Source organism: Eikenella corrodens, assembly GCF_003990355.1.
Classification (GTDB): domain Bacteria; phylum Pseudomonadota; class Gammaproteobacteria; order Burkholderiales; family Neisseriaceae; genus Eikenella; species Eikenella corrodens_B.
In genome coordinates this window covers 1819991-1874879 of the sequence record NZ_CP034670.1, presented here as the reverse complement: position 1 = coordinate 1874879, position 54889 = coordinate 1819991, and the positions used below count along the sequence as shown (strand labels likewise).

The 54889-nt window shown below is 57.5% G+C and carries 55 protein-coding genes, 1 tRNA gene and 2 pseudogenes (2 of these 58 cut by a window edge); 30 read left to right on the top strand and 28 right to left on the bottom strand.

Going from position 1 to position 54889, the window contains the following annotated elements; genetic code table 11:
* Positions 1-842, bottom strand: a protein-coding gene (locus tag ELB75_RS09465; RefSeq protein WP_126983702.1) for an IS630 family transposase whose coding sequence is annotated in 2 segments (ribosomal slippage) — positions 1-527 and positions 527-842 — 849 coding nt in all (it extends 6 nt beyond the left edge of the window). Because the reading frame shifts where the segments join, the coding sequence is not laid out codon by codon here.
* Positions 843-892: 50 nt separating this feature from the next.
* On the opposite strand from ELB75_RS09465, the pseudogene ELB75_RS09460 reads away from it, so the two are divergent.
* The 3 genes and pseudogenes from ELB75_RS09460 to ELB75_RS09445 form a co-directional block, all read left to right on the top strand.
* A pseudogene (locus ELB75_RS09460) lies at positions 893-1009 on the top strand (IS1595 family transposase); the annotation flags it as partial.
* A gap of 335 nt (positions 1010-1344) precedes the next feature.
* Entirely contained in the window at positions 1345-2025 is a 681-nt protein-coding gene (locus tag ELB75_RS09450) for an MOSC domain-containing protein (RefSeq protein WP_241236065.1), read from the top strand.
* A gap of 145 nt (positions 2026-2170) precedes the next feature.
* On the top strand, positions 2171-2833 hold the full coding sequence (locus ELB75_RS09445; RefSeq protein ID WP_126983700.1) for a phosphoesterase: 663 nt from the start codon (positions 2171-2173) through the stop codon (positions 2831-2833).
* Positions 2834-2967: 134 nt separating this feature from the next.
* Here ELB75_RS09445 and ELB75_RS09440 read toward each other — a convergent pair whose 3' ends face one another.
* Entirely contained in the window at positions 2968-3621 is a 654-nt protein-coding gene (locus ELB75_RS09440) for an IS1595 family transposase (RefSeq protein ID WP_126983699.1), read from the bottom strand.
* Between the two features lie 660 nt (positions 3622-4281).
* The gene (locus ELB75_RS09435) at positions 4282-4632 is read right to left on the bottom strand and encodes a cupin domain-containing protein (protein ID WP_126983698.1); all 351 of its coding nucleotides are present in this window, start codon (positions 4630-4632) and stop codon (positions 4282-4284) included.
* Here ELB75_RS09435 and ELB75_RS09430 point away from each other — a divergent pair.
* Positions 4612-4842 carry a hypothetical protein gene (locus tag ELB75_RS09430; RefSeq protein WP_126983697.1) on the top strand — a complete coding sequence of 77 codons (231 nt, stop codon included), beginning with the start codon at positions 4612-4614 and terminating at the stop codon, positions 4840-4842. The genes ELB75_RS09435 and ELB75_RS09430 overlap by 21 nt on opposite strands.
* Positions 4843-4893: 51 nt before the next feature.
* Here ELB75_RS09430 and tdfF read toward each other — a convergent pair whose 3' ends face one another.
* The 3 genes from tdfF to ELB75_RS09410 form a co-directional block, all read right to left on the bottom strand.
* Positions 4894-7074: a TonB-dependent iron piracy receptor TdfF gene (gene tdfF / locus ELB75_RS09425; RefSeq protein ID WP_126983696.1), complete on the bottom strand. Its 2181-nt coding sequence runs from the start codon at positions 7072-7074 to the stop codon at positions 4894-4896.
* A gap of 109 nt (positions 7075-7183) precedes the next feature.
* Positions 7184-7507, bottom strand: a complete 324-nt coding sequence (locus ELB75_RS09420) for a cupin domain-containing protein (RefSeq protein WP_003768951.1) — start codon at positions 7505-7507, stop codon at positions 7184-7186.
* A gap of 497 nt (positions 7508-8004) precedes the next feature.
* On the bottom strand, positions 8005-8982 hold the full coding sequence (locus ELB75_RS09410) for a siderophore ABC transporter substrate-binding protein (protein WP_126983695.1): 978 nt from the start codon (positions 8980-8982) through the stop codon (positions 8005-8007).
* A 214-nt stretch (positions 8983-9196) separates the two neighbouring features.
* On the opposite strand from ELB75_RS09410, the gene ELB75_RS09405 reads away from it, so the two are divergent.
* Complete coding sequence (locus tag ELB75_RS09405) at positions 9197-10165, top strand: helix-turn-helix transcriptional regulator (RefSeq protein WP_126983694.1); 969 nt, start codon at positions 9197-9199, stop codon at positions 10163-10165.
* A gap of 364 nt (positions 10166-10529) precedes the next feature.
* Here ELB75_RS09405 and ELB75_RS09400 read toward each other — a convergent pair whose 3' ends face one another.
* From ELB75_RS09400 to ribH, 3 genes are all read right to left on the bottom strand, one after another.
* Positions 10530-11990 carry a TrkH family potassium uptake protein gene (locus tag ELB75_RS09400; RefSeq protein WP_126983693.1) on the bottom strand — a complete coding sequence of 487 codons (1461 nt, stop codon included), beginning with the start codon at positions 11988-11990 and terminating at the stop codon, positions 10530-10532.
* A gap of 216 nt (positions 11991-12206) precedes the next feature.
* Positions 12207-12644, bottom strand: a complete 438-nt coding sequence (gene nusB, locus ELB75_RS09395) for a transcription antitermination factor NusB (RefSeq protein WP_126983692.1) — start codon at positions 12642-12644, stop codon at positions 12207-12209.
* Between the two features lie 24 nt (positions 12645-12668).
* Entirely contained in the window at positions 12669-13154 is a 486-nt protein-coding gene (gene ribH, locus ELB75_RS09390; RefSeq protein WP_126983691.1) for a 6,7-dimethyl-8-ribityllumazine synthase, read from the bottom strand.
* A 150-nt stretch (positions 13155-13304) separates the two neighbouring features.
* Here ribH and ELB75_RS09385 point away from each other — a divergent pair, with 150 nt between their 5' ends.
* The 7 genes from ELB75_RS09385 (at position 13305) to tehA (ending at position 19786) form a co-directional block, all read left to right on the top strand.
* Complete coding sequence (locus tag ELB75_RS09385) at positions 13305-13805, top strand: dihydrofolate reductase (RefSeq protein ID WP_126983690.1); 501 nt, start codon at positions 13305-13307, stop codon at positions 13803-13805.
* 21 nt (positions 13806-13826) lie between these two features.
* Positions 13827-14858: a tetraacyldisaccharide 4'-kinase gene (gene lpxK, locus ELB75_RS09380; protein ID WP_126983689.1), complete on the top strand. Its 1032-nt coding sequence runs from the start codon at positions 13827-13829 to the stop codon at positions 14856-14858.
* Positions 14859-15001: 143 nt separating this feature from the next.
* Complete coding sequence (locus tag ELB75_RS09375; protein ID WP_049258544.1) at positions 15002-15184, top strand: Trm112 family protein; 183 nt, start codon at positions 15002-15004, stop codon at positions 15182-15184.
* Positions 15181-15960, top strand: a complete 780-nt coding sequence (gene kdsB / locus ELB75_RS09370; RefSeq protein ID WP_126983688.1) for a 3-deoxy-manno-octulosonate cytidylyltransferase — start codon at positions 15181-15183, stop codon at positions 15958-15960. The genes ELB75_RS09375 and kdsB overlap by 4 nt, the downstream gene beginning before the upstream one ends.
* Positions 15961-16051: 91 nt before the next feature.
* On the top strand, positions 16052-16792 hold the full coding sequence (locus ELB75_RS09365; protein WP_064090188.1) for a pseudouridine synthase: 741 nt from the start codon (positions 16052-16054) through the stop codon (positions 16790-16792).
* Positions 16793-16944: 152 nt separating this feature from the next.
* The gene (gene glnA, locus ELB75_RS09360) at positions 16945-18363 is read left to right on the top strand and encodes a type I glutamate--ammonia ligase (RefSeq protein ID WP_126983687.1); all 1419 of its coding nucleotides are present in this window, start codon (positions 16945-16947) and stop codon (positions 18361-18363) included.
* 478 nt (positions 18364-18841) lie between these two features.
* The gene (gene tehA, locus ELB75_RS09355; RefSeq protein WP_126983686.1) at positions 18842-19786 is read left to right on the top strand and encodes a dicarboxylate transporter/tellurite-resistance protein TehA; all 945 of its coding nucleotides are present in this window, start codon (positions 18842-18844) and stop codon (positions 19784-19786) included.
* Positions 19787-19867: 81 nt separating this feature from the next.
* Here tehA and ELB75_RS09350 read toward each other — a convergent pair whose 3' ends face one another.
* The 4 genes from ELB75_RS09350 to pheA all read right to left on the bottom strand — a co-directional run bounded on the left by ELB75_RS09350 (position 19868) and on the right by pheA (position 22773).
* Entirely contained in the window at positions 19868-20815 is a 948-nt protein-coding gene (locus tag ELB75_RS09350) for an asparaginase (RefSeq protein WP_126983685.1), read from the bottom strand.
* 90 nt (positions 20816-20905) lie between these two features.
* The gene (locus tag ELB75_RS13130) at positions 20906-21013 is read right to left on the bottom strand and encodes a DUF6636 domain-containing protein (RefSeq protein ID WP_346962721.1); all 108 of its coding nucleotides are present in this window, start codon (positions 21011-21013) and stop codon (positions 20906-20908) included.
* A gap of 151 nt (positions 21014-21164) precedes the next feature.
* Positions 21165-21560, bottom strand: a complete 396-nt coding sequence (locus tag ELB75_RS09345; RefSeq protein WP_126983684.1) for a DUF6636 domain-containing protein — start codon at positions 21558-21560, stop codon at positions 21165-21167.
* A 133-nt stretch (positions 21561-21693) separates the two neighbouring features.
* Positions 21694-22773: a prephenate dehydratase gene (gene pheA, locus ELB75_RS09340; protein ID WP_126983683.1), complete on the bottom strand. Its 1080-nt coding sequence runs from the start codon at positions 22771-22773 to the stop codon at positions 21694-21696.
* A gap of 316 nt (positions 22774-23089) precedes the next feature.
* On the opposite strand from pheA, the gene murA reads away from it, so the two are divergent.
* Entirely contained in the window at positions 23090-24343 is a 1254-nt protein-coding gene (gene murA, locus ELB75_RS09335) for a UDP-N-acetylglucosamine 1-carboxyvinyltransferase (protein WP_126983682.1), read from the top strand.
* Positions 24344-24464: 121 nt separating this feature from the next.
* Here the strand turns inward: murA and ELB75_RS09330 are convergent, their stop codons facing one another.
* A complete protein-coding gene (locus tag ELB75_RS09330) occupies positions 24465-24749 on the bottom strand; it encodes a hypothetical protein (RefSeq protein ID WP_067530476.1) in 285 nt (94 codons plus the stop codon).
* Between the two features lie 267 nt (positions 24750-25016).
* Here ELB75_RS09330 and ELB75_RS09325 point away from each other — a divergent pair, with 267 nt between their 5' ends.
* Together ELB75_RS09325 and pyrH are read left to right on the top strand one after the other, a co-directional pair.
* Positions 25017-25991, top strand: coding sequence for a YheT family hydrolase (locus ELB75_RS09325; RefSeq protein WP_126983681.1), 975 nt, complete (start codon positions 25017-25019; stop codon positions 25989-25991).
* Between the two features lie 123 nt (positions 25992-26114).
* Entirely contained in the window at positions 26115-26828 is a 714-nt protein-coding gene (gene pyrH, locus ELB75_RS09320; RefSeq protein ID WP_003823146.1) for a UMP kinase, read from the top strand.
* Between the two features lie 343 nt (positions 26829-27171).
* Here the strand turns inward: pyrH and ELB75_RS09315 are convergent, their stop codons facing one another.
* A complete protein-coding gene (locus ELB75_RS09315; RefSeq protein WP_126983680.1) occupies positions 27172-27642 on the bottom strand; it encodes a Dps family protein in 471 nt (156 codons plus the stop codon).
* Positions 27643-28070: 428 nt separating this feature from the next.
* Here ELB75_RS09315 and ELB75_RS09305 point away from each other — a divergent pair, with 428 nt between their 5' ends.
* The 6 genes from ELB75_RS09305 to ELB75_RS09280 all read left to right on the top strand — a co-directional run bounded on the left by ELB75_RS09305 (position 28071) and on the right by ELB75_RS09280 (position 31559).
* Entirely contained in the window at positions 28071-28640 is a 570-nt protein-coding gene (locus ELB75_RS09305; RefSeq protein ID WP_126983678.1) for a hypothetical protein, read from the top strand.
* Between the two features lie 73 nt (positions 28641-28713).
* On the top strand, positions 28714-29271 hold the full coding sequence (gene frr / locus ELB75_RS09300) for a ribosome recycling factor (RefSeq protein ID WP_003823140.1): 558 nt from the start codon (positions 28714-28716) through the stop codon (positions 29269-29271).
* A gap of 89 nt (positions 29272-29360) precedes the next feature.
* Positions 29361-30107 carry an undecaprenyl pyrophosphate synthase gene (uppS, locus tag ELB75_RS09295; protein WP_126983677.1) on the top strand — a complete coding sequence of 249 codons (747 nt, stop codon included), beginning with the start codon at positions 29361-29363 and terminating at the stop codon, positions 30105-30107.
* Between the two features lie 186 nt (positions 30108-30293).
* The gene (locus ELB75_RS09290) at positions 30294-30791 is read left to right on the top strand and encodes a hypothetical protein (RefSeq protein ID WP_126983676.1); all 498 of its coding nucleotides are present in this window, start codon (positions 30294-30296) and stop codon (positions 30789-30791) included.
* A 119-nt stretch (positions 30792-30910) separates the two neighbouring features.
* Complete coding sequence (gene efp, locus ELB75_RS09285) at positions 30911-31471, top strand: elongation factor P (protein ID WP_003823135.1); 561 nt, start codon at positions 30911-30913, stop codon at positions 31469-31471.
* A gap of 12 nt (positions 31472-31483) precedes the next feature.
* A tRNA-Thr gene (locus ELB75_RS09280) sits at positions 31484-31559 on the top strand.
* Positions 31560-31632: 73 nt separating this feature from the next.
* Here ELB75_RS09280 and ELB75_RS09275 read toward each other — a convergent pair.
* The 5 genes from ELB75_RS09275 to ELB75_RS09245 form a co-directional block, all read right to left on the bottom strand.
* The gene (locus ELB75_RS09275) at positions 31633-31998 is read right to left on the bottom strand and encodes a PepSY domain-containing protein (RefSeq protein WP_164726866.1); all 366 of its coding nucleotides are present in this window, start codon (positions 31996-31998) and stop codon (positions 31633-31635) included.
* A gap of 285 nt (positions 31999-32283) precedes the next feature.
* Positions 32284-32634 carry a YgiW/YdeI family stress tolerance OB fold protein gene (locus ELB75_RS09270; protein ID WP_126983674.1) on the bottom strand — a complete coding sequence of 117 codons (351 nt, stop codon included), beginning with the start codon at positions 32632-32634 and terminating at the stop codon, positions 32284-32286.
* A 414-nt stretch (positions 32635-33048) separates the two neighbouring features.
* On the bottom strand, positions 33049-33906 hold the full coding sequence (htpX, locus tag ELB75_RS09265; protein WP_126983673.1) for a protease HtpX: 858 nt from the start codon (positions 33904-33906) through the stop codon (positions 33049-33051).
* A 293-nt stretch (positions 33907-34199) separates the two neighbouring features.
* Complete coding sequence (locus ELB75_RS09260; RefSeq protein WP_126983672.1) at positions 34200-35510, bottom strand: M23 family metallopeptidase; 1311 nt, start codon at positions 35508-35510, stop codon at positions 34200-34202.
* 437 nt (positions 35511-35947) lie between these two features.
* On the bottom strand, positions 35948-37183 hold the full coding sequence (locus tag ELB75_RS09245; RefSeq protein ID WP_126983671.1) for a YihY family inner membrane protein: 1236 nt from the start codon (positions 37181-37183) through the stop codon (positions 35948-35950).
* Between the two features lie 185 nt (positions 37184-37368).
* Between ELB75_RS09245 and rlmH the strand changes: the two genes are divergently transcribed.
* The 4 genes from rlmH to ELB75_RS09225 all read left to right on the top strand — a co-directional run bounded on the left by rlmH (position 37369) and on the right by ELB75_RS09225 (position 40221).
* Positions 37369-37839 carry a 23S rRNA (pseudouridine(1915)-N(3))-methyltransferase RlmH gene (rlmH, locus tag ELB75_RS09240; RefSeq protein ID WP_126983670.1) on the top strand — a complete coding sequence of 157 codons (471 nt, stop codon included), beginning with the start codon at positions 37369-37371 and terminating at the stop codon, positions 37837-37839.
* Between the two features lie 437 nt (positions 37840-38276).
* Positions 38277-38999, top strand: coding sequence for a DNA polymerase III subunit epsilon (gene dnaQ / locus ELB75_RS09235; RefSeq protein WP_126983669.1), 723 nt, complete (start codon positions 38277-38279; stop codon positions 38997-38999).
* Positions 38996-39703, top strand: a complete 708-nt coding sequence (gene ispD / locus ELB75_RS09230; RefSeq protein ID WP_126983668.1) for a 2-C-methyl-D-erythritol 4-phosphate cytidylyltransferase — start codon at positions 38996-38998, stop codon at positions 39701-39703. The genes dnaQ and ispD overlap by 4 nt, the downstream gene beginning before the upstream one ends.
* 83 nt (positions 39704-39786) lie before the next feature.
* Entirely contained in the window at positions 39787-40221 is a 435-nt protein-coding gene (locus ELB75_RS09225; protein WP_126983667.1) for a hypothetical protein, read from the top strand.
* A gap of 163 nt (positions 40222-40384) precedes the next feature.
* Here the strand turns inward: ELB75_RS09225 and ELB75_RS09220 are convergent, their stop codons facing one another.
* The 6 genes from ELB75_RS09220 to ELB75_RS09195 all read right to left on the bottom strand — a co-directional run bounded on the left by ELB75_RS09220 (position 40385) and on the right by ELB75_RS09195 (position 49100).
* Positions 40385-41023, bottom strand: a complete 639-nt coding sequence (locus tag ELB75_RS09220) for an NAD(P)-dependent oxidoreductase (protein ID WP_126983666.1) — start codon at positions 41021-41023, stop codon at positions 40385-40387.
* Between the two features lie 243 nt (positions 41024-41266).
* On the bottom strand, positions 41267-43099 hold the full coding sequence (gene hutW, locus ELB75_RS09215) for a heme anaerobic degradation radical SAM methyltransferase ChuW/HutW (protein WP_126983665.1): 1833 nt from the start codon (positions 43097-43099) through the stop codon (positions 41267-41269).
* A gap of 282 nt (positions 43100-43381) precedes the next feature.
* Positions 43382-45046: an AMP-binding protein gene (locus tag ELB75_RS09210; protein ID WP_126983664.1), complete on the bottom strand. Its 1665-nt coding sequence runs from the start codon at positions 45044-45046 to the stop codon at positions 43382-43384.
* Between the two features lie 116 nt (positions 45047-45162).
* Positions 45163-46269, bottom strand: a complete 1107-nt coding sequence (gene mnmA / locus ELB75_RS09205) for a tRNA 2-thiouridine(34) synthase MnmA (RefSeq protein WP_126983663.1) — start codon at positions 46267-46269, stop codon at positions 45163-45165.
* A gap of 53 nt (positions 46270-46322) precedes the next feature.
* Entirely contained in the window at positions 46323-47780 is a 1458-nt protein-coding gene (der, locus tag ELB75_RS09200; RefSeq protein WP_126983662.1) for a ribosome biogenesis GTPase Der, read from the bottom strand.
* Between the two features lie 315 nt (positions 47781-48095).
* A complete protein-coding gene (locus ELB75_RS09195) occupies positions 48096-49100 on the bottom strand; it encodes a L,D-transpeptidase (RefSeq protein WP_126983661.1) in 1005 nt (334 codons plus the stop codon).
* Positions 49101-49382: 282 nt separating this feature from the next.
* Between ELB75_RS09195 and pncB the strand changes: the two genes are divergently transcribed.
* From pncB to ELB75_RS09180, 3 genes are all read left to right on the top strand, one after another.
* Positions 49383-50594, top strand: coding sequence for a nicotinate phosphoribosyltransferase (pncB, locus tag ELB75_RS09190; RefSeq protein WP_126983660.1), 1212 nt, complete (start codon positions 49383-49385; stop codon positions 50592-50594).
* Between the two features lie 199 nt (positions 50595-50793).
* Positions 50794-51234, top strand: coding sequence for a MarR family winged helix-turn-helix transcriptional regulator (locus ELB75_RS09185; RefSeq protein ID WP_126983659.1), 441 nt, complete (start codon positions 50794-50796; stop codon positions 51232-51234).
* 108 nt (positions 51235-51342) lie between these two features.
* Complete coding sequence (locus tag ELB75_RS09180) at positions 51343-51840, top strand: DUF2269 family protein (protein ID WP_126983658.1); 498 nt, start codon at positions 51343-51345, stop codon at positions 51838-51840.
* A gap of 125 nt (positions 51841-51965) precedes the next feature.
* Here ELB75_RS09180 and ELB75_RS09175 read toward each other — a convergent pair.
* A pseudogene (locus tag ELB75_RS09175) lies at positions 51966-52253 on the bottom strand (DUF3579 domain-containing protein); the annotation flags it as partial.
* Between the two features lie 177 nt (positions 52254-52430).
* On the opposite strand from ELB75_RS09175, the gene ELB75_RS09170 reads away from it, so the two are divergent.
* On the top strand, positions 52431-52994 hold the full coding sequence (locus tag ELB75_RS09170; protein ID WP_126983656.1) for a flavin reductase family protein: 564 nt from the start codon (positions 52431-52433) through the stop codon (positions 52992-52994).
* A gap of 184 nt (positions 52995-53178) precedes the next feature.
* Positions 53179-54681, top strand: coding sequence for a ubiquinone biosynthesis regulatory protein kinase UbiB (gene ubiB, locus ELB75_RS09165; protein ID WP_126983655.1), 1503 nt, complete (start codon positions 53179-53181; stop codon positions 54679-54681).
* 167 nt (positions 54682-54848) lie between these two features.
* On the opposite strand, the gene lipA is transcribed toward ubiB, so the two are convergent.
* A protein-coding gene (gene lipA, locus ELB75_RS09160) for a lipoyl synthase (protein WP_126983654.1) crosses the window boundary here: on the bottom strand, positions 54849-54889 show its 3' portion. 949 nt of this gene lie beyond the right edge of the window; only the last 41 of its 990 coding nucleotides appear in the window; the start codon falls outside the window, past its right edge; its stop codon occupies positions 54849-54851.

Here is a 54889-nt window from a genome sequence, read left to right as displayed (position 1 = left end):
AAAATTAAAATAGGACAGTAGCGCATCGTCAAATCGGGCGTAATCAGACAATACGGTTCGCAGATACCGCTTAATATTCGCCCACACCTTCTCAATCGGGTTGGGCTCAGGTGAATGAGGTGCAAGAGGCAATACCTTATGTCCCAATTTTTCCGCCATTTCCCGTAAGACACCCATACGGTGAAATCGTGCATTATCTAAAATAATCACCGATTTTTGAGTCAATGCGGGCAGCAGGCATTGCTGAAACCACGCTTCAAAAAAGACTCCGGTCATCGTATTTTGATAAACCATCGGAGCAATCAGCCGGTTGCCGACTTGTGCGGACACCAGAGATAAGCGTTGGTATCTTTTTCCACTTATCTGCGCTTTCACTATTTGCCCTTTCAGGCTGCGGGCATAGGGACGGAACAGGTAGCGGTCAAATCCTGTTTCATCCAAATAAACACGTTGGTAGTCGGAAAATTCGGCCAGCTGTGTCAAATAATGCGTTACTGTGGCCGGGTCTTGTTCTTTGTAAGCGGTGGTCTTTTTTTGCGCGTCATCCCCATCTGTTTGAGCGCATAGCAAACGGCGGCTGCCGTACAATCAAAATGTTTGGCGATTTCATGCAGATAGGCATCCTGGTGTTGCCCAACATATTGAGCCGGTTTTTGCCTATCCAATTTGACGGCGTTTAGACCGGTAACTTGATGTTTTAGGCTGCCTGTTTGTTTTTTAAGGCGAATCCACAGGTAAAGCGTGTTTCTTGACAAGTGAAACGTTGCTGCGGTTTGGCTGATGTTTTTGCATTGTTCATAATAGTTTAAAGCTTTGTTTCTTAAGTCCGCAGAGTATGCCATGGTCAGACCTTCAAAGTTGAGTATTGTACTATTTTGTTTTTAATTGACTATACAACGGAATCGATCGCAAATCTTTCCCGCTGTTCTTGGAAGAATGCGAATTTCGGTTTAACTTCGGCACACCGTCCCGACAGCTTAAAATCTTGCGGGATTGGTGTGGAATTTAGGGCTAATCTAGTACAGCCCCTTCTTTATGCCTTGGTTCAAACAGCCGGAACTGGGCTACCTGAAACTTTCAGGTAGCCCTTGTGACACCAGATTCCATCCACGATAACCAACCTGACTCTCACCACAGTCTTGCCGCACTTTCGCGCCACCTGCGGCTCTCCACCTTATATCGAAAGTTAATTTGGCTTGCTATATATAGTGGATTAAAATTGCAATGATACGGCGTTGCCAACGCCCTTATGTGCTACCCGTACACGGCGGGCGTTGCCGCCTTGTCTCATTTTTATTTTAATCCACTATAATCAGCCCCGACGTATTCATGCAGGAAACCATCATGCCTCAAACCATCGCCACCGTCCGCGAAATCCGCATTGCCCAGCCCAAACCCTTTGCCCGCGGCCAAATCAGCGGCATCGACAAACAACCCGTCACCGGCCCCATCGAAGCCACCCCCACCGGCCTGGCAGGCGACGGCGTGGGCGACCCGCGCTACCACGGCGGCGCCGACAAAGCCCTGCATTGCTACGCCCAGCACCACTACAAACAATGGCAAGCCAGATTCCCCGGCAATCCGCACTTCCACGCCGGCGGCTTTGGCGAAAACCTCTGCATCGAAGGCACAGACGAATGGCAAGTCTGCCTTGGCGACCAATGGCAAATCGGTAGCGCCCGCTTCGAAGTCAGCCAAGGCCGCCAGCCCTGCTGGAAACTCAACGAACGCTTCGGCGTGCCCGATATCGCCGCCCAAGTGCAGCACAATCTGCGCTGCGGCTGGTATTTGCGTGTATTGCAAAGCGGCCGCATCCAAGCGGGCGACAGCGTGCAACTCCTCGCCCGCCCCTATGCCGATTGGCCGCTCAGCCGCATCCTCGAGCTTATCGACAGCCAAAACTGCCAGCCTCAAGCCATGCGCGAAGTGCTGCAACTGCCCCTGCCCCCTTCCTGGCAGCATATGTTCCAACGCCGCCTCGACACCGGCGAATGCGAAGATTGGCAGCGCCGCCTCTTCGGCTGAACCACCATTTCAACCTTACTGACACTTCGCTTCAACCAAGTTGAAATCTTCCTGTCAGGTATAGCCGAAATAATGATTTCTTTATGCAGCTAGCCACAAACCGTATGGCAACGCAGTAAGCAACCGCCTTTAACTTCATACCAATATGAGCAAAATCTTCTTTACCTCCGACCTCCACTTCTCCCACAAAAACATTGCCAAATTCTGCCCCCAGTTCCGCCGCTTCGCCAGCGTTGAAGAAATGGACGAACACCTCGTGGCCATGTGGAACCACACCGTCTCCCCTGAAGATGAAGTGTACAACTTGGGCGACCTCAGCTTCTCCCACGACCTCAAACACATCACCCACCTACTCTCCCGCCTCAACGGCCGCCACCATCTGATTTTCGGCAACCACGACGACCACATCCAACGCCACATCGGCCGGTTCTTCCAAACCACCAAAGCCGACGGCCACCCCCTGCTCGCCTCCGCCCAACCCTACCTCAAGCTCAAGCTGCCAGAAATCAACAACACCCTGATTTTATTCCACTACCCCATCAACGAATGGGACGGCTGCCACAAAGGCTGGTATCACCTCTACGGCCACCTGCACGACCGCCTCGCCCCCCTCCCCGGCCGCGCCCTCAACGTCGGCTTCGACCTGCACGGCCGCTTTCTAAGCCCGCAAGACATCGACACCCTCCTGCGCCCCCTGCCCGCCGTGTCCCACTTCGGCGAAGCCGAACCCATGCCCGACACTCCCGATGCCGCCCGCGTTTGGGTGGAGCAAAAACTGGCCGAATTCAATCCCCGGGCAGCCGAATAGGGTTTTCAGGTAGCCTTTATATAGTGGATTAACAAAAATCAGGACAAGGCGGCGAGCCGCAGACAGTACACACGTTACGGCAAGGCGAGCCAACGCCGTACCGGTTTTTTGTTAGGGGCTGACGTAGATTAGCCCTAAATTCCACACCAATCCCGCAGGGTTTGAAGCTGCCGGGACGGTGTGCCGAAGTTAAACCGAAATTCGCATTCTTTCAAGAACAGCGGGAAAGATTTGCGGTTGATTCCGTTGTATTTGCGCAAGACGCGTTTTGCCTGATTCCAAAAATTCTCAATGCCGTTGATGTGGTTCTGGCGGTCTGCAAATTCCTTGGAATGGTTGATGCGGTAATGGATAAAACCGCTTACGTCCAGCTTGTTGTAGCTGCTCAGACTATCGGTATAAACAATACTGTCCGGCATGATTTTCTGTTTGATAACAGGCATCAAAGTATCGGACTTGGCATTATCTACGACAACGGTATAGACCCGTCCGTTTCGTTTCAGAATGCCGAAAACAACCATTTTCCCTGCCGCACCGCGACCATGTCTGCCCTTGCGCCGTCCGCCGAAATAGCTTTCGTCCAACTCGACAGAGCCCTCGAAAACCTCATCGGCAGCCAAGGCCAAATGATGGCTGATGACCATACGGATTTTATTGTAGAACAGTGCCGCCGAATTGGGATGGATACCCAAAATATCGGCAGCGGAACGGGCGGTAACTTGGAGCACAAAAAATTCAAGCAGTTTCTTTTGAATCCTCTTGCTTAATTTACAACTAGTTATCTTCATTTTCGTAGCCTAGCATAACAGCTAATCTACGTCAGTCCCAAAATAAAAATGATACAAGGCGGTGAGTCGTAAGGCGCACAGACAGTACGCCAAGGCGAGCCAACGCGGTAGCATTACGATTGATTTGGTACTGGATTTGCCCACAGGCCAAAACGAATGGGGCTGCGTTTTCCGCACCTGCCGCCCGGCATGCCGATATGTAAGGCCACGCGATTTTGCATGGGCTATGACAAAAATCACGCGGTCTTACAAATAGCCTGAGACCTTTGCAAAATCCTCATCTTTGGCTCATTTCTTCGCAATGCGCTTCTCTATGTGTGGAAATCAACAGCGTTGTTTACACTTTTGGCTTTTGCTTGAAGACCCGATTGAGCAGCTATCCGGCATTGTCAAGAATGTCGATAGACACGGGAAAACCGCTCTGTTCTTGATAATGACGGATAGCTGCTTAAAAATCATTTAAGCAAAAACACAAAGCTGTCCGCCGTAAAAAAGTGTAAACAACGCGACAATTTCCTACATCTAACGCTTGAAAATATTTCAATATTCTCTGCGCGTTCTGCGATGCTATTGCTTTGAATTGTGCTCAAATCTGAGGATTTTGCAAAGGTCTCAGCCTTTACAGTATTACAAAAATAAGGGCAGTAAACATTTATATCGTTACCTTGCCCCGTCCTTCACCAGCACAATCACCAATTCGCTGTCATCGGTTATTTTGATGGCGACGTATTCGCTGCCGTCCGCCTTCAGGACGCTGCCCGGCCTCAATTCCTGCCTTTTTCCGCCGTCAAACAAAAATACCGAGCTGCCTTTGGTTTGGGTAACCAGCAGGGTGTGGCCGGGGTGGTTGTGGCGGGGGATTTCCTTGCCTTTGGGCAGGGTTTCGCGGATGACGGTGTAGTTTTCACCTTCAAAGACTTTGCCCGTGCCTTGGGCGGTTTCTGCTGCGGGTGCGGCCGCGGCGGAGAGGCCGATGAGGGCGGCGAAAAGTTGGGTTTTGATATTTTTCATGATGGCTTTCCTTTGGTTGCAGTTAAAAATTCTGTTTCGGGCTGCCTGAAAGTGGCAAATGGGCGGCAATTCCGCAGTGGTTGTATTTTCAGCAACCAATTCTCTCTCCCTGTGGGAGAGGGCTGGGGAGGGGGCGGCAAACCGCGGGTTTGCTTTGGCGGCATTCCCAATGTGCAGGCTGCTTTTAACTTCGTTGATACTGCGCTTTAGCTTCGCAGAAACTCCGTTTTAGCTTCGCAGAAACTTCGTTTTCAGACGACCTTATTTAAAGCGGTAGGTAAATGCCGCGTTCACTGTCCGCAGTGCGCCGTAGCTGTGGCGGTCGGGCTGGGTGCGGTAGTGTTTGTTGAACAGGTTGTCCACGTTCAGCGACAGTTCGGCACGCGGATTGAAGCGGTAACGCGCCATGATGTCGGCGACGGCGTAGGCTTTTTGGCGGCTGTTGGCGGCGGCGCGGGCTTTGGCGGCGGGATTGGGGATGCGGAGCGTGGCAGGGTCGGTGTGGGTTTCGCCCTGCCAGCGCACGCCTGCGCCGATGGTCCAACCGCTGGGCGCTTCGGGTGTGAAGTGGTAGGCGGTGAAGAGTTTGAAGCTGCGTTCGGGCACGCTGTCGGGGTTCAGGCGGCTGCCGTCTTGGTCGCGGGTTTTGCTTTGGCTGTAGCCTGCCTGTATCTGCCATTCGGGTGTGATGCGGCCGCCGACTTCGATTTCCCAGCCGTGGGTTTTGGCTTGGTTGGCGGCGCGGTAGTAGGTGTTGCCGCTCGGGTCGCGTCCTGCTGCGGTGGCGAGGTTGTTTTTACGGGCGCGGTACACGGCGGCGGATGCGTTCAGACGGCCTTCAAGCCATTCGCCTTTGATGCCGGCTTCCAGATTGTTGCCGGTTACGGGTTTCAGGTAGCTGCCGTATTCGTCTTTTTGCGATTGCGGGACGAACAGGCTGCTGTACGAGCCGTAAAGCGACAGGTTGTCGGTCAGGTCGAACACGATGCCTGTGTAGGGGGTGAAACGGTTGGCGCGGATGGTGGGCGTGCCGCCGGTGTGGCTGTCGTAGCTGCCGCCGGTGCGGTAACGGGTGTATCGTCCGCCCAAAATCAGCGAAAGCTTGTCGGCGGCGCGGAAACGGGTGGCGAGATAGCCGCCGATTTGCCGCCTGGTGCCGTATTGCGGGATGGTTTGGGCAAACGATGATGGCTGCGGGTAGGCGCCCGTGCGGGAAAATTCGTAGGCGTTGGGGATGGCGTTGGGGATGATGCTGCGTTCGCCGTATTTGTTGCTGGCGTATTTGTAGCCGTTGATACCCGCGATTAAATCGTGTTCGCGGCCGAACAGGCGGTATTTGCCGGTCAATGACACGCTGGCACTGTGGGTGCGCGGGTCGGCGTGCCAATAGCCGGGAATCAGGTCGGTGGCGGCAGTGCTGTGGTCGATGGAAAGTACGCCTGCCACGCCGTAGGGCTGGCGGAAGCGGCTGCGGGTGTAGTCGTATTCGGCTTTGAGTTTCCAGTCTTGGTTGAAGCGGTGTTCGATGCCGGCGAACAGGTTGAGCGCACGGTGGCGGCTGTTCGACCAATTTGTGGCAGGGTTGTCTTTCGGGCCGAAGGCGGTGGCATAACCTTGGCTGTCGTACACGGCGTAGCTGAGCGGCGCGTCGGCGGTTTCTTTCGCCTGCTGGTAGTCCATGCCTGCGTGGACGCGGGTTTGCGGTGCGATGTCGTATTCCAAAATGCCGTAGAGTTCGGCATCGCGGCTGCGTTCGCGCTGCCGCCACGAGTCGCCGCGTCCGAAGGTGGAAACCAGGCGGCCGCGCAGCGTGCCTTCGGCGTTCAGGCTGCCCGATACGTCCGCGCCCAGCCCGAAATGTTTGCGGTTGCCCGCTTCGGCGCGGACTTCAAACAAGGGATTGCGGGTCGGGCGTTTGCGTACCAGATTGACGGTGGCGGAAGGCTCGCCCGTGCCGTCCAGCAGCCCTGCCACGCCGCGCACGACTTCCACGCGCTCATAGGCGGCGGTGTTGGCATTGCCCGTATCGGCCAGCGCGTCGGCAACGGGGATGCCGTTGATTTGGTAGTTGGCGATGCGGCTGCCGCGCGCGAACAGGTAGTTGTAGCCCGCGCGGTCGGAGCCGTAAATCTGGCGGCTGGTGCCGGTCGCCTGCAACAGGGCGCGGTCGAGCGTTTTGATGTTTTGGTCGCGCATTTGTTGCGATGTGATGACGCTGACGCTTTGCGGGATTTCGCGCAGGGTCATGGGCAGCCCGAGCGGGGTGTGCGTGCCGGAAACGGTGTAGCCGTCGTTGGAACTCGCGGTGCGGTCGGCGGTAACAGTGATGGTCGGCAATTCGGTACTTACCTGCGGCTTGGGGTCGTCTGAAACAGAAACATCGGCCTGCGCGTACACGGGCAGCAGGGCGGCAAACAGCAGGGAGTATTTGAAGCGTGTCATGGGATTTCCTTTGTGTGTTGGTGTGCAGTGGGGTTGCGTTTTCGGCATATTGAAGGTGCAGGCTGCTTTTAGCTTCGCAGAAACTCAGCTTCCTTCGGAAACTTCGTTTTCAGGCGGCCTCGGACGGGTCGGGCAACTCAATTAGCACCACCGAGCAGCCATTTTCCGAACGCGGGCGGTGCGACACCGACTTCGGCACGACCGCCATCTCGCCTTCGCGTATCGTCATGCTGCCGCCGTCGGCGAAGTCCACCGCCATGTCGCCTTCCACGGCAAACAGCACTTTGTCGCTGTATCCGTGCGTGTGCCAGCCGTAATCGCCCAAAAGTTTGACCAGGCGGAATTGGAACCCGTGGCGGTTGATGATTTCGGGCTGCCAGTATTCTTTGATGGCGGCAAGGTGCTGTTTCGGGTTGATGGTTTCGTTTTGCATGGGGTTCTCCTATGGGTTGGGTGGTTTTTGATGCGGTTTGTCGTTTTGGTTTCGTTGCAGGCTTCTTTCAGTGGGCGGAGTTGTAACGGAAGTGTCATCGGCTTTGATGCAAGCCTGCGGCTTACTGCCCTCTCCCTAACCCTCTCCCACAGGGAGAGGGGACGGGCTACCGTAGCCTCGCTGTTTGCCGCATAAACTCGGGTGCGGACTGCCATCGGTCTGAATCTTTGATTCAGCCGTTCGATGCGTGTGCCTGTGGTACTCCACGAGGTCGTCTGAAAACGGAGCTTCAACGAAGTGGAAATTTGCCTGAACCTTAAAGGCAGCCTGCCGCCCAACCCCCTCTCCCCGCGGGAGAGGGCTAGGGAGAGGGCGGCAAACCAAAGGTTTGCTGAGCGGTATTTTCAACGTGCAGGCTGCTTTTCACTTCGTCAAACCCGCGTTTTAGCTTCGCAGAAACTCCGCTTCCTTCGGAAGCTCCGTTTTCAGACGACCCTCTATTCTTTCCCCGCCGCAACGGGTTCGGCCTTTTCAAACGCCGCCTTCAACTGTTCCGCCGCCTGTATCAACTGCCGCGCACCGCCCGCGACAATGTAGTTCGCGGCAGGCATGACGATGATTTGCTTGCGCTTCCAAGCGTTCGTTCCGCGTACCAGCGCGTTATCCAACACTTCCACGGCCGCCGGCCCTTCCTGCCCGATGGCGGCGGTACGGTCGATGATGAAAATCCAGTCGGGGTTTTTCTCTTTGATGTATTCGAAGGAAACAGGCTGCCCGTGCCCCTCGTTGCGTAAAGATTCGTCCACGGGCGGCAGGCCGATGTCGCCGTGTATCCAGCTTGCCAACCGCGACTGCGTGCCGAAGGCGGACACCTTGTTGCCCGTAACCGACAGCACCAGCCCGCGCCCTTTGCCTTTGGCGGCTTCGCGCGTTTGGGCGAACAGCGCGTCAATCTGCGCCTTCAATTCCGCCGCGCGCGCTTCCTTGCCGAAAATCCGCGCCAGGGTTTCCATCTGCTTTTCGCCGCTGGTGCGGATATTGCCGTTGTCCACCGTCAGGTCTATGGTGGTCGCGTTTTTCGCCAACTGTTCATACGCTTCCGCGCCCGGCCCGCCGGTAATGACAAGCTGCGGATTGTAGCGGTGCAGGGCTTCGTAATCGGGTTCGAACAGCGTCCCCACCGTTACCGCCTTGTCAAATGCAGGCTGCAAATAGTCCACGCGCACCGGCGCGGTGGTTGCGCCCACGTTCACGCCCAATTCGGTCAGCGTATCCAATGCCGCCCAGTCGTACACGGCGACGCGTTCGGGATTCTTCGGCACAACGGCATCGCCCCGCGCGGTCGGCACGGTCAGTGTGGCGGCAGATGCGGATACGGCTTGGGATGCGGCGGATACAGTTTTTTCGGCGGCAGGTTCGGGCGAACAGGCGGCCAGCAGGACGGCGCAGGCTGCCCAATAAAAACGTGGCTTCACGGTGTGCGGTTCCTTTGCATACGAATAAGAATATTTATTATTAAGCAAACAACCTGCAGAAACCACGCCGCAAAACGCAAAATTCCCGAAACGGCAAAGGTCGTCTGAAACACCCTTTCAGACGACCTTTCCCGTTTCAACCAATCCCTACGCTTGATTATTGGCAATAATTCCTATTTAATCCACTTATCAGACAACCCGTTCCTATCCAAGCATGAACACCGCTGCCATCTACCGCCAGTACCAAACCTATGTCCGCTCCGATAAATCCGGCTGGGCGTTGGACGGCTGTTCCGACAGCGCGCTCATGGCGCAGGCAAAACAGCCCGGTTTGCATCTGGAAATGTGCATCAACCGCTTCGACTCGGGCATCACCCTATCGCGGATGCGCGGCGGCGGAACGGGTGCGTTTCCCACCGAAATCCACAATTTCAGCCACAACTGCGCCTTGTTCGTCATGGTGTCGGGGCAGAACCGGTTACAAATGGGCGGCAGGGAATACCGCCCGTCTGCCGGCGAAATCTGGCTGGTGCGCGGCGAACTGGCGGACGTATCCGAAACCCTGCTGCCCGACAACAGCGGCATGTGCGCGCTGCATTTGGATTTTTCGCTGGAAAAACTGCACCGCTGGCACGACGAAGGCTTGCTGGACGAACGCCTGTTTTCGCCGCAAACGATAGGCCGATTCGCCCTGCAACGGCTGGCGCAAAACGCGGCGGCACTGACGGCGGCGGCCTGCCCCCTGCTGCAACGCCCGTTCGAATCGGACGGCTTCGGCCTGCTCGCCGACGAAGCCGCCGCGCTGGAACTCTCCGCCCGATTATTGCGCTTCACCTTCCGCCGCCACGACAACGGCTACCGCCGCCGACGCATAGACGAAGCCGCCGACATCCTGCAACACGAATTCGCCCGCCCGCTGACCATCGCCGAAATCGCCCGCCGAGTCGGGCTGAACGAATGCTACCTGAAACGCTATTTCAAAGCGCAAACCGGCGAAACCGTCGCCGGATGCCTGCGCCGCCTGCGGCTGGAACATGCGCTCGCCCTCATCGAATCCGGCAGCACCGTCCAAGCCGCCATGCACTTTTGCGGCTACCGCCACGCGGGGCGGTTCAACGAAGCGTTCAGACGGCATTACGGATTTTTGCCTTCGGATGTGAAAAGGTCTGTTCGTAAAAAATGACGGAATACATAGTGAATTAAAATAAGAACGGAACAAAACGGTTAGCCACAAATACTGCAAATAGTGCAGAAAAACGAGACAACTCTGTAATATTCTTATATTAATCCGCTATAAACGCACACATAACATACTATAGTGAATTAAATTTAAACCAGTACAGCGTTGTCTCGCCTTGTCGTACTATTTGTACTGTCTGCGGCTCGCCGCCTTGTCCTGATTTAAATTTAATCCACTATAAACAGATACGTAGGGCGGGCATTTATGCCCACGCGGTTTCAAACCACCTTGGGATACGGAACGCGTGGGCAACGAGTGCACACCCTACACGGCTGCCGTGGCAAAGGCTACCTGAAACCGCGCAACGCTATTTGCGCCAATAGGCGGGGGTGAAGAGCATGAATACGGTGAAGATTTCCAGGCGGCCGAGCAGCATGACGATGGTGCACAGCCATTTTTGGATGTCGGCGAGGTTGGCGTAGCTGCCGGCGGGGCCGACGCTGCCGAGGCCGGGGCCGGCGTTGGTGATGCAGGCGGTGGCGGCGGTGAGGGCGGTAACGAAGTCGAGGCCGGTGGCCATGAGGGCGAAGGTGGCGAAGATGATGGTGAGGAAGTAAACGGCGGTGAACACGAGCACGGTCATGGCGGTGCGCTCGGCGATGTGCATGCCGTTGATTTTTACGGTGTGCACGGCGTTGGGGTGCAGGAGCAGCATCATTTCGCGCAGGCTGAATTTAAACAACACGATGGCGCGGATGGTTTTGAGCCCGCCGCCGGCGCTGCCGGCGTTAGCGAGGATATTGGCGAGGAAAAACATCCAGAGGGATACGGGCAGCGGCCAGGCGGCGAAGTCGGTGTTGGCGTAGCCGTTGGCCAGGCCGATGGAGATGAAGTTGAAGCCGACAAAGCGCAGGGATTGCGACCAATCGGGGTAGAAGTCTTTGTGCCACAAATAGAGGGCGCACACGATGATGCTGGCAATCAGGGTGGTGATCATCACGCGCACTTCGCTGTCGCGGCGGTAGGCGTTGAGGCTGCGTTGGCGGAAGGCGTAGTAGTGGTTGGTGAAGTTGATGGCGGCGATGACGCTGCCGACGGATAAAATCATTTCGATGGGCACGGAATCGAAATAGGCGATGTTTTGATCGTGGGTGGAGAAGCCGCCCAGGCCGAGGCAGGACATGGCGTGGCACACGGCATCAAGCCAGCTCATGCCGGCCAGGCGCAGGGCGAGGCAGACGGCGAGGGTGAAGAAAACGTAGATCAGCCAAAGGTTTTTGGCGGTTTGGGAAATGCGGGGGGCAAGTTTGCTGTCTTTGTGGATGCCGGGGATTTCGGCTTTGAACAGCTGGGTGCCGCCTACGCCGATCATGGGCAGAATGGCCACTGCCAAAACGATGATGCCCATGCCGCCCACCCAATTGAGCAGGTGGCGCCAGAAGTTGAGCGAGGGAGGGAAGCTGTCGAGGTTGGTGAAAACGGTGGCGCCGGCGGTGGTGAGGCCGGAGATGGCTTCAAAGAAGGCGTCGGTGTAGCTGATGCCGGGCAGATACCAATAAAACGGTAGGGAGGCGACCACGGCAAAACCCAACCACAGTAGGAAAACGAGGGTGAAGCCGTCGCGGGTGCGCAGCTCGCGCTGATGGCTGCGGGTGATGAGCCAGATGATGCCGGAGGCGCAGATGGTGGCGGCGGCGGTGTCGGCAAACACCCAGAAGGCGGCGTCTTGGTAGAGATACGACACGAACGTGGGCGCCAAGAGTAGCAGCGAAAACACGAAGCCGAGGCGAGATAGAACGTGGACGATGGGGGCGAGTTTGTAATACATGGTGTAGCGGTTTCAGGTAGCCTGTGCGGCGGGTATTTTACCTGTTTTAACGGGATAGCGTAGCGACGGCTGAGGCTACCTGAAAAATAGCAGGCGGGGTGCTTTAGTTTATCCTACGGTTTGTTTTTATTCATATTCACGATAAAACACCAAAGGCTACCTGAAAGCGGATACGGCGGTTTCAGGTAGCCTGCGGCATGGGCAAACGGGCGCGGCTTAAGCGCGTTTCGGATCATTGGGGCGCAGTTCGGCCGCCAGTTTATCCAAAATGCCGTTGACGAATTTGTGGCCGTCGATGCCGCCGAAGGTTTTGGTGACTTCAATCGCTTCGTTGATGATCACGGGGTAGGGCGTTTCCGGCATCTCGCGCAGCTCGAAGGCGGCGGCCAGCAGCACGGCGCATTCGATGGGGCTGAGGTCTTTTTCGTCGCGGTCGAGCAGCGGGCGGATAATCTGCATCAGCTCGCGGCGTTTGGCCTGCACGCCGAAGAAAATGGCGGTGAAGAGCTCGTTGTCGGCCTTGGCGAAGTATTCGTTTTCGCGGATATTTTTGGCTACTTCGGTATCGGGCAGTTGGTTGAGCGCGGCCTGATACAGCGCCTGCACGGCAAATTCGCGCGCACGGCGGCGGGGGGTGCGGTTTTTCGGTTTCATTACTCGGCTTTCTGAAATCAAGGGCTACACGATGGCATCGGGCAGGTTGTTGCCGGCCGGATTGAGGCGGCGCAGCAGGTTGGCGCATTCCACCGCCACCACGGCGGCTTCGGCGGCTTTGCTTTGGATGCGCGCGTGGGCTTGTTCGTCGTTTTCGGTGGTGAGGACGGCATTGGCGATGGGGATGTTGAAATCCAGCCCCACGCGGCTGATGCCGGCGGCGGATTCGTTTGACACCAATTCAAAATGATAAGTTTTGCCGCGAATCACCGCGCCTAAGGCCACCAGTGCATCAAAGCTGTGTGACTGCGCCATATTTTGTAGCGCCAGCGGCACTTCCAGCGCGCCGGGCACGGTGGCTACGGTGATGTTGCCGTCGGGCACGCCCATTTCCACTAGTTTTTCGGTGCACACTTCAAGCATGGCGCTGCCGATTTCGTTGGAAAAACGGGCTTGTACGATGCCGATATTCAGGCCTGTGCCGTCGTGATTGGGGGGGATGATGGTCATGTCCGCTGCTCCGTTGTAGTGAAATAAGCAAAAGCGGCATGCGCCGCAAAGAAAGCGGATTTTACACCAAAGCGCACGTTTTGGGGCTGTGAAGGAAGATGGCTTGCGTTACAATGGCGGCGTTTTGCTCCACTTTTCAGGTAGCCTCCCATGCCAACCATCACCCTTATCGCCGCCGTGGCGGACAACCGCTGCATCGGCAGCGGCAACGCCATGCCCTGGTATATCGCCGAAGATTTCGCTTTTTTCAAACGCTACACCTTGGGCAAACCCGTGGTGATGGGGCGCAAAACTTGGGATTCGCTGCCCAAGAAACCCTTGCCCGGCCGCCGCAATATCGTGATTACCCGCCAGCCGCGCTGGCAGGCCGAAGGCGCGGAACGTGCCGACAGCTTGGATGCCGCGCTGGCCATGCTGGCCGGCGTGCCCGAAATCATCATCATGGGTGGCGCGCAGATTTACGCCCAAGCCCTGCCGCTGGCCACCGATCTGCGCCTCACCGAAGTGCACTTGGATATCGACGGCGATGCCTTCTTCCCCGCCTTTGCCCCCGCCGAATGGCAGGAGGTTGAACGCAGCAGCCACACCGCTGCCGCCAACGGCATCCGCTTTGATTTCGTGCACTACCGCCGCGCCCGGCAGGCTACCTGAAAGATTGAGGCTACCTGAAAAATGCTGCACCGCCTGATCGAGCGCCATTGGCAAACGCCCAACCCGCTGCTCACGCCGATTTTATGGCCGTTGGTGCGGCTGTTCGGCCTGTTGGCGGCGCGGCGGCGCGAAGGCTACCTGAAAGGCCGGCGGCACAGCGAAAAGCTGCCTGTGCCGGTGGTGGTGGTGGGCAATGTGCAGGCTGGCGGCAGCGGCAAAACCCCGGTGGTGCAGGCCTTGGTGCGTGCCTTGCAGGAGCGCGGCATCCGCCCCGGCATCATCAGCCGTGGCTATGGCCGCAGCGGGCAGAGCGTGCACGTGTTAAGCAGCCAAAGCACCGCCGTGCAGGCCGGCGACGAACCGCTGCTGCTGCACCGCAGCACCGGCGCCCCCGCCGCCGTAGGCAGCCGCCGTGCCGAAGCGGGCAGGGCGCTTTTGGCCGCACATCCCGACGTGCAAATTATCGTTGCCGACGACGGACTGCAACACTACGCCCTGCAACGCGATTTCGAGCTGGCCGTATTCCCCGCCGCCGATGTGGGGCGGCCGCTGGATTTGCTGCCCAACGGCAATTTGCGCGAGCCTTTGTCGCGCCTGGAAAGCGTAAACGCCGTGCTGCTCGCCAACAGCACGCCCGACAGCCCCGAGCCGGATTGGGCGCTGCCGGATAACGTGCTGCTTTGCCGCAGCCGCCTGCAATGCGGGCAGATTTACCGCCTGCACCGCCCGCACGAACCCTTGCCCGAAGGCTACCTGAAACAGCGCCGCGTTATCGCTGCCGCCGCCATCGCCAAGCCCGAACGTTTCTTTGCCGAACTGGCGCGGCTGGGCATCGAGACCGAACGGCAAATGGCCCTGCCCGACCACGCCGCCTGGCAGATTGCCGATTTGCCCGCGGCCGACAGCTACATCGTCACCGAAAAAGACGCAGTGAAGCTCGCCGCCGATACCGCGCAGGAAGTATGGGTGTTGCCCGTGCGCGCCGAATTGCCGGAAGCCTTGGTGCAGGCCGTAATCCGCCGCTGCCTGCCGGATAAGGAACAGGCTACCTGAAAACGGAAAGGCTACCTGAAAACAGCGGCACGGCAGGCCGCGCGGAAAAGTTTCGGGCAGCCTCACAGCGTAAGCAGTTTTGCCAACAGGCGTTCGCGCCCGATACCCGCCGCGCCAACCCAACCAACCGGAGACCCCAAGCCATGGACAAAAAATACCTCGACCTCCTCGTTTGCCCGCTCACCAAAGGCGCGCTCGAATACCATGCCGGCCGCCAAGAATTGTGGAGCCGCCAAGCCAAGCTGGCCTTCCCCATCCGCGACGGCATCCCCATCATGCTGGAAAACGAAGCCCGCCCCCTCACCGAAGAAGAGCTGCACGCATGAGCACCCCGTTTACCGTCATTATCCCCGCCCGCCTGGCCTCCAGCAGGCTACCTGAAAAAGCCTTGGCCGATATTGCCGGCAAACCCATGGTGGTGCGCGTGGCCGAGCGCGCCAAGCTGAGCGAGGCACAGCGCATCGTCGTGGCCACCGACCACACCGCCATTGCCGCCGCCTGCTCCGAATACGGCATCGAAGCCGTGCTCACCGGCAAACAGCACGCCAGCGGCACCGCCCGCCTGGCCGAAGCCGCGCTGCTGCTCGGTATGGCCGATAGCGACATCGCCGTGAACGTGCAGGGCGACGAGCCGCTGATTGATCCCGCCCTCATCAACCGCACCGCCGAATTGCTCGGCAGCAGCAGCGCGCAAATGGCCACCGCCGCCCACCCGATTGCCGACGCGGCCGAGTTTCTCAATCCCAACTGCGTGAAAGTGGTGCTCGATCAGCGGCGCAACGCCCTTTATTTCAGCCGCGCCCCCATTGCCTGGCCGCGCGACGCCTTCGCCGAAACGCAAGCCGTGCTGCCCGAAGGCTTTGCCCCGCTGCGCCATATCGGCCTGTATGCCTACCGTGTGGGCTTTTTGCACCAATACGTCGGCCTGCCGCCCTCGCCGCTGGAGGGCATCGAATCGCTCGAACAGCTGCGCGTGTTGTGGCACGGCGGCAAAATCGCCGTAACCGTGTGCGACAACGCCCCCGCCGCCGGGGTGGACACCGCCGAAGATTTGCAGCGCGTGCGCGATTGGTTTGCCCGGCATCCCGAAGAGGCTGGCTGAAAACTATAATTGCTTTGCCAATAATTTCAGGTAGCCTTCTCGCGCCAAGCAGGCTACCTGAAATGAACATCTGCCTAACAAAGAAACGAATATGACCACACCCGACAACACCGTCCGCCTTTCCAAACGCATGGCCGAGCTCGGCCTCTGTTCGCGCCGCGAAGCCGATGCCTATATCGAGCGCGGCTGGGTGAGCGTGAACGGCGAGAAAGCCGTGCTCGGCCAAAAGGTGGGCGCGGGTGACCGCATCGAGCTGCACCGCGCCGCGCACGAAGAACAGGCCGGGCGGGTGACCATCCTGCTGCACAAGCCGGTGGGCTTCGTGAGCGGGCAGGCCGAAAAAGGCTACCGCAGCGCCGCCGAGCTGGTTACCGCAGCCAACCATTGGCCGGAAGACCGCAGCCCGCAAAAGTTTAAAGCGGCACACCGCCACGGTCTGGCTCCCGCCGGCCGGCTGGATATCGATTCGGTCGGGCTGCTGGTGCTCACGCAAGACGGGCGCGTGGCCAAAAGCCTGATCGGTGAAAACAGCGGCGTGGAAAAAGAATATCTGGTGCGGGTGAAGGGCAAGCTTTCCGAAGAAGGCCTGCGCCTGCTGAACCACGGCCTGAAGCTGGACGGCGAAGCGCTGCGGCCGGCCAAGGTGTCGTGGCAAAACCAAGACCAGCTGCGCTTTGTGTTGAAACAGGGCAAAAAACGCCAAATCCGCCGCATGTGCGAGCTGGTGGGGCTGCGCGTGGTGGGGCTCAAGCGCATCCGCATCGGCAAAGTGAAACTCGGCGCACTGCCGCCGGGGCAGTGGCGCTATCTGGCGCCGCACGAGCGGTTTTAACGGGAGCAGAGGCTACCTGAAAACGGGCACGCGGGTTTCTGCGAAGCTAAATTTTCAGGTAGCCTTTTTGATTTTTGCTCTATACGCTCGGGCGGCGGCTGTGGCAAAATGCCCGCTTGATTTTATCCCCGCATATTTAAAGGAGTGCCACCATGTCCATCAGCAATGTAGTTCGCATGATTGAAGAAAACGATGTCCGTTTCGTTGATTTGCGATTCACCGACACCAAAGGCAAACAGCACCATTTCACCGTGCCCGCCGCCGTGGTGCTGGACGACCCGGAAGAATGGTTTGAAAACGGCCAGCCTTTCGACGGCTCGTCTATCGGCGGCTGGAAGGGCATTCAGGCCTCCGATATGCAGCTGCGCCCCGATCCGGCCACCGCCTTCATCGATCCCTTCTACGACGATGCCACCTTGGTGCTCACCTGCGACGTGATCGACCCGGCCAGCGGCCAGGGCTACGACCGCGACCCGCGCTCCATCGCCCGCCGAGCCGAAGCCTATTTGAAAGCCAGCGGCGTGGGCGACACGGCCTATTTCGGCCCCGAGCCCGAATTTTTCGTGTTCGACGGCATTGAGTTTGAAACCCATATGCACAAAACCCGTTTCGAAATCACCTCCGAAAGCGCCGCTTGGTCGAGCGGCCTGCATCTGGACGGCCAAAACACCGGCCACCGCCCGATGGTGAAAGGCGGCTACGCCCCCGTGGCGCCGGTGGATGCCGGGCAGGATTTGCGCTCTGCCATGGTCAACATCCTGCAGGAAATCGGCATTGAAGTGGAAGTGCACCACGGCGAAGTCGGCACCGGCAGCCAGATGGAAATCGGCACCAAATTCAGCACTTTGGTTCACCGTGCCGACCAAACCCAAGACATGAAATACGTAATCCACAACGTGGCGCACAACTTCGGCAAAACCGCCACCTTCATGCCCAAACCCTTGATGGGCGACAACGGCAGCGGCATGCACGTGCACCAATCCATTTGGAAAAACGGCCAAAACCTGTTTGCCGGCGACGGCTATGCCGGCTTGAGCGACACCGCCCTCTACTACATCGGCGGTATCATCAAGCACGCCAAAGCGCTGAATGCCATCGCCAACCCCTCCACCAACTCCTACAAACGCCTGGTGCCGCATTTTGAAGCGCCCACCAAGCTGGCCTATTCCGCCAAAAACCGTTCCGCCTCCATCCGCATCCCCACCGTGCACAGCGTGAAGGCCCGCCGCATCGAAGTGCGCTTCCCCGATCCCACCGCCAACCCCTACTTGGTGTTCGCCGCGCTGCTGATGGCCGGGCTGGACGGCATCCAAAACAAAATCCACCCCGGCGACCCGGCCGACAAAAACCTCTACGACCTGCCGCCGGAAGAGGATGCGCTCGTACCGACCGTGTGCGCCTCTTTGGAAGAAGCCCTGGCCGCCCTCAAAGCCGACCACGAATTCCTCCTGCGCGGCGGCGTGTTCAGCCAAGACTGGATCAACAGCTACATCGCCTTCAAAGAAGAAGACGTGCGCCGCATCCGCATGGCGCCGCACCCGCTGGAATTTGAAATGTATTATTCGCTGTAAGGCGGGCAAAAATTTAATGGCACACTAAACCTTGCCAGACGATAAAAGGCTACCTGAAAAATTGGCTTCGCAGAAACCCGCGTGCTCGTTTTCAGGTAGCCTTTTTGTGCCATAGAGCAAAGCAACTTTCGCTACGGCATGGGTTTACCTTGCCGTATAGTGAATTAACAAAAACCAGTACAGCGTTGGCTCGCCTTGCCGTAACGTGTGTACTGTCTGTGGCTCGTCGCCTTGTCCTGATTTTTGTTAATTCACTATATTTCCGTACTGCCTGCAGCCCGCCGCCTTATACCGAAAGCCGATTCGGCTTGCTAGATTTGCCCAAGCTGCGGCCTGTTGAATGTTTCAGGTAGCCTTCATTTTGCGGATGGGCGAGACAAAATGGCGGCAGATTGAGCAAAATCGGATGGTTTGGAGCGGGGAAATGGCAGTATGATGCCGCCTGTTTTAAATTACCCCGGCAATAAAAGGACACATCATGGGCGCATGCCGCACATTTCCGATTCCGCTCAGTTATTTCAGCACCACCATCGGCCTGTTCGCATTGGGTTTGTCGTGGCGCTACGGTGCAGCGGCAGGCCTGATGCCGGCTTGGCCGGGTGAGGGGCTGCTGGCGGCGGCGTTTGCTGTGTGGCTGGTGCTGGTGGCGGCTTATGTGTGCAAGATATTGGCTTATCGCGATGAGTTTTTAAGCGATTTAACCGATTTGGTGCAATGCTGCTTTCTCAGCGCCATCCCGATTACCACCATCTTGGCAGGCATTGCCGGGCTGCCTTATGCCGCCGGGGCGGCACGCGTGCTGGTGTATGCCGGCATTGCCGGGCAGCTGGCGTTTGCCATGTATCGTGCTGCCGGGCTGTGGCGCGGGCTGCACAACTTGGCCGCCACCACGCCGGTGATCTATCTGCCTACGGTGGCCACCAATTTTGTGAGTGCCACGGTGCTGGGCGTGCTCGGGCTGTATGATTATGCGGTGTTGTTTTTCGGCGCGGGGCTGATGTCTTGGTTTAGCCTGGAGGCGGCGATTTTGGGCAGGCTGCGCACGGAGGCGGCGATTGCGCCGCAGGTGCGCGGGATAGTGGGCATCCAGCTTGCGCCGGCTTTTGTGGGCTGCGGGGCGTATTTTGTGGTGAACGGCGGCGCCATCGACCTGTTTGCGCTGGCCTTGATGGGCTACGGCTGTTTGCAGTTTCTGCTTTTGCTGCGCCTGCTGGGCTGGTTTGCCGAGGGCGGGTTTAGCATGAGCTGGTGGGGCTTCTCGTTCGGCTTGGCGGCCATGTGCGGTTGCGGGCTGCACCTGTTGGCCGCAGGCAAGATGATATGGCTGGGCACAGCATTGGCGCTAAGCGGCTCGGCCGGGGTGGCGCTGCTGTTGGCGGGAACGCTGTATTTGGTGTGGCAGGGGCGGTTTTTGGTGCGTTAGGCTGCTTATGTCCTTGTTGTAAAGGCTACCTGAAAACGGTTGATACGGTTTCAGGTAGCCTTTTTGTAGCGGAGGAAGGTATCAGAGCAAATCCAATTGCGCCAATGCCTGTTGCAGTTGGCTAGCCGTCCAGCGGTTGCCGGCGGCGAGGGTCATGAGGGCGGTGGCGGTTTCGATATTGCATTTGCCGCCGCCCACCGCGCCGGCCTGGCGCAGGGCGTTGCCTTGGGCGTAGGCGGTGCCGGTGCGGCCGTGGTGGGCTTGGCTGATGTTGAGCAGCAGGCCGCCGTTTTGAGTGAAGTGTTGCACGGCGGCGAGCAATTCGGGGCTGGCGGGGGCGTGGCCTTGGCCGTAGGAAAGCAGGATGGCGGCTTCTTGGGGGAAGTGGCGCAGGCTGTGGGCGATTTGCTCGGGGCTGCTGCCGGGGGTGAGCAGGTGGCTGCACACGCGGGCGTCAGGGTTGAAGCGGGTGGGCAGGCCGCTGAGGCGGCGGGGCGGGGTGTTTGGCTGCCAGGTGTTGAAGTGGGCGTTGTCGAAGCCTTGGTCGAGCTCGGTGCTGCATTTGCTGCTGCCGACGGCGGGGTAGAGCCGGCCGCCGAAGGCGATAACGGTGCTGTGCAGTTGGGGGTTTTGCAGGGCGGAGACGGCGGTTTGCAGGTTGGCGGGGGCGTCGCTATCGGCGGCGTGGTAGGGCTTTTGCGCGCCGGTGAGGACGATGGGCTTGCCGCCGTTGTCGAGCGCAAGGGCGAGGAGGTTGGCGGTGTAGGCGAGGGTGTCGGTGCCGTGCAAGACGAGGATGCCGTCGTGCTCGGGCAGGGCGGCTTGCAGGATGGCGAGCCATTGGGCCCAATGCTGGGGGGTGATGTTGGAGCTGTCGATCAGGGGCTGGCAGATGTGCCAGTGGAACACGGCTTGTTCGGCGTAGGGCTGCAGGGCTTGTTCGGCAAGCTGGGCATCGGGAACGAGGCCATTGGGGCTGGGTTTCATGCCGATAGTGCCGCCGGTGTAGAGGACGAAGATTTTTTGCATATTGGCTTTGCCGGGAAAGAAGGGGGAAGGGAGAGGCTACCTGAAGTGTGCCCAAACGGGGCTTGGCGGTTTCAGGTAGTCTTTATGGGCTTAGAACAAACGTTGGCGGCTGCTGCTGATTTCAAAGCCGTGGCCTCGGCTGTTGGAGCAGGTAATGCCGGTGGTTTGGCTGGTGCATTGCCAGCCGTTGCCGCGCAGGGTTTGTCCGTATACGTTTGGCTTTGCCTGGCAGAAAGCTGCCTTGCGGGGAAGCGGCGATACGGCAAAAGGCTACCTGAAAGCGGACTCTGCGGTTTTTGCGGAGCTGGGTATTTCAGGTAGCCTTTCTTTATTTGCGTTAAATTCGGGTTTAGAACAAACGTTGGCGGCGGCTGCTGATTTCAAAGCCGTGGCCTCGGCTGTTGGAGCAGGTCATGCCGGTGGTTTTGCTGGTGCATTGCCAGCCGTTGCCGCGCAGGGTTTGTCCGTAGGGCAGCACGCGGTGTTCGTCGTTGAAGATGGTGTCGCCGGCGCATACGATTTGGGCACCGTTGCGGGAAAGGCTGAAGCGGCCGCCCCAATCAAGCTCGCAATCGCGCGGTTTGGGGCGGATGGGGCGGGCAGGCCCGCGGATTTCGCACTCTACTGCGCCGGGGGCGTCGCCGGGCATGCAGTGAACATTGCCGCTGGGGCTGCGGAAGCCTTCGGCTTGGGCAAAGCCGGCAGCAAGCAGAAGGGCTGCGGCGGCAAAGGGTAGGGTGCGCATGGATTGCTCCTGATAAGTTATCAAATGAAAGGAGCGGTAATTCTATCCCAAGGTTTGTTTGGGTGGAAGCGGGTATGGCTGGGGAAGCTTGGTTTCAGATAGCCTTCGGTGCGGCCAAAGGCTACCTGAAAATTTACAGCACGGCCTGCGGATAGGCGCCGATGATTTTGACGAAGGCGGCGCGTTCGGCGAGGGCCTCAAGGGCGGGCTGGATTTGGGGGCTGTCGGCGTGGCCTTCGATGTCGATGAAGAAGACGTAGTCCCACAGGCCGGCGCGGCTGGGGCGGCTTTCGAGCTTGGTCATGGAGATGCCGTGCTCGGAGAAGGGTTGGAGCAGGCGGTGCACGGTGCCGGGGCGGTTGGGGGCGGAAACGATGAGGGAGGTTTTGTCGCGGCCGGATGGCTGGGTGCGGTTGTGGCCGAAGATGAGGAAACGGGTGGTGTTGTTGGGCTCGTCTTCGATGTTGGCGGCGAGTTTGGCCAGATGGTAATGCTCGGCGGCGGCCTGGCCGGCAATGGCGGCGGCTTGCGGCTCGGCGGCGGCGAGGCGGGCGGCTTCGGCGTTGCTGGCCACGGAAATGCGAGTGGCATGGGGCAGGTGGCGGTTGAGCCACTCGTGACATTGAGCCAACGCTTGGGCGTGGGCATACACTTTTTCCGGCTGCTCACTACCGCTGGGCTGCTGCAATAAATGATGCTGGATGCGCAGGAGCACTTCGCCGCAGGCACGCAGGGGGGTGGAAACCATGAGATCGAGGGTACGGCCGACCGGGCCTTCGGTGGAATTTTCCACTGGGGCGACGGCATAATCGGCCTGGCGGGCTTCCACCAGGCGGAAGCATTCGTCGATGGAGGGGCAGGGCCGGGTGTGGGCGGCGTGGCCGAAGTGCTTCACGGCGGCTTGCTGGGTAAAGGTGGCTTCGGGGCCGAGGTAGGCGATGGTGAGCGGGCGTTCTACGGCGAGGCATTCGCTCATGATTTCGCGGAACAGGCGGGCGACGGCTTCGTCGGGCAGGAGGCCGGCGGCGGTTTGGTTCAGGCTTTGAATGCGCTGCAACACTTGGGCTTCGCGCTCGGGGCGGTAGACGATGCCGGTGCCTTTGAGCTCGCCGATGGCGCGGGCGTGGGCGGCGCGTTGGTTGAGCAGGCTGAGGATTTCGGCGTCGATGGCGTCGATGGCCTGGCGGTGGGGGGCGAGGGATTGGTCTGGCATGGCGCGGCCTTTTTTCGGGTTGGGGATAGGCTGATTGTATAGCAGATTGGCGTCTTGTTGATACCAGTTGGGCCAAGGCCGCAGCGGAAGTGAAGTGAGCTTGTTATAGCGCAGAAAAACGGGGTGTTGGTGTGGGGCTGAATGTTTTCAGGTAGCCTTTAAGCGGGCGGGAGGCTACCTGAAAAGCGTTACGGGAAAAGTTGGGCAAAGGCTGCCTAAGGCTAGGGTAAAACGTTTATAATCCCGCGTTTTCAGGTAGCCTTTGTTGCCAGAGGTTACCGCTTCAACCTAAAGATTAAAGAAATTCAACTGAAACATGGACAAACTGAAAATTACCGGCAACGGCCCGTTGCACGGCGAAATTGTGATTTCCGGCGCGAAAAACGCCGCCCTGCCGCTGATGTGCGCCGGGCTTTTAACTGAAGATATTTTGCATTTGACCAACGTGCCGATGCTGGCCGACGTGAAAACCACGCACAAACTCCTGCAAGGCATGGGCGCGGAAGTGGAAAGCGACGGCGTGAGCGAATTCAAAATCAACGGCGGCACGGTAAACAACACTTGCGCGCCGTATGAATTGGTGAAAACCATGCGCGCTTCCATTTTGGTGCTCGGCCCCACGCTGGCGCGTTTCGGCGAGGCGGAGGTGAGCCTGCCCGGCGGCTGTGCCATCGGCTCGCGGCCGGTGGATCAGCACTTGAAAGGGCTGGAAACCATGGGCGCGGAAATCGTGATCGAACACGGTTATGTGAAGGCGCGCGGCAAGCTCAAAGGTGCGCGCGTGGTGATGGACATGGTGACCGTGGGCGGCACGGAAAACCTGCTGATGGCGGCCACGCTGGCAGAAGGCACCACCGTGCTGGAAAACTGCGCGGTGGAGCCGGAAGTGGTGGACTTGGCCGAATGCCTGGTGAAGATGGGCGCGAAAATCAGCGGCATCGGCACGCCTTCCATGACCATCGAAGGCGTGGAAAAGCTGCACGGCTGTACCCACAGCGTGGTGCCCGACCGCATCGAGGCCGGCACTTTCCTCTGTGCCGTGGCCATGGCCGGCGGGCAGGTGCGCCTGCAAAATGCCGCGCCCAAGACCATGGAGGCGGTGTTGGACAAGCTGGTGGAAGCCGGGGCGGAAATCCAAACCGGCGAAAACTGGATTGAAATCAAAATGACGCAGCGCCCGAAAGCTGTAGACGTGCGCACCGTGCCGCATCCGGGTTTTCCCACCGATATGCAGGCGCAGTTTATGGCGATGAACGCGGTGGCCGAGGGCAGCAGCCGGGTGGTGGAAACCATTTTTGAAAACCGCTTCATGCACGTGCCCGAGCTCAACCGCATGGGCGCGCAAATCAGCGCCGAGGGCAATACCGCGCTGGTAAAAGGTGTGGAGAGGCTTTCCGGCGCCACCGTGATGGCCACCGACCTGCGCGCTTCGGCCAGCCTGGTGATTGCCGGCCTGGTGGCCGACGGCGACACCATCGTGGAGCGCATCTACCACTTGGATCGCGGCTACGAGCATATCGAAGAGAAGCTGAGCAAAGTGGGCGCGAAAATCGAACGGTTGAAACAGTAGGCAGTTCGAAAGCAAAGGCTACCTGAAAAACCAACCGTAGGGTTTTCAGGTAGCCCCTCAAGCATCAGGAAGCAAAAACAGCCCGATATTCGGGCTGTTTTCCAATATTTGTTGGTTCTGATTAACGGCAGGACAAGCCCAAGATGGTGGGCGGGTTGCCGTTGGACAGTTTGATGCGGCAAGTGGTGCCGGAAGTGCCGGATACCACGGCATAGCGTGCGCCGCCTTCGCTGCGGGTGCTGATATTCATCGGCTCTTTCACGCCCATGGATTTGGACGTTTGCGCCAGATTTTGTACCAATTCGGGCGGCAGGCCGGAAGAGTCGTTGCCGATTTTTACACCGTCGGCCCATGCGGACGCAATCGGCAGCAAGGCCAGCATCAGAATAGTTAATTTGCGTTGCATAGTTAGGTTCTCCTGTGAAAAATGGCTACCGTTGCCGATAGCTGTGGGAACACTCTACTATATCGGTGCAAGGTTTGACAACGATTATGCCGCTTTTTACCTACGGCAGTGTCGGTAAGTGTCGCATTTTGTGGGCGAGCACTCTAGTAGCGTTAAACAAATTTCTTTATAAATCAGTATATTATTAGGATTATTTACTGCCTGACGTGAAGCAGGCGATAGCCAAGTGCCTACTGCCGATTAAATATTTTCAATGAATTCGCATATATGAATCCAAACATTTCCTCTCAGCTGCCTGCCTACCGGCCGCCGTTTTGGCTGCGCGGCGGGCATTTGCAAAGCATTTGGCCGAAGCTGGTGCGCATTGGCAGCCCGGCCTACCGGCGCGAGCTTTTGCCCGACAGCTTGGGCGCTACCGAAGTGGCCTACGATTTCGTAGATGGCAAACGCTCCGATACCCCGCTATTGATGCTATTTCACGGGCTGGAAGGCAGCAGCGCCAGCCATTATGCCCGCGCCCTGATGTTTGCCGCGCAACGGCACGGCTGGCACGGTGTGGTGGCGCATTTCCGTAGCTGCGGCGAAGTGGAAAACCGCGCACCCGTGTTTTACCACTCCGGCGACAGCGCCGAAGTCGCGCACATGTTGCAATTAATGCACTCGCGCTATCCGCGCATCTGCGCTGTCGGTATTTCCTTGGGTGGCAACGCATTGGCCAAATACCTGGCCGAGCAGGGCAACCGTGCCATTCCGCAGGCTGCTGCCGTGGTGAGCGCGCCGTTGGATTTAACCGCCGCCTCTCATCGGCTGGAACAGGGCTTGAGCAAAATGCTGTATGCACCTTATTTCCTGCGTTCGCTGTTGCCCAAAGCCGCTGCTTGCGCCGCCCGTTTTCCGCAGATTGACGCCGCTGCCGTGCAAGCCGCCGCCAACCTCACCGATTTCGACAACGCCTTCACCGCCCCCGTGCACGGCTTTGCCGATGCCGCTGATTACTACCGCCGCGCCAGCGCCAAACCCCTGCTGCACCAAATCGCCGTGCCCACCCTGATTTTGAACGCACTCAACGACCCCTTCATCCCCGCCGAATCGCTGCCGCAGGCAGGCGACGTGTCGCCAAGCGTTACTTTGTTGCAGCCCGAATACGGCGGCCACGCCGGCTTTCCCGGCACGGCTGATTTGGATTGGCTGCCGGATACCGTGTTGCGCTATTTCGACGGCGTGGCAGCACAGGCTACCTGAAAAATACGGGCAGATTTTTCAGGTAGCCTGTAATAATAAACTGCCAAAATCGGCCAACCGACGCCGCCGAAAGAGCGTATAATGCCTGCCGTTTGAATTTTCCAACCATGAAGAGAGGCTGCCATGACTATCCGCTACAAGCGTGTTTTATTGAAACTTTCCGGCGAAGCATTGATGGGTAACGATGCCTTCGGCATCAACCGCACCACGATTATGGGCATTGTCGGGCAGATTGTGGAAATCGCCAAAATGGGCGTGGAAGTGGGTGTGGTGGTTGGCGGCGGCAACTTGTTCCGCGGCGTGGCTGCGCAGGCCAGCGATATGGATCGCGCCACTGCCGACTACATGGGCATGCTCGCCACGGTAATGAACGCCCTGGCCTTGAAAGATGCGTTTGAAAGCCTCGGCCAGCCCGCGCGCGTGCAATCGGCGCTTTCCATGCAGCAGATTGCCGAAACCTATGCCCGCCCCAAAGCCATTCAATATTTGGAAGAAGGCAAAGTGGTGATTTTCGCCGCCGGCACCGGCAACCCCTTCTTCACCACCGACACCGCCGCCGCGCTGCGCGGTGCGGAAATGAACTGCGACATCATGCTCAAGGCCACCAATGTGGACGGCGTGTACACCGCCGACCCGAAAAAAGACGCTTCGGCCACGCGCTATCAAGACATCACGTTTGACGAAGCCATCGTGAAAAACCTGAAAGTGATGGATGCCACCGCCTTGGCGCTGTGCCGCGAGCGCAAACTGAATATCGTGGTATTCGGCATCGCCAAAGAAGGCGCGCTCAAACGGGTGGTGCTGGGCGAAGACGAAGGCACTTTGGTGCATATTTGATTGAATTGGCAAGATTGCAGGCCGCTTCCCAATGGGAGGCGGCCTGATGTTTTGGGTTTCAGGTAGCCTGCTGCAGGGGGGGGAGAGGCTACCTGAAAAACACCAATATATAGTGAATTAACAAAAACCAGTACAGCGTTGCCTCGCCTTGCCGTACTATCTGTACTGTCTGCGGCTCGTCGTCTTGTCCTGATTTTTGTTAACTCACTATAAAATCCGCCCAACCCAAGGTTGGCTTCCGCAGAAGCTCAGCCTCCTTTGGCCATCTTGTTCCGGCCAACTTTTCATGCCGCAAAAAAACGCCCGTTGCCATAACGGGCGTTGGTATGCTGGGCAAGCCTGCTTATTTTTGCAGCAACACGCGCAGCATCCAGGCGGTTTTTTCGTGGGTTTGCATGCGGGTGGTGAGCAGGTCGGCAGTGGGTTCGTCGTTGGCTTCGTCCACAGCGGGGAACAGCTCGCGGCAGGTGCGGATCACGGTTTCCTGGCCTTCCACCAGCTCGCGGATCATGGCCGGGGCATCGTTGCTGCTTTGGCCGTCGGGAATGGAAGTGAGCTTGGCGAATTCGCCGTAGGAACCTGGCGCTTTGAAGCCCAGTGCGCGGATGCGTTCGGCAATTTCGTCCACGGCCAGCGCCAGTTCGTTGTATTGCTCTTCAAACATGGTGTGCAGGCTGTGGAACATCGGGCCTTCCACGTTCCAGTGGTAGTTGTGGGTTTTCAGATAGAGGGTGTAGGTGTCGGCCAGCACTTTAGACAGGCCTTGGGCGATGGTTTGACGTTGGGTTTCGTTGATGCCGATGTTGATGCTCATGATGGCTCCTTATTCAACAGGGTTGGGAAAAAGAATTATTGTTTGATTGGCAGCCATTGTAGTGCTGATTGTTTTATTTTTCCAATTGAAAATTGCTTTTCGATTGATTTTTTATTTTAATATCCAAAAAAGGCTACCTGAAAGATTTCAGGTAGCCTTTATTATGTTTGATATGTTTGAAAGATTGGCTATACAAGGTGAGCGTGGGCATTCGCTGCTGCTCTAGCGCAGCACTTCCTGTTGCCGTAACGTGTGTACTGTCTGCGGCTCGCCGCCTTGTCCTGATTTTTGTTAATCCACTATATATAGTGAGGCTAGGGAATATGGCATAATTTGCTGCGGTGGAATTTAGCAAATGCCGGCTTGATAGGAAAGTGGTTGGCGCGGCTTGAAGGCTACCTGAAAACTTAGTGAGCTGAAGATAGGATATGGGAAATCGGCATAATCATGGCGCGGCTTCTTGGCTGCTGCGCGGGCTGGGACGGCTGTTGTATGGCGGTTTGGTGTTGCTGCTGTGGGCGGGGTTTGCCCGCTTGGGCGGCGAGGCATTAAGCCGGATGCAGATACGGCATTATCAGGCCGGGGAGCAGGCGGATGCGCGGTTTATGGTGGCGGTGCGCACGGAAGAGGGATGGCCGGGCTCGGTAACTTTGAGGCAGTGGCGGCAGGCGCGACATAAGTGGCCGCTGCTGACCGAAGCGGGCGAATCGCCGCATTGCTTGGAGGATATAGACAACTGCACGCGGCTGGAAATCGGCGCAGACGGCGTATACCGCGTGCAGGCAGGCGTGCCGTTTGTGCCGTGGCTGTATAGCGAATATCGGGTTACGCCGCAGGGCGAGGTCGTGCCGCTGTCTTTCCGCGACGGTTCGTTTATCTACAACTTTGAGGCGTTTGCACTGTTTCCCGTGTTGTGGTTCGGCATCGTGCGCCCGTGGTGGAAACGGCGGCGCGCCCGACAGCCGGAAAACCTTGCCGCAGCGGGCAAAGCAAGGTAGTATCCCGCCCGTTATGCACTATTGCCGTGGCAGCCGGTAGGCTACCTGAAAATATCTCAATTAAGGAAACCCTATGATCAAAGAAATCCAAACCTCAGCCGAAACCAAGATGCAGCGTTCGGTGGAAGTACTGCGCGAAAATTTAGCCAAAGTGCGCACCGGCCGCGCCCACACCGGCCTGCTTGACCAGGTGGAAGTGGAATACTACGGCAGCATGGTGCCGGTGAGCCAGGTGGCCAACGTAACCTTGCTCGACGCGCGCACCATCAGCGTGAAGCCCTATGAGGGCAATATGGCCGCTGCCGTGGAAAAAGCCATCCGCGATTCCAACCTCGGCCTGAACCCTGCTTCTATGGGCGACCTCATCCGCGTGCCGATGCCGATGCTTACCGAAGAGCGCCGCAAAGACCTGATTAAAGTAGTGCGCGGCGAAGCCGAAGACGGCCGCGTGTCTATCCGCAATGTGCGCCGGGATGCCAACGACCACATCAAAAAATTGCTGAAAGACAAAGAAGTGTCGGAAGACGATGCCCGCCGCGGCGAAGAGCAGATCCAGAAGCTCACCGACAAATACATCGCCGAAGTAGATAAACTGCTGGAGCATAAAGAAGAAGATTTGATGGTGGTGTAAACCATCCGAGCGATACGGCGGCACGGGCTGATATATTTGCCCGTGCCGCCTCAGGCTACCTGAAACCCGCCCAGCCCGAGGAAAAGCATATGAGCAGCAGCACCCAAACCATCCCCGAACGCACCAATATCCCGCGCCATGTCTGCGTGATTATGGACGGCAACGGCCGCTGGGCGAAAAAACGCCTGCTGCCGCGCGTGATGGGGCACAAACGCGGCCTCACCGCCCTGGAAAACCTAGCCGCCCGCTGCGCCGAGCTCGGCGTGGAATACCTCACCGTATTCGCTTTTTCCACCGAAAACTGGCGCCGACCCGAAGACGAAGTTTCCTTTTTGATGAAGCTGTTTTTGCAGGCGCTGGGCGGAAAAGTGGCCAAAATGCACCAGAACAACCTGCGGCTCAAAGTAATCGGCAACCGCAGCCGCTTCCCCGCCGCGATTGTGGAAGGCATCGAAGCCGCCGAACGGCTCACCGCCAACAACACCGGCCTCACGCTCACCGTGGCTGCCGACTACGGCGGCCGCTGGGATATCCTGCAAGCTGCCAACCGGCTGATTGCCGAAGGCAAAAGCGAAATCACCGAAGACGACCTCTCCCGGCGCCTTTCCTTGGCCGAAGCCCCCGAGCCCGACCTGTTTATCCGCACCGGCGGCGAAACCCGCATCAGCAACTTCATGCTCTGGCAAATGGCCTATGCCGAGTTTTATTTCACCGACGCGCTGTGGCCGGATTTCGACGCTGCCGAGTTCGACCGCGCCATTTCTTCCTTCCGCGTGCGCGAACGCCGTTTCGGCCGCACCAGCGAACAGCTGCCGCCGGAACAGCAGCGCGGTTGAGTAGTTGGTTTTCAATCGGGTAGGGAGGCGATGGGCAGATGCCTGTTGCCGCTTTGTTTTAGCACTATAGTGAATGAACAAAAACCAGTACGGCGTTGTCTCGCCTTGCCGTATTATTTGTACTGTCTGCGGCTCGCCGCCTTGTCCTGATTTTTGTTAATCCACTATACAACCCATGCCCATTCTATGAATCACAGTGAACTTTCCATTCATATCGAAAACTTCCATCAGTCATTCGCCAACCGCAATTTGGAAGACTATCTCCTGGCGCTCTATGCTCTGTTGCAAAGCCAACAGGATGCGGCTTTCACTCCTGCTCTCTGCCTCAGCCTGCTGCAAGAAGCCTTTACTGCCCCGCCCGCCCAGTTTAACGAGCAATGGCTGCTCATTCGCCAGATGCCTGATGAGCAGCTGAAAACCAGCGATCCGTGGCAATACGCCTGCGACGTGATTATTTTTCAGGTGGCTGAGTTGCATCGCATGCGTGGCCAAGAGCTGCAAAACGAATTGCGCCACTACGGCATCGTCTCCGAAACCGGCTACAGCTGGTACAACTTCGACCCGCTCACCCTTTTGGAATGCGGCGCGCATGGGCTGGAAGACAGTTTGGGGGAAGAAGCGGCTATAGCAGGGGATTGGTCGCTGTTGGGCGATTTGTTGGACTTAGGGCGTTATTACGAATAAGTAGCGCGAAAGGCTACCTGAAAATTTCAGGTAGCCTTTACTTTGGACAGCCAAAACCGTTTGCGCTAAAATGCCGCGTTTTCCGTTTTTCCCTGATTTGACTGAAAGAGATATAAATTATGAAAACCGCACAAGAATTGCGCGCCGGCAACGTATTCATGGTGGGCAGCGAGCCGATGGTGGTACAGAAAACCGAATACATCAAAGGCGGCCGCTCCTCTGCCAAAGTGAGCATGAAGCTGAAAAACCTGCTCACCGGCGCAAACAGCGAAACCATCGTGAAAGCCGATGACAAATTCGACGTTATCCAGCTCGACCGCAAACAATGCACCTACAGCTATTTTGCCGACCCGATGTATGTATTCATGGACGAAGAGTTCAACCAATACGAGGTTGAAGGCGAAAACATCGGCGACAACCTGAAATTCATCGTAGACGGCATGGAAGACGTGTGCGAAGTAACCTTCTACGAAGGCAACCCGATTTCCGTGGAGCTGCCCACCATCATCGTGCGCGAAGTGGAATACACCGAGCCCGCCGTTAAAGGCGACACTTCCGGCAAAGTGATGAAACCCGCACGCCTCGTGGGCGGTACCGAAATCCAAGTGATGGCCTACATTGAAAACGGCGACAAAGTGGAAATCGACTCCCGCACCGGCGAATTCCGCAAACGCGCCTAATTGCCGAATCTGGCCGGTATAGCTCAGTTGGTAGAGCAGCGCATTCGTAATGCGAAGGTCGGGGGTTCGACTCCCTTTACCGGCACCAATCCAAAGCCCCGCTTTTCGCGGGGCTTTTTGCTGTAGTTTTCAGGTAGGTAGCCTTCATCCGGCGATAGGGTTTAATCGTCGGGATCGAATTTGGAAGAGAGGATACGGCCGCTGCGGGCGTCCACAATCACTTCATAATCGCCGCGCCGGCCGTCTAAATCCACTTCATACACGCGGCGGCCGCGCCAGGTGGTGAGGTCCACGTCGGTTACGCGGGCGCGGGTGTGGCGGGCGGCGATATTGGCGGCGTGGCTGCTGGAAATATAGCCTGCCTGCCGATAGCGGCCGGGCTGGTGGCCGCGGCGTACCCGATACTCTTGCGAGTAGCGGTGGTAATGATCGTCGTCATCGTAATCGTCGTGGTCGGCCAGGGCGGGCAGGGAAACGGCCATGATGGCGGCGGCCAGCAACAGGAGGGAGGGTTTGCGTGCGGACATCGGCTTTCCTTTCATAGTTTGGAGATTGGGGAAAACAGAACAGGCTATAGTGAGTTAAATTTAAACCAGTACAGCGTTGGCTCGCCTTGCCGTAACGTGTGTACTGTCTGCGGCTCGCCGCCTTGTCCTGATTTTTGTTAATCCACTATACCTGAAAAATATGTCGGCAGTTCGAACGAAACTTAATATGTCCGTTGCCGTTCTGTTGAAGCGGGCATTTTGGCTTCTCAGAAATGTACTTCGTTTTAACTGCGTTGAAGCTTCGCTTTCAGGTAGTCTCTTTGCTTACTGGATGCGGGTAACGGATTTTACGTCTACTTCGGTGCGGCGCCATTCTTGGTCGATTTCGGCTTCGAGGCGCACTTTGTCGCGCGGGGTAATGTTCAGGCCGCGCCATACGTCGTCGTCGATTTCCACTTCGATGCGGCCGCTGGCATCGCGGAAGATGTAGTGTTCGCGGCGCACTTGGCGTTCGATGTAGCCTTCCAAGGTAACGTAGCTGTCGTCCGGCACGCTGCGCAGGGTGGAAACGCGGGTTACGGCATTTTGAGAGGCAGCCGCTTGGCCGTTTTCGGAGAAGCCGGCGGAAGCGGTGGCGGAGGCCAACAGGGCGGTGAGGAGCAGAGCGTTTTTCATGGTGTTTTCCTTTATTCAAGATGGTGGGTTAAACATGGCAGGCGGTGCTGCCTGAATCGATGGTTTGCATTATAGGCAGGCAGGTTTAGCGAAAAATTAGGGAAATCAAAAGAAATGTAAACGTATCGGCATGGCGGGTGTCGGCTTCCGCTTATGGCGAATCAACAACAGCCGCCACAAGGCGGCGGGCTGCAGGCGGTATAGGTCGGCAAGGCGGGCCAACGCCGTACTGATTTAAATTTAATCCACTATAGGTTAGGCCGAGAAGGCTGCTGAGTTTTTCGTAGCGGTGCGTGGTTTGGATGAGTTTGCTATTGGCTGGCTGAATGATAAAGGCTACCTGAAAATTGCTTGCCGGCATTTTCAGGTAGCCTTTTATGGTTTGGGCTGGCAGAACCTACCCGCCAAATTGGTTTAATAGTTCAGTCGTTGCAGGCGGGCGATGCGGTCGTCGAGAGTGGGGTGGGTGCTGAACAGGGAGCGCAGGGTGCTGTCGTTGATGCCCATGGCGGCCATTTGGGGCGGCAGGCTGCTTTGGCTGCCTTTGAGCCGTTGCAGGGCGCAGATCATTTTGGGCGCGCCCACCAGTTTGGCGGCGCCGGCATCGGCACGGTATTCGCGCTGGCGGCTGAACCACATCACGATGATGCCGGCCAGCCAGCCGAAGACCACTTGCAGCACGATGCTGACGATGGTTTGGATGGCGTTGCCGCCGCTGTCTTGCTGCCGGTTTTGGCGCAGGGAGGAGGCAATCAGGGAGGCGATGATTTGGGAGAAAAACAGCACGAAAGTGTTCACCACGCCTTGAATCAGGGTGAGCGTAACCATGTCGCCGTTGCCGACGTGCGCCATTTCGTGCGCAAGCACGGCTTCCACTTCGTCGCGGTTCATGACTTGCAAAAGGCCGGTGCTCACGGCAACCAGCGAGCTGTTGCGGCTGGCGCCGGTGGCGAAGGCGTTGGGCTCGGGCGACTCATAAACGGCCACTTCGGGGGTTTGCAGGTTCCATTGTTTGGTCTGGGCTTCCACCACGCGCACGAGCCAATCTTCGGTTTCGTTGCGCGGCTGGCGGATAACGTAGGCACCCACGGCCTGTTTGGCGCTGCTTTTCGACATGAGGAGGGCAATCAGCGAGCCGGAAAAGCCGGTGATGGCGGAGAGCAGCAGCAGGCCGGAGATGTCTTGCGGATTGAGCCCGAGCAGCCCGAACAGCAGGCGGGCGGCCAGGAGCACGGCCATATTGGTGAGGAGGAAGAGGATTATGCGCTTCACGGTATCGGTCTGGGTGGTTTGGTTTCAGGTAGCCTTCGGGCTTCTGCTTTTGTTTACTACTGGCCGCTGCGGCGTGGTGCTGCTGGGCCGCTTCGGCGGGAATGCTGTTGGGTGTGCTGTTGGATACGGAGGTTTCTTGGCGAAACTGGTTTATTGCTTTTATTCGGTAAAGTCGAGGTTTCAGGTAGCCTTTTATTGCCGCGGCAATCAGGCAATATATTGCCACAAAATCGCTGTTTTGAGGCTACCTGAAAATCAGTTTCTTGGTTTCTTATCGTTAAATCAACCGGCCATCAATCCAGCTGGGCAACGGTTTTGCCGATGCCGCGCAGTTGGGCAAGTTTTTGTTCCACAGTTTGCTGCTGGCGGCGGAATTCGGCCAGCTCGGCAGTGGTGAGCCGTTTTGCGGGCAGGGCGACACCGGCGGGGTTGACCGGCACGCCGTTGAGGCGCACTTCGTAGTGCAGGTGCGGGCCGGTGCTGCGGCCGGTGGTGCCGATGAAGCCGATGATGTCGCCGGCGCGCACGCGCTGGCCGGGGGCGGCGTTGGCGGAAAACGCGCTCATGTGGCCATAGAGCGTTTGCATGCTGTCGCTGTGGCGCAGGATCACGGTATTGCCGTAGCCGCCTTTGGGGCCGCGGAATTCCACGATGCCGTCGGATGGGGCGTGAATCGGTGTACCTGCGGGGGCGGCGTAGTCGATGCCGGTGTGCATGCGCAAATAGCCTAATATCGGGTGGACGCGCACGCCGAAGGGCGAGCTGATGCGGCTGCCCGGCACGGGCTGGGTTTCAAAACCTTTTTTCAGCGGCTGGCCGTGTTCGTCGTAGTAGCGGCCGTTGCCGTCTTCGCCGAAATAGTAGGCGCGGTAGAGCTTGCCTTGGTGGCTGATTTCTACGGCGAGGATGTCGCCCATGGAAATCTGTTGGCCGTGAAAGTAGTTTACCTGATAAAGGATGCGCACGGTATCGCCGGCTTCGAGTTTGTAGAGATCGAGCCGGTTGCTGAACAGTTCGCGCAGGGAATCACGGACTTCGGCAGGGATTTCGGCACGCGACATGGCACCGGCAGTGGTGCCGCTGGAGCGGATGATAACGGATTTGAGCGTGGGCAGGGTGGTGGTTTTCACATCGTCGGTTTTGGCCTGCCAGCGGTTGCCGGCATAGGCTAAATCAACCAGTTGGGTTTCGCCGTTGTCGTCGTCGTTGAAAAATTGTACCTGCACGGGGCGGCGCTGGGCATCGAGCCTGAGGCTGACGGTTTGGTCGGGGTGCAGGTGGGGCTGTTTGCCTTCTGAGGCGGTAGCTTGGGTGATGTCTTGAATTTGCGGGGCGGAAAGGTTGAAGCGTTCCAACACGTTGCGCAGGGAGTCGCCGGGCTGGATGACTTCATCGCTCCAATAGCCGGTGGCCGGGGTTTTGCCTTTGGCGTGTACGGCGGCGAGTTTTTCCACGATGCGTTTGCTCTGCATCGCGCCTTCCGGTTTGGCGGAAGCGGCAGCGATGATGGCAATTAAAATGAACACGCCCAGCAGCGTGGTAGCCGCAACAAGGGCGATGCGGGCACGGCGTGGCAGGCGGGAAAATAGGGCGGATGGGGACACGATTTGGCAGGATGCCGTTGCGGCAAACGGGTCTATCAGAAGCGCGCTATTTTAATGGATAGGCAGGGCAGGGCGGGTGCCGCTTTGCGGTTTTTTACTTGTTATTGAACTAGGGTGCGGCTGGAAACCGACACAGGAGCGGCAAACGGTTGGGTTTGGTTGGGGATTTTGGTTTCAGGTAGCCTGTTCTTTGCGTAAAGGCTACCTGAAAAAATGTTGCGAACGCTGGATAGCGGCGGAACATGGTATCGGCTTATATAGTGGATTAACAAAAATCAGGACAAGGCGGCGAGCCGCAGACAGTACACACGTTACGGCAAGGCGAGCCAACGCTGTACTGATTTAAATTTAATTCACTATACCTTTATTGAATAATTTTCAGGTAGCCTTCATCGTTTGTAAAAGGCTACCTGAAAAGCAAAACAACGCTTTGTGTATTAACTATCCTGCTGCTGATTGAGCCGGATAAATTCCGCCATGGTCATGTCGGCGGCGGTGATGGCGGGGGTCATGATTTGCTGCACGGTGCGGCCGATGGAGTCGTTGGTCTCGCTATGGCTGCCATACACGAACAGCTGGAATAAGTCGGCCACGCGGATGGCTTCGGGGCTGGTTTTCAGCATCCAGCCGTTGCGCAGGCTTTGCGCAATGTAGCCGCGCTGGGCGAGTTGTTCCAGCAGGTCGCCCAGTTCGTCGTAGCCCAGTTGGATGTGGCAGCGGAACTGTTGGGTTCTCAGGCTTTTGCCTTGGCTTTGTGCCTGGGCGAGCAGGGTGAGGATACCCAAGGCGTCGCGAAACCGCGTGCCGTGGCAGCCTTGGCGGCGGAAAGCGTCGCCTTCCCAATAGGAAAGCGAGGCGGCCAGGAGCGCGCCGCTGAGGATGACAACCCAGTTTAAGTTGAGCCACAGCAGAAACATCGGTGCGGCGGCAAAGGCGCCATACACCAACTGATAGTTGTTGAAGTTGGCCACATACACGCCGAAGCCGCGCCGCAACAGTTCGATAGATACGGCCGCCAGCGCGGCGCTGATTAGGGCGTGGCGGATGGGCACATAGCGGGCGGGCACGAGCTTGTAGAGCAGGCAGAGCATGCTCCAGGTGGCGGTGAGCGCCACGCCGAACTGCACGGCGGATGCGAGCAGCGGGTAGTGCAGGTAAAACAGGGTGCGCCGCAGAAATACGCCCCACAGCGAGAGCCCGAGCCCGACCAGCAGGGGGCCGATGCTCAGCAGCGCCCAATACACCAACACGCGGGTTACGATGCTGCGCGGGCGTTTCACCCGCCAGATTTGGTTGAATGTGCGCTCGATGGTGTGCACCAGCATCAGCGAGGTGATCATCATCATGGCGATGCCGATGGCGGTAAGGCGGCTGGCGTGGTCGCGGAATTGGAAAATGTAGTCGCTCACCGCCGCCACGCCCGCAGGCATCATGATTGCCGACACCATGTGTTGAAACTGGGCGGAAAAATCGGCAAACACGGGAAAGGCGGATACCACGACCACGACCACGGTAAACAGCGGCACCAAGGCCAAGAGTGTGGTAAACGTGAGGCTGGAGGCTACCTGCGGGATGTCCACCTCATTAAAGCGGTCATACAGAAAACGGGCAAACGCCAGCGTTCGCGAGCGGCGCAGGGGTTCGGGCAGGGAGAATTTGGGCAGTAGGCGCATGGTGTGCTGGGGCTGCCTGAAAATCAGAAGCGGTTTTCAGGTAGCCTGTGTATTTGGTTTAAATGATGCCGGCCGAATGTTTTAAAATAATGGCGTTGCGGGTCGGCCGGCCTGCTGCATTGTAAAATAATGTTATCGAAAAGACAAAACAGCCCTGCCCGGGCAGGGCGGGAGCGAGGTAAACCATGAACATCACCGTATTGGCCATGGGCAACAAAATGCCCGGTTGGGTGGACGAAGCCGTGAAGGAATACGCCAAACGTTTCAGCCGCGACATCAAATACACCTTGAAAGAAATCAAGCCGGAAAAGCGCGGCGCGGGCGTGAATGCGGCGCAGGGTATGGCGGCGGAAGAAAAACGCATCTTGGAAGCCATACCGGCCGATGCGTTTTTGGTGGTGCTAGACGAGCGCGGCGTTGCGCCCACTTCGCAGGAGCTGGCAGGTTACCTGAAAAAATGGCAGCAGAACGGGCAGCATGTTTGCATGGTCATCGGCGGGGCAGACGGGCTCACCGAGCGCATCAAACAACAAGCCGGCCTGATGCTGCGCCTCTCCAGCCTCACCCTGCCGCACGGCATGGTGCGCGTGTTGCTCACCGAGCAGCTGTATCGGGCGGTGTCGATTCTGCATAATCATCCGTACCACCGTGAATAATGGTTTGGCGAAAACCGCGCATAAAAAATCGCCCCGACAAAAGCGGGGCGCAAAAGGAACACAAACCACTACCAAAATTGGGCATCCCGCCCTCAGGCAGAATGTTGAGACTTGGCGGTTTGGCACAAGGCAGAGCAACCTTGCTTTGCCGAACGTGAATGCATCATACCGAAAAGCGGGCTAATTAGCAAATGATAATTATTTTTATTATATTAAAATGATGTAATATTTTGTTAATTTACGGATTGCGCTTGCTATAAATAAATATAAATCAATGCAATACAACTTAAAGCTATTTGCCGATAACGATATTGCCCCGTGCCGCAGGCTCACGCTAAATCAGCGCATCGTTGGCGCGACTGCCAATCCTGATTCAAAGTTCATCCGCTATGGGGTAAGATGCCGGCCGTTTGCCAACATTATAAAGCTCTGCTCTGATGAAACATTTGCGCCAAATCATTCTTGATACCGAAACCACCGGCTTCTACTACGACCGCGACGACCGCCTCATCGAATTTGCCGGCCTGGAAATGATCGACCGCCGCCTCACCGGCAACTATCTGCATTTATACGTCCACCCCGAACGCGACATTCCCGAAGAAGCCGCCAAAGTGCACGGCATCACGCTAGACCAGCTCGAAGGCAAGCCCAAGTTTGCTGAAATCGGGCAGCAGATTGCCGATTTCATTGCCGGTGCCGAGCTGGTTATCCACAACGCCCCGTTCGACGTGGGTTTTCTCAACGCTGAATTCCGCCGAGCCGGCCTGCCGAGCGTGGAGGAGCTGACTGCTAATGTGGTGGATACGCTGGTGATGGCGCGCGCCCTGTACCCCGGCCAGAAAAACTCGCTGGATGCCTTGTGTACCCGCCTCGAAGTGGACCGCAGCAAACGCGTATTCCACGGCGCATTAATCGACTGCGAATTGTTGAGCGAAGTCTATCTGGGCATGACCCGCTCGCAATTCAGCCTGGCCGACCAGTTTGCCGAAGAAGAAAGCGCCGAAGCCGATGCGCCCGCCGTGGTGATCGCGCCTACCGAACGCCCGGCGCAGCTGAAAGTGCTGGCTGCCAATGCCGAGGAAAACGCCGCCCACGAAGCCTATCTGGACGAACTGGACAAAAAAGCCGAAGGCGGCAGCATCTGGCGGAAAACGCCATGAGCCGCTATTTTGCCCTCGTGCCCGCTGCCGGCGTGGGCAGCCGCTTCGGCGCCGCACTGCCCAAACAATACGTGCAGATAGCCGGCCGCACCGTGCTGGAACACACACTGCGCCGCCTATTGGCCGAGCCGCAGATTGTTCAGGTAGCCGTAGTGTTGGCGCGGGATGATGCGTGGTTTGAACAGGAAGTGAGGCTACCTGAAAACTTGGCCGCCAAACTGCGAACGCTGTATTGCGGCGGCGAGAACCGTGCCGAAAGTGTGTTTAACGGGCTGAGTTCGCTGCTGAAACACGGCGTGATGCGGCCGGACGACAAAGTGCTGGTGCACGATGCCGCCCGCTGCTGTCTGCCGCGCGAAGCCTTGCAGCGGCTGTTGCAAGAAGCGGGGCAGCATCCGGTTGGCGGCATTTTGGCTTTGCCTGTGGCCGATACCCTCAAGCGCGGCAACGGCGAAAATCATATTGCCGAAACGGTGAGCCGAAGCGGTTTGTGGCAGGCACAAACCCCGCAGTTATTCTCCGCTGCCTTGCTGCAACGGGCGTTGGCTGATGCCAATCCGGCAGAGATTACCGACGAGGCCTCCGCCGTTGAGCGGCTGGGTTTGCAGCCCCTGCTGGTGCAGGGCGACAGCCGCAATTTGAAACTGACCTGGCCGGCAGACGAGAATATTGCACGGCTGCTGTTGCAGGATGAGGCTACCTGAAAAAATTCAGGTAGCCTGTTAAGTAGTAACGAATTTATCAAGCCAAACTTGCTGCTTAATAAGTACGCTAGAAGAAGATGATTATGACTAAAAGAATAATCTTTGCATGCGGCATATTGACTTTATTTTTATTTGTTTATTTACTTTTTGGCCATAAGGAAATAGATAAAACAAAGTTACAAGGCCTTCATGACGGGCATATCCAGCTTAATGAAATAACAAATTTCAAATGGGATTATGCTGATTTATATGTACATAATGTAGATTTTCAGAAAATAGTTTTCTATAAAAATAATCATGTTGTTTTTTCAGAAACGGTTCAGTTGGATAAATATGGCGATTTAGTATCTCAGTATTTGTTTACTGGTGAACGTGATGGCATGTTGTACTATAGATGTAGCTTTGAGAGCGGAAAACTGCAATTTGTTGTAAAAGAGAAATTGGAATTATCCGGTGGTTTTCTTTATTTTTATAAGCCGACTGATTGTGTTCCTAACCAAGTTAATCCATTAAAGTAGGCTGGTATGAGAACCTGTTTTATAAAAGGCTACCTGAAAAAATTCAGGTAGCCTTTACTGTGTTTGAGGCTACCTGAAAGTGCCATCTGGTTTTCAGGTAGCCTGAAAGAGCGGGCAAACTGCTGTTTGGGAGCGGTTTGCCCGTTGGTTTTGGCCGGATGGTTTAAGCGGCTTCCCCGGAAGTGACCGAATACGCTTTGCCCTCGTGCCCGTCTTCGCCGATGATTTGGCGCACGGCGGCGGCGAGGGCGGTGCGGGTCATGTATTGGCGGGGGATGGCGGGGAGCTGTTCGTGCAGCTGGTAGGCGGTGTCGTCGCCGTCGGCGAGGCCGCAGGGGCGCAGGATGGTCCAGGCGAGGGTGCTTTGGCGCAGGGCGTTTTCGGCTTCTGTTTTGGCGGCCACGGCTTCGCCCAGGGCTTGTTTGAACATATCGCTCATCAGGGGGTATTGTTCGCCGCAGCCCATGCTGGTGACGAGGATGAGGCGGACTTGGGGGGCGTGCTGTTCGAGGGCGCGGATGATGTGGAGGTTGCCGGTGGCGTCGCTGCGGGTGCCTTGTTCGTTTTTGCCGCCGACAAAGCTGACGACGGTGTCGGGCCGGTATTGCTGCACGGCTTGGGCGACGGCTTCTGCGTCAAGTGCGTCGGCAACGGTGGTGCGGATGTGGTGGTCGGCGAAAAATTCGTCTGCTTGTTGCTCCGGCAGCCTTAATGCGGCGACGGCGGTTTCGCGTTCGAGGGGGCTTAATTGGTGGATGAGTTGGCGGCCGCTGGGGCCGTTGGCGCCGAATATCATCAGCATGGGGGTGCTCCTGTTGGGGGGTAAATGGGTGCAGGCTGCTTTTAGGGTTTCAGGTAGCCTTTAAATGGTGTTTCGGGGTTCGGTTTTAAACGGGGTTGCGGTTGCGCGGTTTTGCCCTCTCCCTAACCCTCTCCCGCGGGAGAGGGGATTGGGTGGTTATTTTTCCGCCGCTGGTGTGCCCCGAAGCCATATTCGTTAAAAGTGCAGGCTGCTTTCAGGTAGCCTTAAATGCTTGGCGCGGGTTTAGGCGAACAGGGCGCGCATGGCTTGGATTTGGTTTTGTTTGAGTTCGCCGGCTTCGTCGCGGCCGACGAAGATTTTGAACATGGCGCCGCCGTTGCGGTTCACGAAGTTGAGCGACACGGTGTCTTTGCCCATGAAGGGGCGTTCGATCAGGTAGACGGCGGCGCAGTTTTCGTAGTAGATGTGGCCGTGGATGCCGCCTTCTTCGGCGTGCTCGAAGTTGTAGAAGCCGCGGCCGACTTTGCCGTTGGGGATTTTGCCGGTCACTTCGGCGATCACGTCGGGGGTGTGGGCGATGAAGGTGACGGCTTCGTTCCAGCCGGCCAGCGCCTGCATGATTTCGACAAAGCGGCTGCCTTCGGTTTTTTTGATGAGTTGGGCGGGCAGGCAGTTAATCACGTCTTCAAAGCTGCATTGGTGTTGCCCTGCAAGCATTTCGAGGATTTGGCCGGGGTTTTCGGCCAGTGAGTTGCGCAATACGGTTTGTTGTTCGCTGGAGAGTTTTTGCATCGTGTTTTCCTTTTCATCAGTTGGGAGGGACATCATGAGTTTGCGGGTGAGGGTGGGCGACCAATAACGGCCGCTGGTGTTGAGGATGGCTTGGCCGTCCTCGTGAATGGTTAGCAGATCGGCTTGCTGCCATTGGCGCAGCAGGGTTTGCGCTTCGGCGTTGTCGGCAAACAGGGCGGTGTCGATGCGGCCGAGTTCGATGTCGTGCTGCACTTGGCCGAGCAGGGCTTTGTGTCGGCCGTGGCGGCTCATGAAGGAGAGGGCTTTTTGGCCTTTTGGATTTTTCAGGTAGCCTTCTAAATCGCTCTGCACTTGGTAGCTGAAGCCGCCGAAGTTGCCGCCTGCGCCGGAACCGAAGGCGAGGCAGGGCATATTGGATTTGACGAGGGTGTTGTAGCGGTTGCGCTCGCCGCGGCCGGGGTAGGCGAAATGGTTGTTGCTGACTTGCTGCCAGCCGAGCCGTGTGAGTTCGCGCACGGCGTAGGCGTAGTGTTGGGATTGCACGTCGAAGCCGAGCGGCGGCGGGAATGCGCCTTTTTCAATCATGCGGTTGATGGGCAGGAAGGGGTAGCAGTTGAAGGCGTAGGTGTCGAGGCCGGACAGGGGCAGGCTTGCGGCGCGTTCGATGTCGTGCGCCCAAACGTCGTCGGTTTGGCCGGGCAGGCCGAAAATCAGGTCGACCACAATCACGGCATCGAGGCCGCACAGCTCTTTCAGGTAGCCGTAGGCTTCTTCGCCGCTGTGTTTGCGCCCGAGGCGGCGGCGGATGGCGGTGTTGAAGGTTTGGATGCCGATGGAAATGCGGTTCACGCCCGCATCAACGGCGGCGCGGGCTTTGTCGAACCCGAAATGGCTCATGCGACCTTCGAGGGTGAATTCGCAGTCGTCGGCCAGCGGCAGGTATTGGTAGCAGGCGCGGATGAGGCGCACCAGGTCGGGCGTATCCAGCGCGGTGGGCGTGCCGCCGCCGAAATACACGGCTTGGATTTTGCCGTTGCCGGTGCGTTGTTCGGCTTCGGCGGCCAGCTCTTCGATGACTTTGTCCACATACGCGCCGCCTTGTTCTTCTTTCCAGGCGTTGCGGTAGAAGCCGCAGAACACACAGTGGTTGGCGCAGAAGGGGATGTGGAGGTAGGCCAGGCCGTTTTCATCGAGCGAATGGGCGATTTGGCTTTGCCACAGTTTCTGCCATTGCGGCATCGGCACGGGCACGCCGCCCCAAATCGGCATCAACGCCTGTCTTTCGGGAAAGGCTTGCGGCGCGGCTTCTTTCGATGGCCAGCGGATGGTTTGGATGGTGGATGGGGAGGCGGTGGCAGGCATAGGGTTTATGGTTAGATGCTAAACAAAATAAGAATTAATTTTACTACACGGAAGGGTGTTGCTGAAATAGCAGAGTAGGGGTGTTTTGCGTGGCTTTGTTTTAGCAGTTTATTTTTATGAGCTTTTTATGAATAAAGGCTACCTGAAAAAGCCACGATGGTGGTTTCAGGTAGCCTTTGTTATGCTGGGTGGAATTGCTAAAGCTTAATTTTACTTTACGCTGACTTACAAAAAAATAGGCAGCCGGTGTACACCGGTCTGCCCATGTTTTGCTGCCGGCGGCTATTTTTCTTCCCGCAGTTCGCGGCGCAGGATTTTGCCCACGTTGGATTTGGGCAGCTCGTCGCGGAACTGGATGTCTTTCGGCACTTTATAGGCGGTGAGCTGGGTGCGGCAGAAGGCGATGAGTTCTTCGCGGGTGAGCGCGGGGTCTTTTTTCACCACAAACAGGCGCAGGGCTTCACCGGTTTTGTTGCTGGGCACGCCGATGCAGGCAGCTTCCAGCACCATCGGGTGTTTCGTTACCACGTCTTCTATTTCGTTCGGATAAACATTGAAGCCGGACACCACAATCATGTCTTTTTTGCGATCCACCAGCTTGATGAAGCCTTTTTCGTCCATTTTCACCATATCGCCGGTGGCGAGGAAGCCGCGATCATCCATCGCGGCGGCGGTTTCTTCGGGGTGCCGCCAATAGCCCTGCATGATTTGCGGCCCTTTGACGCACAATTCGCCGATTTCGCCCGGCGGCACTTCGTTGCCTGCGTCATCGCGAATTTCCACTTCGGTATTGGAAATCGGCAGGCCGATGGTGCCGTTGTAATCGCTGATGTTCAGCGGGTTGGCGCACACGCCGGGGCTGGCTTCGGTGAGGCCGTACACTTCCACAATCGGCTGGCCGGTGAGCGCTTTCCATTGTTTGGCCACGTTTTCCTGCACCGCCATGCCGCCGCCCAGGCACAGCTTCCAGCTGGAGAAGTCTATGCTTTGGAAGTCGGGGTGGTTGATCAGGGCGTTGAACAGGGTGTTGACGGCGGGCAGCACGCTCACGCGGTATTTTTTCAGCTCCCTGATGAAAAATTTAATATCGCGCGGGTTGGTGATGAGCAGGTTTTGCGCACCGATGCGGGTGAAGATCATCAGGTTTACCGTGAGCGCGAACACGTGGTACATCGGCAGCGCGGTTACCACCAATTCGCCTTCGATGGTGAGGTTGGACTGAATCCACTCTTCGGCCTGCAGCATATTGGCGCAGATGTTGCCGTGCGTGAGCATCGCGCCTTTGGATACGCCGGTGGTGCCGCCGGTGTATTGCAGGAAGGCGGTGTCTTCCAGCGTAACCGGTACGGGGCGGAAGGCGTGCGCCGCGCCTTGTTTGAGCGCGTGGTTGAAGCGCACGAAATGGGGCAGTTCATAAGGCGGCACCATTTTTTTCACATGGCGCACAATCAGGTTCATCAGGCCGCCTTTGAAGAAGCCGAGCAAATCGCCCACCGAGGCGAGGATGATGTGTTTCACATCGGTTTCGGCCACCACTTCGGCCAGCGTGTGGGCAAAGTTTTCCAACACCAGAATGGTGGTGGCGCCGCTGTCTTTCAGCTGGTGTTGCAATTCGCGCGGGGTGTAGAGCGGGTTGACGTTCACCACGATGCCGCCGGCCTGCAAAATGCCGAATACGGCCACGGGGTATTGCAACAGATTGGGCAGCATCACGGCCACGCGCGCGCCTTTTTCCAGCTTGAGCACGTTTTGCAGATAGGAGGCGAACTGCTCGGCCAGGCGCGCGGTTTGGGCATAGGTTTGCACTTTGCCGAAGTTGGTGAAGCCGGAACGCTTGCCGTAGAGGTAGGCGGTTTCGCGGAATACTTCGCAGATTGAGCCGTAGCGGCGCACGTCGATTTCGGGGCGTACGCCTTCCTGATAGCTTTGCAGCCAGATTTTTTCCAATTTGGTCTCCTGATAGGGGCTACCTGAAAATTCAGTTTTGCAGCAATTTGCTTCGTTGCGTTTTCAGGTAGCCTTTAAGGTTTGTGTTGCCGGGTTTTATATTTGGTTTAAAGGGGTTAAACGCCTGCGCCGGCTTGGTCGATGATGCCGCCGCCCAGGCAGACGTCGCCATCATACAGCACGGCGGATTGGCCGGGGGTAACCGCCCATTGCGGCGCGTCGAATACCAGCTCGGCGGAATCGTCGCCCAAATAGCGCAGTTGGCAGGGCGCATCGGCCATGCGGTAGCGGGTTTTGCAGGTGTAGCGGCCTTCGGGCGGGCGGCTGCCGTGTGCTTCGCCGGGGTTTTCAGGTAGCGTCCAGCTTAATTGGCTCATGGTGAGGCTACCTGAAAATAATAGCGGGTGTTGGTGGCCTTGCACCACGATTAGGCGGTTGGCGGCCAAATCTTTGCCCGCCACGAACCACGGCTCGCCTGCGCCGCCGATGCCCAAGCCTTTGCGCTGGCCGAGGGTGTAGAACATCAGGCCGACGTGTTTGCCCACGACTTGGCCTTCGGGCGTAACCATATCGCCTTCGCGGGTGGGCAGGTATTTTTGCAGAAACTCGCGGAAGGGGCGCTCGCCGATGAAGCAGATGCCGGTGCTGTCTTTTTTGGCGGCGGTGGGCAGGCCGGCTTCGGCGGCGATGCGGCGCACTTCGGGTTTTTCCAAGTGGCCGAGCGGGAAGAGGGCGCGTTCGAGCTGGAAGGGCTGGAGGCGGTAGAGGAAGTAGCTTTGGTCTTTGTTGGCATCCAGGCCTTTGAGCAGATAATGCTTGCCGTTGCGCACTTCTTTGCGGGCGTAGTGGCCGGTGGCAATGGCTTCGGCGCCTTGTCCGACGGCGTAATCCAAAAAGCATTTGAATTTGATTTCGGCGTTGCATAGCACGTCGGGGTTGGGGGTGCGGCCTGCTTGGTATTCCTGCAGGAAGTAGGCGAATACTTTGTCTTTGTATTGGGCGGCGAAATTGACGATGTCGATGTCGATGCCGATGATGTCGGCCACGGCGATGGCGTCGAAGGAATCCTGCTTGATGCTGCAGTATTCGTCGTTGTCGTCGTCTTCCCAGTTTTGCATGAACACGCCGCGCACTTGCTGCCCCTGCTGCTTGAGCAGGTGGGCGGTTACGGAGGAATCGACACCGCCGGACAGGCCGACGATGATGTTTTGCGGGGTAGGCATAATGTTTGGTTTCTAGGTGGGGCTACCTGAAAGTTTTCAGGTAGCCTTTTAATTTAAGACTGGCCTTGCCGTTTTTTCACGCTCACTTGGCGTTTTTTGGTTTTGGCTTTGCTGCGGGCTTTTTCATCGCGTTTGGCGATGCGGTTGCTCAAGGTGGTGCGGCGCAGGGGTTTGTTTTTGGTTTTTTCCGCCGTGTCTTCGTAGGGGTTGTCGGAAATATTGTATTGGATGCGCAGCGGCGTGCCTTGCAAGTTGAAGGCTTTGCGGAAGGTTTGCGTGAGGTAGCGGGTGTAGCTGTCGGCCACGTGTTGCAGCGAATTGCCGTGAATCACGATTACGGGCGGGTTCATGCCGCCTTGGTGGGCATAGCGCATTTTGGGGCGCACCAGCCCTGCGCGGGCGGGTTGCTGGCGTTCGATGGCCGATTGCAGCACGCGGGTGATTTTGGGCGTGGGCATTTTGATGAAGGCCGCGTCGTAGGCCGATTGGATGCTGGCAAACAGGCCGTCGATGCCGCGCTCTTTCAGGGCGGAAATGAAGTGGAATTTGGCGAAATCGAGGAAGTGTAGCTTGCGATCGATGTCTTTTTTAATCGCGTTGCGCCGCTCTTCGGAAATGCCGTCCCATTTGTTTACCGCCACCACCAGTGCGCGCCCGGCTTCCAGCGCAAAGCCTGCGATGGTCGCGTCTTGGTCGGCAATGTCTTGCTGTGCGTCCAGCACCAATACGGCCACGTTGGAGGCTTCTACCGCTTGCATGGCTTTGATGACGGAGAATTTCTCTACTGCTTCTTCCACCTTGCCGCGGCGGCGCACACCGGCAGTGTCGATGATGGTGAAGGGTTTGCCATCGCGCTCGAAATCGATGTGGATGCTGTCGCGCGTGGTGCCCGCCATGTCGAAGGCAATCACGCGCTCTTCGCCCAAAATGGCGTTCACCAGCGTGGATTTACCCACGTTCGGGCGGCCGATAACGGCGAACACGGGATGTTTGTTTTCCGGTTGCTCTTCTTCTGCTTCGGGGAAATTTTCCAGCACTTCTTCCATCAGATAATACACGCCGTCGCCGTGCGCGCCGGAAATCACGTGCGGTTCGCCCAAGGCCAGTTCGTAAAATTCGGCGGCCAACACGTCGCGGCGGCCGCCCTCGCCTTTGTTCACGGCCAGATACACGGGGCGCGGCGATTGGCGCAGGCGGTCGGCGATGATTTTGTCCTGCGGCGTTAAGCCCGTGCGCACGTCCACCAGGAAAATCACGGCATCGGCTTCGTCTATCGCCTGCAAGGTTTGGCGCGCCATTTCGTGCAAAATGCCGCTGTCCACCACAGGCTCAAAGCCGCCGGTGTCGACCACCAGATAGGGCTTGCTGCCGACTTTGCCGTGGCCGTAGTGGCGGTCGCGCGTGAGGCCGGGCAGGTCGTGCACCAGCGCGTCTTTAGTGCGCGTGAGGCGGTTGAACAGGGTGGATTTGCCCACATTGGGGCGGCCGACTAGGGCAATGGTGGGTTTCATGATGTTGGTCTTTCTGTATCAGGCTGCCTGAGCCGGGCAGCGAGCAGGTGCGCGGGGCACGGAAGGGTTGGTGTGGCTTCGTTGGAAGCGGGTTTTCAGGTAGCCTTCGATTGGGAGTGAGGCTGCCCAAAGTATGCAGGCGAGATTATAGCTGGTTATGAATGGTTTGGCTTGGGGAGATGGGCCGGATGGATGGGGAAGTGGTGGTTTTGGTTTACGTTGAGGTCAATATTTTCAGGTAGCCTTCTTAGCAGTTGAAGGCTACCTGAAACCAAAAACCTGCCGCTCTTTAAAAACGGCAGGTTTTTATTTGGCTTATAGCAAGGTGTCTAACAAAGGGATTTCCTGCGGCTGCACGGGCGTGGCGGGCAGTGGCTGCTCGCGCGGCTCGGTGCGACGGCGTGGGGCAGGGCGGGTGCTGGCGGGAATCGGGGTTTCAGTGCCCGCACCGTCGGTAAGTGCTTCCACAGCGCTGCCTTCAGGCAGGATTTCGTCTGTTTGCTGGGGCTCGGAGGCTTCCACAGCCTGCGGGCGGCTCAGCTCGGCCGCGCCGTTTTGCCAGGCCACGGATTGCAATTTGCCTTGCACGCGGGCGTTGGCGCTTTGGCAGGTGATGCACACCAGGCGGCCGTTACGGCTGCGCAAAACGCTGTTGATGCGGGCGGGGTTGGCGGTGAGGCCGTTGGCCTGCGACCAGGTGGCGATGCTTTGGCGCAGGGCGGCGGTGTTCAGGTTGCGCTGCTGGTAGGGGTCGGCATAGGCGGCGAGCCATAGGTGTTTGTTGGCATCGGCATTGAGGCTGGCCAGCTGGTAGATTACGGCGGCGTTGGCGCCGGTGTGCACGCTGCGGGCGAATTGCAGCGCGTTGTTGCTGTGCATGCGCACGCAGCCGTGGCTGCGGATGCCGGGCACGCTGGCGGGGGCATTGGTGCCGTGGATGCCCAAGCCTAAGCGCGGCGGGCCCAAGCGCACAAATACCGGGCCCAGCGGGTTGCTCGGGCCGGGCGGAATGCTGCTGATTTCGGGCAGGCCGGAGGCGGCGCGTTCGCGGCGGATGCTGGCGGGGATGGTCCAAGTGGGGTTGTAGGCTTTGGAACCGATGTTGTAGTTGCCCAGCGGGGTGCGGGTGCGGTTTTTACCTACGGCCACGGGATAAACGTTTTTCAATTGGCCGTTTTCATACAGGAAAAGGCGCATCTGCGGGATATTGATAACGACGTGCTGGCCTGCGGCCACGGGTGAGAAATCGGGCAGCGGGGTGTTGTTGGCGGCGGCGGTGCCGGCAGCGGCCAGAAGGCAAAGTAATGCGAGTTTCTTCATGGTAATCGTTGGGGAAAATAGGTTGGTGTGCTGTGAAACAATAAGTGGTGCATGATACCCGAAACTGCCGCCGCCTGATGCGGCAGGCTACCTGAAAGCGGCAAAACGTGTTTTAATGCCACACATTATTCCGATTGCGCCGCATACCGTATGCGCGGCCGGTTCAGTTTGATTTGTTTGAATGCAATAAAATCATAAGTGGGCAGCCATTCAGGCTACCTGAAAGCCCCAGAGCCTGACGAAGCCCTGCTTTTTTCCGTTTAACCACCTCATGGAGCAGCCATGCAACGCCACATCATCCAATCCCTGCTGGACACCGACCTCTATAAATTCACCATGCTGCAAGTGGTATTGCACCAGTTCCCACAGGCGCACGGCGTGTATGAATTCCGCTGCCGCAACCTGGACGAATGCGTGTATCCGCTGGTGGAGATCCGCAGCGAGCTGGAAGCCGAGCTCGATGCCCTGTGCACCCTGCGCTTCACCCCGGAAGAGCTCAACTATCTGCGCAGCCTGCGTTTTATCAAAAGCGATTTTGTGGATTATTTGGAGCTGTTCCAGCTCAAACGCCGCTTTATCCAAGTGAGCGTGGACGAGCAGAACCGGCTCTGCATCCGCGTGGAAGGGCCGATTATCCAAGCCATGTTTTTCGAGATTTTCGTGCTGGCGATTGTGAACGAGCTCTACTTCCGCCGCCTCGAAACCCCCGAAGTGCTGGCCGAAGGTGAACGCCGCCTGCAGGCCAAGGCCGACCTGCTGCGCAGCTATGCCGCCGCCCAACAGATAGGCGAGCCGCCCTTCCTGGTATCCGATTTCGGCACCCGCCGCCGCTACAACCTTGCCTGGCAGGAACATGTGGTGCGCACGTTGAACCAAGCCGCCCCCGGCTGCCTGCGCGGCACCAGCAACGTTTATCTGGCCAAAAAACTCGGCCTCATCCCCATCGGCACCGTGGCGCACGAATTTATGCAGGCCTTCCAAGCCCTAGACGTGCGCCTGCGCGATTTCCAAAAAGCCGCACTGGAAAGCTGGGTGCGCGAATACCGCGGCGACCTCGGCATCGCGCTCACCGACGTGGTGGGCATGGATGCCTTCCTGCGCGATTTCGACCTTTATTTCGCCAAACTCTTCGACGGCCTGCGCCACGACAGCGGCGACCCCTATGTGTGGGGCGAAAAAGCCTACGCCCACTACCAAAAGCTCAAAATCGACAGCCGCACCAAAATGCTCACCTTCTCCGACGGCCTCGATTTGGAAAAGGCCTGGGCACTGCACCAATACTTCAAAGACCGCTTCAAAACCAGCTTCGGCATCGGCACCAACCTCACCAACGACATGGGGCACAAACCGTTGAACATCGTGCTCAAACTGGTGGAATGCAACGGCCAATCCGTGGCCAAACTCTCCGACAGCCCCGGTAAAACCATGAGCGACAACAACACCTTCCTTGCCTACTTGCGCCAAGTGTTCCAAGTGGAAGAAACGCCTAAATAGGATTTAGCTTGGCCGATATGCTTTCAGGTAGCCTTTTCGTCGTGGGAAGGCTACCTGAAAATTTATGGGGCCGTTGTTTAGACGAATCATAAGATTAGGCTGTATCTTCGCGCATGATAAATTTTCATCTTCCGTTTCTTTTTGACAATGGATTACCATATTCAATAAACTCATTTCTTTTAAATAGAAGGGAGTAACCATGACCCAACCCAGCGAACACCTTACCGCCGTTACGCTCAACATATTCAGATTAAACGGTATTTTGTACGAATGGGGTAACCGTTTTGCCGCCCCTTTGGGCTTGAGCACTTCGCGTTGGCAGGTGCTGGGGGCGGTGCTGCTTTCGGAAACGCCGCCCACCGTGCCGCAGATTGCCGAGGAAATGGGCATCACCCGACAGGGCGCGTTAAAGCAGGTCAATGTCCTGATAGAAGAAGGCCTGCTCGCAGCCCAGCCGAATCCGGCACATCAGCGTGCACAACTTTATGTTTTAACGGAAAAAGGGCAGCAGGCTGCTCGGCAGATTCAAGCGCATTGGCGTGCCCATGCGGAGAAAATTGCCGAACAGTTCCACCCAGACGATTTGGCCGCCGCGGCACGGGTATTGGGGCAACTCGGGCAGTTTTATCAGGATAAATAGCGCAAAGAATCAGCTTAGCACACAAAGAAATTTATACCCATAAATTGACAACTATTTTCTATATAGGTAAACTGGTTTCTTTATTGAAAGATTGATAAGGAAGCTGAAATGAACCGAAATATTTACCGTTTGCTCAAAATACTGCATTTAATTGGCCTGTCCCTGTTTTTGGGTTCGATTTTCGGACATATTGTCGCCTCTGTGCTGGGCGGTGCGCCGCAAGCGGGCAATGAGGCGGCATTTCTGGCTTCGCGCGTGCATATTACGGCGGCCACGCGCTATCTGACGATGCCCGGGCTGCTGCTGACACTGGCAACAGGCGCGGGGATGTGGTTGCAGTCGTGGTCGCTGAAACGTGATGTTTGGCTGCGTGCCCACATGTTTGCCGCGATGCTGATTGTTCTGTTGGCATTTTTTGTGATTGTGCCTGCGGGCAGCGAAATGTTGCGGTTGGCGCAGCAGGGCGTGGCGGAACACGCAGGGCAAATCAAGGCGGCGCATAAAGTCGAGGATTTGGCCGGCGCGGTCAATATTCTATTGGCGCTGCTGGCAACGGCCTTGGGTGTGGTGAAGCCGAAATGGGGAAAAGATAGAAGATGTCGATAATATTTTCAGGTAGCCTGTAGCAGGCTACCTGAAAATATAGAATGCTGTTTTGTTTTATTTAATCCGGAAGACGGAGACGGGCCGCTTTATGTTGCGGTGGTGTTGCCAATTTCGTCGCCCAGCAGTTCCTTCAGCCCGGCTTCATCCAGCACTTGCAGGCCGTTGGTGGCGGCGAAATCCATCAGGAATTGGAACATCGGCGGATTGATGGTTGCCAGCCGTTTGCCTACGGTTACGCTGCGCACTTTGCCGATGAGCAGCGGGCGCACCCATTCGTGGTAGCAGAGGCGGTGTTCTTTGCTAAAAGAGGAGAGCAGACCGCAGAGGCGCTCGGCCCAATCGCTGGGGCGGAAGGGTTTGCCGTCGGCGGTGGCGCCGTAAATCACGATTTCGTCCGGATTTGGGGTGAACATTTCCGATGCTCCTTCTACAGATTGTTAATGAATTATAGCTGGATGCATGGTTTTGTTAAACCATTGTTGTGCAGCCGGCATTGTTTTTCGGGCAGCCTGAGGCTACCTGAAAAATATAAATTTCTGTAAAATAACACTTTATGATTTAAACCAACCCATTTATTTTTAAGGAAAACCATGCTGCAAGCCCTCGAATTTTCCCAAGCCACCCGTTTAATCAACCACGGCCCCGCGGTGATGGTATCCGCCAAGGCCGGCGGCGTGGAAAACGTGATGTCTGCCGCCTGGGCATGTGCGCTGGATTATGCCCCTGCGCGCGTAACGGTGGTGCTGGATAAAGGCGCGTTCACGCGTGGCTTGTTGGAGCAGAGCGGCTGGTTTGCGCTGCAAGTGCCGCTGGCCGCGCAGGCTGAAACCGTGCTGGCGGTGGGCAGTCAGAGCCGCAAAAATAATCCGGCCAAGCTGGCTGACTGCGGCGTGGAACTGTTTTATCAGGAAGGCTTCGATGTGCCGCTGGTGCAAGGTTGCGGCGCCTACCTTATCTGCCGCCTGCTGCCCGAGCCGCACAATCAGCAAACTTATGATTTGTTTATCGGCGAAGTGGCCGCCGTGTGGGCGGACGACCGAGTGTATGCCGATGGCCGCTGGCTGTTCGACAGCGTGCCGGACGAATTGAAAACGCTGCATTATGTGGGCAACGGTCTGTTTTACCGCACGGGTAAGGGTTTGAAGGTGGGGTAGGCGTTTCGACTTTAATTGCAGTTTGTGTTTGAACTTCGATGAAGTTTCGCTTTCAGGTAGCCTTTAGGCCTGACTAAGGCTACCTGAAAAATTGCCTGTCCCATTTTCGTATTCGCCGCCTGCTGCTCCTGCCGCAGGCTTTGTTTTATAATCGCTTCCTTTTCCACCCCTTCGGACTTCTATTATGAAATGGCTGAGCCGCCTGGCCGTCATCCTCAAAACCGTATATCGCTTCGGGCTGGCCGACCTTTTGGCGGCGCGTGGCAAAACCCCTTGGTTTGTCAAATTGTTGCCGCGCTCAGGCAAAATGCGCGATACGCCGCTGCCGGTGCGCCTGCGCCTGGCGTTGGAGAGCCTGGGGCCGATTTTTGTGAAGCTCGGGCAGGTGCTTTCCACCCGGCCGGATTTGCTGCCGGCAGCCTATGCGCTGGAATTGAGCCGCCTGCAAGATAAAGTGCCGCCGTTTGATGCGGATTTAGCGCGGCGGCAGATTGAAGCATCGTTCGGGCGGCCGGTGGAAGAAATCTATGCGGAGTTTGAAGCCGAGCCAGTGGCGGCGGCTTCGGTGGCGCAGGTGCACCGTGCGCGGTTGTTTGGCGGCGAGGCGGTGGCGGTGAAGGTGTTGCGGCCGAATCTGGAGCCGGTTATCGAGCAGGATTTGGCGCTGATGCGCACCGCCGCGCGGCTGATCGAAAAGCTGCTGCCCGACGGCAAACGCCTGCGCCCGCGCGAAGTGGTGGCCGAGTTCGACAAATATCTGCACGACGAGCTTGATTTGCTGCGCGAAGCAGCCAATGCCAGCCAAATCGGGCGCAATTTCAGCGGCAGCACCATGCTGCGCGTGCCGAAGGTGTATTACGATTATTGCAGCGAAAGCGTGATGACCATGCAGTGGATGGACGGCACGCCGATTGCCGAAGTGGCCGAGCTGCAGCGGCGCGGTGTGGATTTGAAACGGCTGGCGCGCTACGGCGTGGAAATTTTCTTCACCCAAGTGTTCAAACACGGCTTTTTCCACGCCGATATGCACCCGGGCAATATTCTGGTGGATGACGAAGGCCGCTATATCGCGCTGGATTTCGGCATTGTGGGCAGCCTTACGGACTACGACAAACGCTACCTCGCCATCAATTTCCTCGCCTTCTTCAACCGCGACTATCACCGCGTGGCCACGGCGCATATCGAAAGCGGCTGGGTGCCGGCGGATACGCGGCCGGAAGAGCTGGAAGCCGCCGTGCGCGCCGTGTGCGAGCCGTTTTTCAACAAGCCTTTGGCTGAAATCTCCTTCGGCCTCGTGCTGATGCGCCTGTTTGAAACCAGCCGCCGCTTTAACGTGCAAATTCAGCCGCAGCTCGTGTTGCTGCAAAAAACCCTGCTCAACATCGAAGGATTGGGCCGCCAGCTGGATCCGCAGCTGGATTTATGGGAAACGGCCAAGCCATTTTTGGTGAGCTGGATGAACGAACAGGTGGGCGTGAAAGCCTTTTGGCGCAACCTGAAGCAGGAAGCCCCCGACTGGGCGGAAATCCTGCCCGCCCTGCCGCGCAAACTGAATATGCTGGTGGACGAAGCCCGCCAACAGGAAATGCGCGATGCCTACCTGCACCTGGTGCGCACCCAGCAGCGGCAGAATATGTGGCTCGCACTGATTGCACTGATGCTGTTGCTGATGGCGCTGTTGGATTAGGGGTGCGGTGGGATAAAGGATGTTTGGGTATGGATTTTTAAAAGAAACCATGTGCAAACAATGGAGATACTCGCCGCTTTGTCCTGATTTTTGTTAACTCACTATAATCCGCTATACCAAACCAAACAGGCTGCCGATTGCTCCGGCAGCATGTTTGGCGTGTATCGTTAATGCCCGTGGTGGCAGCCGCCACCGCCGGCGGCCATGG

What these genes read in the sequence shown, in the direction of transcription:
- ELB75_RS09450 (WP_241236065.1), top strand. Translation starts at nt 1,345, where the DNA reads ATGCCTCAAACCATCGCCACCGTCCGCGAAATCCGCATTGCCCAGCCC.
- ELB75_RS09445 (WP_126983700.1), top strand. Translation starts at nt 2,171, where the DNA reads ATGAGCAAAATCTTCTTTACCTCCGACCTCCACTTCTCCCACAAAAAC.
- ELB75_RS09440 (WP_126983699.1), bottom strand. Translation starts at nt 3,621, where the DNA reads ATGAAGATAACTAGTTGTAAATTAAGCAAGAGGATTCAAAAGAAACTG.
- ELB75_RS09435 (WP_126983698.1), bottom strand. Translation starts at nt 4,632, where the DNA reads ATGAAAAATATCAAAACCCAACTTTTCGCCGCCCTCATCGGCCTCTCC.
- tdfF (WP_126983696.1), bottom strand. Translation starts at nt 7,074, where the DNA reads ATGACACGCTTCAAATACTCCCTGCTGTTTGCCGCCCTGCTGCCCGTG.
- ELB75_RS09420 (WP_003768951.1), bottom strand. Translation starts at nt 7,507, where the DNA reads ATGCAAAACGAAACCATCAACCCGAAACAGCACCTTGCCGCCATCAAA.
- ELB75_RS09405 (WP_126983694.1), top strand. Translation starts at nt 9,197, where the DNA reads ATGAACACCGCTGCCATCTACCGCCAGTACCAAACCTATGTCCGCTCC.
- ELB75_RS09400 (WP_126983693.1), bottom strand. Translation starts at nt 11,990, where the DNA reads ATGTATTACAAACTCGCCCCCATCGTCCACGTTCTATCTCGCCTCGGC.
- nusB (WP_126983692.1), bottom strand. Translation starts at nt 12,644, where the DNA reads ATGAAACCGAAAAACCGCACCCCCCGCCGCCGTGCGCGCGAATTTGCC.
- ribH (WP_126983691.1), bottom strand. Translation starts at nt 13,154, where the DNA reads ATGACCATCATCCCCCCCAATCACGACGGCACAGGCCTGAATATCGGC.
- ELB75_RS09385 (WP_126983690.1), top strand. Translation starts at nt 13,305, where the DNA reads ATGCCAACCATCACCCTTATCGCCGCCGTGGCGGACAACCGCTGCATC.
- lpxK (WP_126983689.1), top strand. Translation starts at nt 13,827, where the DNA reads ATGCTGCACCGCCTGATCGAGCGCCATTGGCAAACGCCCAACCCGCTG.
- ELB75_RS09375 (WP_049258544.1), top strand. Translation starts at nt 15,002, where the DNA reads ATGGACAAAAAATACCTCGACCTCCTCGTTTGCCCGCTCACCAAAGGC.
- kdsB (WP_126983688.1), top strand. Translation starts at nt 15,181, where the DNA reads ATGAGCACCCCGTTTACCGTCATTATCCCCGCCCGCCTGGCCTCCAGC.
- ELB75_RS09365 (WP_064090188.1), top strand. Translation starts at nt 16,052, where the DNA reads ATGACCACACCCGACAACACCGTCCGCCTTTCCAAACGCATGGCCGAG.
- glnA (WP_126983687.1), top strand. Translation starts at nt 16,945, where the DNA reads ATGTCCATCAGCAATGTAGTTCGCATGATTGAAGAAAACGATGTCCGT.
- tehA (WP_126983686.1), top strand. Translation starts at nt 18,842, where the DNA reads ATGGGCGCATGCCGCACATTTCCGATTCCGCTCAGTTATTTCAGCACC.
- ELB75_RS09350 (WP_126983685.1), bottom strand. Translation starts at nt 20,815, where the DNA reads ATGCAAAAAATCTTCGTCCTCTACACCGGCGGCACTATCGGCATGAAA.
- ELB75_RS09345 (WP_126983684.1), bottom strand. Translation starts at nt 21,560, where the DNA reads ATGCGCACCCTACCCTTTGCCGCCGCAGCCCTTCTGCTTGCTGCCGGC.
- pheA (WP_126983683.1), bottom strand. Translation starts at nt 22,773, where the DNA reads ATGCCAGACCAATCCCTCGCCCCCCACCGCCAGGCCATCGACGCCATC.
- murA (WP_126983682.1), top strand. Translation starts at nt 23,090, where the DNA reads ATGGACAAACTGAAAATTACCGGCAACGGCCCGTTGCACGGCGAAATT.
- ELB75_RS09330 (WP_067530476.1), bottom strand. Translation starts at nt 24,749, where the DNA reads ATGCAACGCAAATTAACTATTCTGATGCTGGCCTTGCTGCCGATTGCG.
- ELB75_RS09325 (WP_126983681.1), top strand. Translation starts at nt 25,017, where the DNA reads ATGAATCCAAACATTTCCTCTCAGCTGCCTGCCTACCGGCCGCCGTTT.
- pyrH (WP_003823146.1), top strand. Translation starts at nt 26,115, where the DNA reads ATGACTATCCGCTACAAGCGTGTTTTATTGAAACTTTCCGGCGAAGCA.
- ELB75_RS09315 (WP_126983680.1), bottom strand. Translation starts at nt 27,642, where the DNA reads ATGAGCATCAACATCGGCATCAACGAAACCCAACGTCAAACCATCGCC.
- ELB75_RS09305 (WP_126983678.1), top strand. Translation starts at nt 28,071, where the DNA reads ATGGGAAATCGGCATAATCATGGCGCGGCTTCTTGGCTGCTGCGCGGG.
- frr (WP_003823140.1), top strand. Translation starts at nt 28,714, where the DNA reads ATGATCAAAGAAATCCAAACCTCAGCCGAAACCAAGATGCAGCGTTCG.
- uppS (WP_126983677.1), top strand. Translation starts at nt 29,361, where the DNA reads ATGAGCAGCAGCACCCAAACCATCCCCGAACGCACCAATATCCCGCGC.
- ELB75_RS09290 (WP_126983676.1), top strand. Translation starts at nt 30,294, where the DNA reads ATGAATCACAGTGAACTTTCCATTCATATCGAAAACTTCCATCAGTCA.
- efp (WP_003823135.1), top strand. Translation starts at nt 30,911, where the DNA reads ATGAAAACCGCACAAGAATTGCGCGCCGGCAACGTATTCATGGTGGGC.
- ELB75_RS09275 (WP_164726866.1), bottom strand. Translation starts at nt 31,998, where the DNA reads ATGTCCGCACGCAAACCCTCCCTCCTGTTGCTGGCCGCCGCCATCATG.
- ELB75_RS09270 (WP_126983674.1), bottom strand. Translation starts at nt 32,634, where the DNA reads ATGAAAAACGCTCTGCTCCTCACCGCCCTGTTGGCCTCCGCCACCGCT.
- ELB75_RS09245 (WP_126983671.1), bottom strand. Translation starts at nt 37,183, where the DNA reads ATGCGCCTACTGCCCAAATTCTCCCTGCCCGAACCCCTGCGCCGCTCG.
- rlmH (WP_126983670.1), top strand. Translation starts at nt 37,369, where the DNA reads ATGAACATCACCGTATTGGCCATGGGCAACAAAATGCCCGGTTGGGTG.
- dnaQ (WP_126983669.1), top strand. Translation starts at nt 38,277, where the DNA reads ATGAAACATTTGCGCCAAATCATTCTTGATACCGAAACCACCGGCTTC.
- ispD (WP_126983668.1), top strand. Translation starts at nt 38,996, where the DNA reads ATGAGCCGCTATTTTGCCCTCGTGCCCGCTGCCGGCGTGGGCAGCCGC.
- ELB75_RS09225 (WP_126983667.1), top strand. Translation starts at nt 39,787, where the DNA reads ATGACTAAAAGAATAATCTTTGCATGCGGCATATTGACTTTATTTTTA.
- ELB75_RS09220 (WP_126983666.1), bottom strand. Translation starts at nt 41,023, where the DNA reads ATGCTGATGATATTCGGCGCCAACGGCCCCAGCGGCCGCCAACTCATC.
- hutW (WP_126983665.1), bottom strand. Translation starts at nt 43,099, where the DNA reads ATGCCTGCCACCGCCTCCCCATCCACCATCCAAACCATCCGCTGGCCA.
- mnmA (WP_126983663.1), bottom strand. Translation starts at nt 46,269, where the DNA reads ATGCCTACCCCGCAAAACATCATCGTCGGCCTGTCCGGCGGTGTCGAT.
- der (WP_126983662.1), bottom strand. Translation starts at nt 47,780, where the DNA reads ATGAAACCCACCATTGCCCTAGTCGGCCGCCCCAATGTGGGCAAATCC.
- ELB75_RS09195 (WP_126983661.1), bottom strand. Translation starts at nt 49,100, where the DNA reads ATGAAGAAACTCGCATTACTTTGCCTTCTGGCCGCTGCCGGCACCGCC.
- pncB (WP_126983660.1), top strand. Translation starts at nt 49,383, where the DNA reads ATGCAACGCCACATCATCCAATCCCTGCTGGACACCGACCTCTATAAA.
- ELB75_RS09185 (WP_126983659.1), top strand. Translation starts at nt 50,794, where the DNA reads ATGACCCAACCCAGCGAACACCTTACCGCCGTTACGCTCAACATATTC.
- ELB75_RS09180 (WP_126983658.1), top strand. Translation starts at nt 51,343, where the DNA reads ATGAACCGAAATATTTACCGTTTGCTCAAAATACTGCATTTAATTGGC.
- ELB75_RS09170 (WP_126983656.1), top strand. Translation starts at nt 52,431, where the DNA reads ATGCTGCAAGCCCTCGAATTTTCCCAAGCCACCCGTTTAATCAACCAC.
- ubiB (WP_126983655.1), top strand. Translation starts at nt 53,179, where the DNA reads ATGAAATGGCTGAGCCGCCTGGCCGTCATCCTCAAAACCGTATATCGC.